This window comes from Tranquillimonas alkanivorans, assembly GCF_900115595.1.
GTDB classification, from domain to species: domain Bacteria; phylum Pseudomonadota; class Alphaproteobacteria; order Rhodobacterales; family Rhodobacteraceae; genus Tranquillimonas; species Tranquillimonas alkanivorans.
In genome coordinates this window covers 1-49,917 of sequence record NZ_FOXA01000019.1, presented here as the reverse complement: position 1 = coordinate 49,917, position 49,917 = coordinate 1, and the positions used below count along the sequence as shown (strand labels likewise).

Annotated in this window: 50 protein-coding genes and 1 pseudogene; 17 read left to right on the top strand and 34 right to left on the bottom strand. The window is 65.9% G+C overall.

All coding sequences use genetic code 11. The annotated features are described in order from the left end of the window. The 3 genes from copM to BM162_RS17300 all read left to right on the top strand — a co-directional run. Positions 1-608 (top strand): CopM family metallochaperone (copM, locus tag BM162_RS23330; RefSeq protein WP_245759321.1); only part of this gene is annotated, 608 nt, incomplete at its 5' end. 361 nt (positions 609-969) lie between these two features. After that, entirely contained in the window at positions 970-1,524 is a 555-nt protein-coding gene (locus BM162_RS22925) for a hypothetical protein (protein WP_093424623.1), read from the top strand. A 130-nt stretch (positions 1,525-1,654) separates the two neighbouring features. Next, positions 1,655-2,974 (top strand): MFS transporter, encoded by a 1,320-nt coding sequence (locus BM162_RS17300; protein WP_093424621.1) that lies wholly within the window; start codon positions 1,655-1,657, stop codon positions 2,972-2,974. 16 nt (positions 2,975-2,990) lie between these two features. On the opposite strand, the gene BM162_RS22920 is transcribed toward BM162_RS17300, so the two are convergent. From BM162_RS22920 to BM162_RS17285, 4 genes are all read right to left on the bottom strand, one after another. Beyond that, positions 2,991-3,239, bottom strand: coding sequence for a DUF6064 family protein (locus BM162_RS22920; protein ID WP_281243824.1), 249 nt, complete (start codon positions 3,237-3,239; stop codon positions 2,991-2,993). 128 nt (positions 3,240-3,367) lie between these two features. Further along, positions 3,368-6,589, bottom strand: coding sequence for an efflux RND transporter permease subunit (locus tag BM162_RS17295; protein WP_093424620.1), 3,222 nt, complete (start codon positions 6,587-6,589; stop codon positions 3,368-3,370). Next, positions 6,582-7,565, bottom strand: coding sequence for an efflux RND transporter periplasmic adaptor subunit (locus BM162_RS17290; protein ID WP_177215229.1), 984 nt, complete (start codon positions 7,563-7,565; stop codon positions 6,582-6,584). The genes BM162_RS17295 and BM162_RS17290 overlap by 8 nt, the downstream gene beginning before the upstream one ends. 248 nt (positions 7,566-7,813) lie before the next feature. Continuing rightward, the gene (locus tag BM162_RS17285; RefSeq protein ID WP_177215228.1) at positions 7,814-8,197 is read right to left on the bottom strand and encodes a penta-EF hand family protein; all 384 of its coding nucleotides are present in this window, start codon (positions 8,195-8,197) and stop codon (positions 7,814-7,816) included. Between the two features lie 131 nt (positions 8,198-8,328). On the opposite strand from BM162_RS17285, the gene BM162_RS17280 reads away from it, so the two are divergent. Both BM162_RS17280 and BM162_RS17275 read left to right on the top strand, forming a co-directional pair. Further along, entirely contained in the window at positions 8,329-9,723 is a 1,395-nt protein-coding gene (locus tag BM162_RS17280; RefSeq protein WP_093424616.1) for an MBL fold metallo-hydrolase, read from the top strand. Positions 9,724-9,741: 18 nt separating this feature from the next. Then, positions 9,742-10,191, top strand: coding sequence for a protein tyrosine phosphatase family protein (locus BM162_RS17275; protein ID WP_093424615.1), 450 nt, complete (start codon positions 9,742-9,744; stop codon positions 10,189-10,191). Positions 10,192-10,229: 38 nt separating this feature from the next. On the opposite strand, the gene BM162_RS17270 is transcribed toward BM162_RS17275, so the two are convergent. The 6 genes from BM162_RS17270 to dsbD form a co-directional block, all read right to left on the bottom strand. Next, complete coding sequence (locus BM162_RS17270; protein WP_093424613.1) at positions 10,230-10,724, bottom strand: DUF421 domain-containing protein; 495 nt, start codon at positions 10,722-10,724, stop codon at positions 10,230-10,232. Positions 10,725-10,891: 167 nt separating this feature from the next. Further along, entirely contained in the window at positions 10,892-11,443 is a 552-nt protein-coding gene (locus tag BM162_RS17265; protein WP_093424612.1) for a L,D-transpeptidase, read from the bottom strand. Between the two features lie 38 nt (positions 11,444-11,481). After that, a complete protein-coding gene (locus BM162_RS17260) occupies positions 11,482-12,108 on the bottom strand; it encodes a DsbA family protein (RefSeq protein ID WP_093424610.1) in 627 nt (208 codons plus the stop codon). Then, positions 12,105-12,932, bottom strand: a complete 828-nt coding sequence (locus tag BM162_RS17255) for a L,D-transpeptidase (protein ID WP_093424609.1) — start codon at positions 12,930-12,932, stop codon at positions 12,105-12,107. Before BM162_RS17255 ends, BM162_RS17260 begins: the two co-directional genes overlap by 4 nt. Further along, on the bottom strand, positions 12,929-13,747 hold the full coding sequence (locus BM162_RS17250; RefSeq protein ID WP_177215227.1) for a TlpA disulfide reductase family protein: 819 nt from the start codon (positions 13,745-13,747) through the stop codon (positions 12,929-12,931). Before BM162_RS17250 ends, BM162_RS17255 begins: the two co-directional genes overlap by 4 nt. Beyond that, on the bottom strand, positions 13,744-15,624 hold the full coding sequence (gene dsbD, locus BM162_RS17245; protein ID WP_093424606.1) for a protein-disulfide reductase DsbD: 1,881 nt from the start codon (positions 15,622-15,624) through the stop codon (positions 13,744-13,746). The genes BM162_RS17250 and dsbD overlap by 4 nt, the downstream gene beginning before the upstream one ends. Positions 15,625-15,708: 84 nt before the next feature. Here dsbD and BM162_RS17240 point away from each other — a divergent pair, with 84 nt between their 5' ends. Together BM162_RS17240 and BM162_RS17235 are read left to right on the top strand one after the other, a co-directional pair. Next, positions 15,709-16,374 carry a response regulator gene (locus BM162_RS17240; protein WP_093424604.1) on the top strand — a complete coding sequence of 222 codons (666 nt, stop codon included), beginning with the start codon at positions 15,709-15,711 and terminating at the stop codon, positions 16,372-16,374. After that, positions 16,371-17,720, top strand: a complete 1,350-nt coding sequence (locus BM162_RS17235; protein ID WP_093424603.1) for an ATP-binding protein — start codon at positions 16,371-16,373, stop codon at positions 17,718-17,720. The genes BM162_RS17240 and BM162_RS17235 overlap by 4 nt, the downstream gene beginning before the upstream one ends. A gap of 107 nt (positions 17,721-17,827) precedes the next feature. Here BM162_RS17235 and BM162_RS17230 read toward each other — a convergent pair whose 3' ends face one another. The 6 genes from BM162_RS17230 to BM162_RS17205 form a co-directional block, all read right to left on the bottom strand. Next, the gene (locus BM162_RS17230; protein ID WP_093424601.1) at positions 17,828-18,757 is read right to left on the bottom strand and encodes a TQO small subunit DoxD; all 930 of its coding nucleotides are present in this window, start codon (positions 18,755-18,757) and stop codon (positions 17,828-17,830) included. A gap of 419 nt (positions 18,758-19,176) precedes the next feature. Continuing rightward, entirely contained in the window at positions 19,177-19,593 is a 417-nt protein-coding gene (locus tag BM162_RS17225) for a hypothetical protein (RefSeq protein ID WP_093424600.1), read from the bottom strand. A gap of 428 nt (positions 19,594-20,021) precedes the next feature. Then, complete coding sequence (locus BM162_RS17220) at positions 20,022-21,527, bottom strand: tripartite tricarboxylate transporter permease (RefSeq protein ID WP_093424598.1); 1,506 nt, start codon at positions 21,525-21,527, stop codon at positions 20,022-20,024. After that, entirely contained in the window at positions 21,527-21,994 is a 468-nt protein-coding gene (locus BM162_RS17215; RefSeq protein WP_093424597.1) for a tripartite tricarboxylate transporter TctB family protein, read from the bottom strand. The genes BM162_RS17220 and BM162_RS17215 overlap by 1 nt, the downstream gene beginning before the upstream one ends. A 52-nt stretch (positions 21,995-22,046) precedes the next feature. After that, positions 22,047-22,775, bottom strand: coding sequence for an arylmalonate decarboxylase (locus BM162_RS17210; protein WP_093424595.1), 729 nt, complete (start codon positions 22,773-22,775; stop codon positions 22,047-22,049). Between the two features lie 67 nt (positions 22,776-22,842). After that, a complete protein-coding gene (locus BM162_RS17205) occupies positions 22,843-23,796 on the bottom strand; it encodes a Bug family tripartite tricarboxylate transporter substrate binding protein (RefSeq protein ID WP_093424594.1) in 954 nt (317 codons plus the stop codon). A 101-nt stretch (positions 23,797-23,897) separates the two neighbouring features. On the opposite strand from BM162_RS17205, the gene BM162_RS17200 reads away from it, so the two are divergent. The 3 genes from BM162_RS17200 to BM162_RS17190 are packed head-to-tail and all read left to right on the top strand — an operon-like array spanning position 23,898 to position 26,741. Further along, positions 23,898-25,058 carry a mandelate racemase/muconate lactonizing enzyme family protein gene (locus tag BM162_RS17200; RefSeq protein ID WP_093424630.1) on the top strand — a complete coding sequence of 387 codons (1,161 nt, stop codon included), beginning with the start codon at positions 23,898-23,900 and terminating at the stop codon, positions 25,056-25,058. Then, positions 25,058-26,233: an alpha-hydroxy acid oxidase gene (locus tag BM162_RS17195; RefSeq protein ID WP_093424592.1), complete on the top strand. Its 1,176-nt coding sequence runs from the start codon at positions 25,058-25,060 to the stop codon at positions 26,231-26,233. The genes BM162_RS17200 and BM162_RS17195 overlap by 1 nt, the downstream gene beginning before the upstream one ends. Before the next feature lie 4 nt (positions 26,234-26,237). Then, positions 26,238-26,741, top strand: a complete 504-nt coding sequence (locus BM162_RS17190; RefSeq protein ID WP_218153118.1) for a MarR family winged helix-turn-helix transcriptional regulator — start codon at positions 26,238-26,240, stop codon at positions 26,739-26,741. A gap of 528 nt (positions 26,742-27,269) precedes the next feature. Here BM162_RS17190 and BM162_RS17185 read toward each other — a convergent pair. Further along, positions 27,270-28,484, bottom strand: a complete 1,215-nt coding sequence (locus tag BM162_RS17185; protein WP_245759319.1) for an aminotransferase class V-fold PLP-dependent enzyme — start codon at positions 28,482-28,484, stop codon at positions 27,270-27,272. Between the two features lie 73 nt (positions 28,485-28,557). Here BM162_RS17185 and BM162_RS17180 point away from each other — a divergent pair, with 73 nt between their 5' ends. Further along, on the top strand, positions 28,558-29,337 hold the full coding sequence (locus tag BM162_RS17180) for an IclR family transcriptional regulator (RefSeq protein ID WP_093424589.1): 780 nt from the start codon (positions 28,558-28,560) through the stop codon (positions 29,335-29,337). A gap of 4 nt (positions 29,338-29,341) precedes the next feature. On the opposite strand, the gene BM162_RS17175 is transcribed toward BM162_RS17180, so the two are convergent. From BM162_RS17175 to BM162_RS17105, 15 genes are all read right to left on the bottom strand, one after another. After that, the gene (locus BM162_RS17175) at positions 29,342-29,836 is read right to left on the bottom strand and encodes a RidA family protein (RefSeq protein WP_093424588.1); all 495 of its coding nucleotides are present in this window, start codon (positions 29,834-29,836) and stop codon (positions 29,342-29,344) included. After that, the gene (locus tag BM162_RS17170) at positions 29,736-30,788 is read right to left on the bottom strand and encodes an ABC transporter ATP-binding protein (RefSeq protein ID WP_093424586.1); all 1,053 of its coding nucleotides are present in this window, start codon (positions 30,786-30,788) and stop codon (positions 29,736-29,738) included. The genes BM162_RS17175 and BM162_RS17170 overlap by 101 nt, the downstream gene beginning before the upstream one ends. Further along, a complete protein-coding gene (locus BM162_RS17165; protein WP_093424585.1) occupies positions 30,785-31,777 on the bottom strand; it encodes an ABC transporter ATP-binding protein in 993 nt (330 codons plus the stop codon). The genes BM162_RS17170 and BM162_RS17165 overlap by 4 nt, the downstream gene beginning before the upstream one ends. Continuing rightward, positions 31,774-32,889, bottom strand: coding sequence for an amidohydrolase/deacetylase family metallohydrolase (locus BM162_RS17160; protein ID WP_177215225.1), 1,116 nt, complete (start codon positions 32,887-32,889; stop codon positions 31,774-31,776). The genes BM162_RS17165 and BM162_RS17160 overlap by 4 nt, the downstream gene beginning before the upstream one ends. A 1-nt stretch (position 32,890) precedes the next feature. Then, a complete protein-coding gene (locus BM162_RS17155) occupies positions 32,891-33,748 on the bottom strand; it encodes an ABC transporter permease (protein ID WP_093424583.1) in 858 nt (285 codons plus the stop codon). 2 nt (positions 33,749-33,750) lie between these two features. After that, the gene (locus BM162_RS17150) at positions 33,751-34,692 is read right to left on the bottom strand and encodes an ABC transporter permease (protein WP_093424582.1); all 942 of its coding nucleotides are present in this window, start codon (positions 34,690-34,692) and stop codon (positions 33,751-33,753) included. Between the two features lie 54 nt (positions 34,693-34,746). Beyond that, complete coding sequence (locus BM162_RS17145; RefSeq protein WP_093424581.1) at positions 34,747-36,264, bottom strand: ABC transporter substrate-binding protein; 1,518 nt, start codon at positions 36,262-36,264, stop codon at positions 34,747-34,749. A gap of 432 nt (positions 36,265-36,696) precedes the next feature. Beyond that, entirely contained in the window at positions 36,697-38,172 is a 1,476-nt protein-coding gene (locus tag BM162_RS17140; protein WP_093424579.1) for an L-lactate permease, read from the bottom strand. 3 nt (positions 38,173-38,175) lie between these two features. Then, positions 38,176-38,742, bottom strand: coding sequence for an NAD(P)-dependent oxidoreductase (locus BM162_RS17135; protein WP_245759318.1), 567 nt, complete (start codon positions 38,740-38,742; stop codon positions 38,176-38,178). 23 nt (positions 38,743-38,765) lie between these two features. Then, a complete protein-coding gene (locus BM162_RS17130) occupies positions 38,766-38,984 on the bottom strand; it encodes a DUF6880 family protein (protein WP_177215224.1) in 219 nt (72 codons plus the stop codon). Positions 38,985-39,417: 433 nt separating this feature from the next. Beyond that, positions 39,418-40,182, bottom strand: a complete 765-nt coding sequence (locus BM162_RS17125) for a FadR/GntR family transcriptional regulator (RefSeq protein WP_093424576.1) — start codon at positions 40,180-40,182, stop codon at positions 39,418-39,420. Then, positions 40,151-41,110 (bottom strand): ABC transporter ATP-binding protein, encoded by a 960-nt coding sequence (locus tag BM162_RS17120; RefSeq protein WP_093424626.1) that lies wholly within the window; start codon positions 41,108-41,110, stop codon positions 40,151-40,153. The genes BM162_RS17125 and BM162_RS17120 overlap by 32 nt, the downstream gene beginning before the upstream one ends. Continuing rightward, positions 41,107-42,984 (bottom strand): dipeptide/oligopeptide/nickel ABC transporter permease/ATP-binding protein, encoded by a 1,878-nt coding sequence (locus tag BM162_RS17115; protein ID WP_177215223.1) that lies wholly within the window; start codon positions 42,982-42,984, stop codon positions 41,107-41,109. The genes BM162_RS17120 and BM162_RS17115 overlap by 4 nt, the downstream gene beginning before the upstream one ends. Next, entirely contained in the window at positions 42,981-43,928 is a 948-nt protein-coding gene (locus BM162_RS17110) for an ABC transporter permease (protein WP_093424575.1), read from the bottom strand. Before BM162_RS17110 ends, BM162_RS17115 begins: the two co-directional genes overlap by 4 nt. Positions 43,929-44,009: 81 nt before the next feature. Next, a complete protein-coding gene (locus tag BM162_RS17105; protein WP_093424573.1) occupies positions 44,010-45,590 on the bottom strand; it encodes an ABC transporter substrate-binding protein in 1,581 nt (526 codons plus the stop codon). A gap of 104 nt (positions 45,591-45,694) precedes the next feature. Here BM162_RS17105 and BM162_RS17100 point away from each other — a divergent pair, with 104 nt between their 5' ends. From BM162_RS17100 to BM162_RS17085, 4 genes are all read left to right on the top strand, one after another. Then, positions 45,695-46,360: a DUF1028 domain-containing protein gene (locus BM162_RS17100; RefSeq protein WP_093424572.1), complete on the top strand. Its 666-nt coding sequence runs from the start codon at positions 45,695-45,697 to the stop codon at positions 46,358-46,360. Then, a complete protein-coding gene (locus tag BM162_RS17095; protein ID WP_093424570.1) occupies positions 46,353-47,600 on the top strand; it encodes a M20 family metallo-hydrolase in 1,248 nt (415 codons plus the stop codon). Before BM162_RS17100 ends, BM162_RS17095 begins: the two co-directional genes overlap by 8 nt. A 150-nt stretch (positions 47,601-47,750) precedes the next feature. Next, entirely contained in the window at positions 47,751-47,993 is a 243-nt protein-coding gene (locus tag BM162_RS17090) for a type II toxin-antitoxin system ParD family antitoxin (RefSeq protein ID WP_093424569.1), read from the top strand. Further along, positions 47,983-48,294 carry a type II toxin-antitoxin system RelE/ParE family toxin gene (locus BM162_RS17085; RefSeq protein WP_093424567.1) on the top strand — a complete coding sequence of 104 codons (312 nt, stop codon included), beginning with the start codon at positions 47,983-47,985 and terminating at the stop codon, positions 48,292-48,294. The genes BM162_RS17090 and BM162_RS17085 overlap by 11 nt, the downstream gene beginning before the upstream one ends. A gap of 325 nt (positions 48,295-48,619) precedes the next feature. On the opposite strand, the gene BM162_RS17080 is transcribed toward BM162_RS17085, so the two are convergent. Beyond that, positions 48,620-49,063 carry a hypothetical protein gene (locus BM162_RS17080; protein ID WP_218153116.1) on the bottom strand — a complete coding sequence of 148 codons (444 nt, stop codon included), beginning with the start codon at positions 49,061-49,063 and terminating at the stop codon, positions 48,620-48,622. Here BM162_RS17080 and BM162_RS23140 point away from each other — a divergent pair. Beyond that, positions 49,062-49,256, top strand: coding sequence for a hypothetical protein (locus tag BM162_RS23140; protein WP_218153115.1), 195 nt, complete (start codon positions 49,062-49,064; stop codon positions 49,254-49,256). The two genes, BM162_RS17080 and BM162_RS23140, sit on opposite strands and share 2 nt — an antisense overlap. A gap of 156 nt (positions 49,257-49,412) precedes the next feature. On the opposite strand, the pseudogene BM162_RS23325 reads toward BM162_RS23140, so the two are convergent. Further along, positions 49,413-49,604, bottom strand: a pseudogene (locus tag BM162_RS23325) (IS30 family transposase); the annotation flags it as partial. 41 nt (positions 49,605-49,645) lie between these two features. Between BM162_RS23325 and BM162_RS23565 the strand changes: the two are divergent. Next, positions 49,646-49,917 (top strand): transposase (locus BM162_RS23565; RefSeq protein WP_369333198.1); only part of this gene is annotated, 272 nt, incomplete at its 3' end.

The window sequence follows — 49,917 nt, the reverse complement described above, 5'->3', positions numbered from 1 at the left end:
CATCTTCAAGGCATACCTCCATGGCATCCACATATCTCTTCGGCACCACGGCTCTGATGGTTTTCCTCGGAGCGGTGTCTCCGGCGGTCGCACAAAACGATGCAGCCGCACATGCTACCCATTCCGGGCACTCCGCCTCAGACAACGGCGGGTCGCCCGCGGTATCCGAGCAGCATCCCGACCTCACCGCGTCTGAGACGACGGAAGCGATGAGTTCCGCGATGATGCGGATGATGGCCACGATGTCCGCTGCGGGCATGGACGCAACCTCCACGGCCGACGCGCTAAGGCATTGCGCCGCGATGCAGATGGCAATGGCGCAGGCTTACGAGGCAGCCAGCGAAGATAAGAAAGCCGCTTCCGCGCCGGCGGTACAGGTACCTGCGTGGGTCGAGGCGTACCGGGCGGCCAACGAACGCATGCACTCCGAGATGGACATCGCCTTTTCGGATGATCCCGACGTGGACTTCGCGAGAGGGATGATCGGACACCATCAGGGCGCGATCGACATGGCGAGAGTGGTGTTGGAATACGGCGACGATCCCGAACTTAGGCAGTTGGCACAGGATGTGATCGAAGCTCAGGAGAGCGAAGTCCAATTCCTGTAGGATTGGCTCGCCACACAACAGCAATAGCCTCAGGTGATGCCGATCTCCCGCAAACCGATCGGAGATCGGCTTAACCGCTACAACGGTTGTAACCTCAAGCGATGAGATCAACCGAAGCGTGATTCGCCCCGCTCTCGACGGCTCCTGATGCGCATGCAGCGGTGGGCAGGAAGGTCCGCACATTGGGCGAGCCGCTCGTTGAGTTCATGAAAGGCGAACATCTTGAGATGCTTCGCGCTCTGGCGCAGTGACGAGGCGCTCAATCGGGTCGATCGTTGACGTGGATCATAGTGAAGGAGAGCTTGCGGGACTTAGTTTTGCGAGGCTTGGACGACCGAGCCTGCGCAAAATGGAGGCAAGTATGAGACGTGCATCGAAGTCAGTAATTCTCGCGACTGTTATGCTGATTCCCGCCGGCACCGCGCTCGCTCAGACGCAATTCGCTGACGATACCGGCTTCATCAAGGCGCATAGCCCAGGCGGCGGCTATGGTTCCGGTTGGGGCGGTTCGAACTGGCATGATCAGATGCATGCTTGGATGCAGCAGCAGGGTGGTGGCCCCGGCTACGGAATGGGACCGGGGATGATGGGCCCCGGATACGGAATGGGACCGGGAATGATGAGCCCCGGCTACGGCACGGGAGCGGGAATGCCGGGTCCCGGCATGATGCGCCCCGGCTACGGCATGAGCCCCGGTATGATGTACGGAACGCCGCAATCCCCGGGCGGCCAAATTTCGGTTGAAGATGTCCGAGATGTGCTTGAGCAGATGGTGGGGAGCAACCCGAACCTAAAGGTCGGGAACGTCGCGGAGCAAGACGGCGAAATCACAGCGGAGGTCGTCACGCAGGATGGATCGCTCGTGAACCGATTCCGCGTCAATCCGAATACGGGGCGTTGGGCTCCAGAGTACTGAGGAATGACGGCTGAAGGCGATGTGAAACATTAGCAGCGCCTTTAGCCGTTCGTTTCTGGAGGCCGGCTGCTATTCTCAGACACTGGTCGCGCCCACCTCAAGGCAATCGCGCGCTACCTCTAAGGGCATCATGCTGACCATCCTCGCCGACCGCACCTACCGGCACCTCTTCCTGGCGCAGGTCGTGGCGCTGCTCGGCACGGGCCTCGCCACGGTGGCACTCGGCCTACTGGCCTTCGACCTCGCAGGCGAGCGCGCCGGGCTTGTCCTCGGCACCGTCTTCACAATTAAGATGGTCGCCTATGTCGGTATCGCGCCGATCGCCGGGGCCTTCGCCGACTGGATGCCGCGCCGGGCCATGCTCGTGGCGCTCGACCTCGTGCGCGCGGGCGCGGCGCTGGCGCTGCTCTTCGTCACCGAGATCTGGCAGATTTACGTCCTGATCTTCCTCCTCCAGTCCGCCTCGGGCGCCTTCACCCCGACCTTCCAGGCGACGATTCCGGACGTCCTGCCCGAGGAGGACCGCTATACCCGCGCACTGTCGCTCTCGCGGCTGGCCTACGACCTGGAGAACATTGTCAGCCCCACGCTCGCGGGCCTCCTGCTCGCGGTAATGTCGTACAATTCGTTGTTCCTTGGCACCGTGGCGGGCTTCGCAGCATCGGCCTTCCTGGTCGTCTCCGTCCTCTTGCCCAGCCCGAAGCCGTCGGAACCCCGCGGCATCTACAACCGCTCCACCCGTGGCATCCGCATCTACCTCGCCACGCCGCGGCTGAGGGGGCTGCTGGCGCTGAACCTTGCCGCGGCATCAGGGGGAGCGATGGTGCTCGTGAACACCGTCGTTCTGGTGCGTGGCGAACTCGGTCTCTCCGAGAGCGCCGTCGCCTGGACCATGGGTGCCTTCGGCGCGGGCTCGATGCTCGCCGCGCTCGGCTTGCCGCGCGTTCTCGGCCGGGTGTCGGACAGGCCGGTCATGCTCGCCGGGGCGGGCCTACTGACGGCGACGCTGGTGGGGCTGGCGACGATCATCCACGGGACCGGCCTGTCCTGGCCACTCCTTCTCGGGGCCTGGCTAATCTCCGGCATCGGCTACTCGGCGATGCTCACCCCTTCAGGGCGGCTCCTGCGTCGCTCCGCGCATCCGGAAGATTGGCCCGCGGTCTTCGCTGCGCAGTTCGCGCTCTCGCACGCCTGCTGGCTCGTCACCTATCCGCTCGCCGGGGTCCTGATGACCGTAGCCGGTGCCCCGGTCGCACTGCTGGGCCTGAGCATGTTGGCCGCGTCCGGTGTCGTCGCTGCACTTCGCCTGTGGCCCGCCGGGGACCCGAGGGTTCTGGAGCATCGGCACGATAACCTGCCGCTGGACCACCCGCACCTGAAGGGGCACCGTCGCCACAGTCACGCCTTCGTCGTCGACTCTGATCACCCCCGGTGGGCGCTGCACCTATGACTACAGGCCGTTTCGCCTAAGCTGCATCCGCGGCGGCGTGGCGGGCGTAGCTCAATCCGGTCATCCGGCCGATGGTGACCAGGATCAGAAGCGCCAGCGCGATGAGCAGCGTGGTGTCCTGAGGCACACCGAGGAAGATGGCTGCGCTACCTCCGATGGCGGCCCAGACACCGGGCACGATCAGCAGCCAACGGTCTCCGGCGACAGCGTGGCCCGGTCCAAGAAGACGATACGGGTGACGGGGTGAGGTCCGGCCATCAGGCAACCTCCGCGATGACTACTGGTGTGGCACGCATGTATCGCATCACCTTTCCGGACAAGCTCGTCGCGTCATGACGGTGCTTGGTCAGAAGCCGCAACGCTCCGCGCTATGGCGAGCCCGCACGCCAAAGATCAGACCTTCAACAGCCTGTAAATTGCCGGGATGACAAGCACGGTCAGCGCAGTCGAGGAGAGCAGGCCGAAGAGGAGCGAGATGGCGAGGCCCTGGAAGATCGGGTCAGCGAGGATCACCGCCGCACCGATCATCGCGGCGAGCGCGGTCAGCAGGATCGGCTTGAATCGCGTCGCGCCCGCCTCGATCAGCGTCTCGACCGTGACGCGGCCCTCGGGGTCGGCGTGGCGGATGAAGTCGACCAGCAGGATCGAATTGCGCACGATGATCCCCGCCAGCGCGATGAAGCCGATCATGGAGGTCGCCGAGAAGGGGGCAGCGAACAGCCAGTGTCCGCCCATGATCCCCAGGAACGTCAGCGGCACCGGCGTCAGGATCACCAGCGGCAGGCGGAACGATCCGAACTGCGTGACGACCAGGATGTAGATGCCCAGGAGCGCCACCATGAACGCCGCGCCCATGTCGCGGAAGGTGATCCAGGTCACCTCCCATTCCCCGTCCCAAAGCAGGACCGGCGTCTCCGTCTCGGCGGGCTGCCCGTTGAGCCGGACGTCCGGCTTCGCGACGTCGTCCCATTCCATCGCATTTAGCCGGTCCTCCACCGCGAGCATCCCGTAGAGCGGCGCCTCGAAGTCCCCCGCAAGCTCTCCCGTCACCATCACGACGCTGTAGCCGTTGTGACGGAAGATGGGGTAGGAGGCGCGCTCCTCCTCGATCCGGACCACGTCACCCAGCTCGACCACTCCCCGCGCCCCCGGGAGCGCGTTGGCGGGCACCGGCGTGGACAGGGCCCGTTCGTCCATCTCCTGGTCGCTTTGCACGCGCGCCAGCACGATCGGGATCGGCGGCCGCCCGCCGCCGCGATGCGAGTACCCGACCGTCGTGCTGCCGTTCAGCAGCCGCAGGGTCTGCAGCACGTCGCGCTCCTCGACGCGGAAGAACTCGAGGTCCGTCGGAGCGAGCGTGGCACGCAGCCGGCGCGGCGGCTCTCCGGCGCTGTCGTCCACGTCGACGACGAAGGGAACGTCCTCGAAAGCCTCGCGCACGCGGGTCGCGACGGCGCGGCGGGTCTCGGCGTCGGGTCCGTAGATCTCGGCCAGAAGCGTGGCGATCACCGGCGGGCCCGGCGGCGGCTCGACCGTCTTCAGAACGGTGCCTTCGGGCACCTCGAGCGCCGATATCCGCTCGCGCAGGTCCAGTGCGATCTCGTGGCTGGTCCTGTCCCGCGCGTCCTTCGGCGCGAGGTTGACCTGCACCTGACCCAATTCGGGGCTCGATCGCAGGTAGTAGTGGCGCACCAGCCCGTTGAAGTCGAAGGCCGCCGCCGTGCCGGCGTGGCTCTGCGCCGACACGACCTCTGGCAGGTCGAGCGCCACCCGTGCGACGCGCTGTGCCACCGCGTCCGTCGCCTCGGCCGAGGCGCCTTCGGGCAGGTCGATCACGACCGACAGCTCCGACTTGTTGTCGAAGGGCAGCAACTTCACCGTCACATCGCGGGTGTAGAGCAACGCAAGCGAGCCGAACGACAGCACCGCGACGACCAGCAGGAACACTCCGCTGCGTGCCTTGCTTTTCAGGAGCGGGCGGGCGACGGCGGCATAGGCGCGGCCGAGGCCGCCGCCGGGATGGCCGGTTTCCTCGTCGGCATGGTGGCCCATGTGCGCACGGCCGGCAATCTTCAGCATGAGCCATGGCGTGATCATCACGGCCACGAAGAAGGAGAATATCATCGCGGCCGAGGCGACCGCCGGAATGGGGCTCATGTAAGGCCCCATCAGGCCCGAGACGAAGAGCATGGGAAGCAGCGCGACGACCACGGTAAGCGTCGCGACGATGGTCGGATTGCCGACCTCGGCCACGGCCGAAATGGCGGCGCCGAACGGGCTCTGGTCCTCGCGCCTCATGGCCCAATGCCGCGCGATGTTCTCGATGACCACGATGGCGTCGTCGACGAGGATGCCGATCGAGAATATCAGCGCGAAGAGCGACACCCGGTTCAGCGTGTAGCCCATGACCCACGCTGCGAAGAGCGTCAGCAGGATCGTCACGGGGATCACGATCGCCACCACGAGGGCCTCCCGCCAGCCGATCGCCACCAGGACCAGGGCGACGATGGAGATTGTCGCGAGCGCCAGGTGGAAGAGAAGCTCGTTCGCCTTCTCGTTCGCCGTCTCGCCGTAGTCACGGGTAATCTCGATCTCCACGCTGTCGGGGATCAGTTCGCCCTGCATCACGACAACCCGGTGAAGGACCTCCTCGGCCACCGTCACGGCGTTGGCCCCGGCACGCTTCGCCAGCGCCAGCGTGACCGCGGGGCGGCGCAGGACATCGCCGTCGTCCGTTCGTGCGAACGTGGCGACATGCGCCTCGTCCAGATCGCTGACATAGGCGACGTCCGCCACGTCCCGCACGTAGACAGTCCGGCCGTCGCGAGTGGTCAGCTCGAGGTTCGCAATCTCTTCCGGTGTCGAGAGTGTCTGTCCGATCGCCAGCATCACCTGCTGGCCCGCGTCGCGCAGCAGCCCGGCCGGAGCGGCGCTGTTGGCGCCCTCGACCTTCGCGGCGAGCTGCTGGAGCGTCACGCCGTACAGGGCCAGTCGCTCCGGGTCGGGCGACACGCGCAGGGCATCCGTGGTCTCACCCACGATGTAGGTGAGGCCGACATCCTCGATCTTCGCAAGCTCGACCTCCACCTCGCGGGCGATGCGGGTGAGATCCGCCGCGGTGATGGCAGTCTGCCCCGGCGCGGGCGCGAAGGTCAGTCCCACGATCGCCACGTCGTCGATGCCCCGCCCGACGACCAGCGGCTCGGGAATCCCGACCGGGATGCGGTCGAGGTTGGCGAGGATCTTGTCGCGGACCCGCAGGATGGCGGTGTCGGCAGGAACGCCGACCTCGAAGCGCGCCGTTACCATCACGCGGTCGTCGCGCGTGTCGGAGTAGACGTGCTCGACCGCCGGAATGCCCTTGACGATGGTCTCCAGCGGCTCGGTCACCAGTTTCAGGGCGTCCTCCGCCGCCAGGCCGTCCGCGCGCACGTGGATGTCCACCAGCGGCACCGAGATCTGCGGCTCTTCCTCGCGCGGCAGACTCACGAGCGCGATCACCCCGACCGCCAGCGCGGCAAGCAGGAGAAGAGGCGTCAGCGGCGACGCGATGAAGGCGCGCGTCAGTCGCCCCGCGATCCCGAGTGCGCCGCTGGGCGCGTGATCTTCACTCATCGCCCAGCACCACGCGGTCGCCAGTGGTCAGGCCGCTGAGGATTTCACGCCAGGGTTCACCGTCAATGGAAACTTCCCGCCCCGGCACGACGGTGCGGCGCAGGCGGTCCGCGTTCTCCGGTTCGGTCCAGACGTAATCCAGGCCTCCGACCTGGTGCAGCGCGGCCTGCGGCACGAGAAGCGCCTCGCGCTCACCGACCGGCAGACGCACCGGAAGTCGGCGGCCGACAAAGCGCCCGTCGAGGCCTTCGACCTCGACATCCGCCTGCACGCGTCCACCTTCGATCTGCGGGTAGAGCTTGACCAGTGTCCCCGTGCGGGCCGCCTCTCGGCCGTCCGGTCCGGCGCCCAGCCGGATCTCGTCACCCTCGGCGAGGTCCTGGGCATGACGTTCAGGGACAGACAGCCTCAGATAGACGCCGCCACCCCCTATCACGGCAATGGTCTCGCCGGGCGTGACGACCGATCCGCGGGAAACGGGGACCGACAGCACCACCCCCGCCTCCGGAGCCAGGACGCCGCCCTCGTCGACCTGTTGCTCGATGATCAGCCGTTCGGAGTCGAGGCTCCGGAGTTCGCCTTCGATGACGTCCACCGCGGTGCGCAATTCGTCGAGCCGCTGGGTCGTGATCACGCCGCGGTCGAAGAGGGTCTGCCCGCGCTCAAGCTCGGACTGCGCCGTTTCGAGTTGCGCCGACAACGCCTCGCGGCGGGCGTCGAGAGCCGACAGCCGGAACTGGAGCTTGTCGTCCTCGACCAGCGCGATCTGCTCGCCCGCCGTCACGCGCTGCCCCTCGCTCACGTCGAGCTCGGCAACAGTGCCGCCGAGCCGCGCACGGGCCGGTACGAGATCGCGCGTCGCCACCTCGCCGTAGACCGACTTCCATTCGACAATTTCCGTGGGCAAAACTTCGAAAGTCTCCGCCCCCGCGGAAGTCGCCGCCAGCGCCAGGCAAAACGCCCCTATCAACCGCACTGTCCCACCTCACCCAAATCCACGTCGTTCTTCCGGATGCCAGTGAGAAGGCACAGTCTCGGCCTGGATCACAATGATCTAAATCAAGAAAACTGAATGTGTTTCTTGACGCCAGATCAAGTGCTCAAGACGTCGTCGACGCCGCTGGAAGGCCTATGGCCTGTGACGGGTGCGAAAGAACTGTAGAGGCGGCACCATGTACGGCGGGAGGATGACGCCCGCGGTAGCGGATGCGGACGACAGCGGGGTTAATCGCTCCGAGCTGCACTCCGCGCTGCTTCGAATTCGTCCAGGACCAGCGCGCCGTCGGCATCTTCGTCGAATCTGTCGAACATGCTGCGGTGCCCCTGGAGGAACTCGGCCAGCGACAGGGTCATGTCTCCATCGGTATCGAATGCAGAGAGGGGGCGGGCCGGGCCTTGGAATTCCTCCTCTGCAAGGATGCCGTTCATGTCCGCATCCATCTCCGTGAACTCGCTGGTGCGGACGTCGTAAGCCTCCGCCCAGGAGATGTGCCCGTTTCCGTCGGCATCGAGGCGGTCGAACGCGGCCTCCGCCTCTTGCGCGACGGCAGGTGCCGCTGCGATTCCCCCTGCGATGGCGCCGATCGCCAGTCGTTTCGTGAGCTTCATCGGGCGGTCTCCTCTCATGAGCGGATATCCGCAAGACGAGCGGGAAGGCTCGTGGTTCCCCGGTACATTCTGGAACCGCGATGTATGCAGAGAGTTTTCCGGTCTGACCCACGGATGGGGGACCTCCAGACATGACTCTTCGATTCGAGCAGATCCTGGCCGACGGCGTGGCCCAGACCTCCTACCTTGTCGGCGACGACGCCGCCGGCGTGGCAGCCGTCATCGACCCGCGGCCCGATGTCGGCGTGTACCTGGAGACCGCCCGGCGCTATGGCCTTGCGATCACCCATGTCTTCGAGACGCACATCCATGCCGACTTCATGAGCGGCGCGCGCGAACTCGTGGACCGGCTTCAGGGCCGGGCGAAGCTCTGCCTCAGCGTCGAGGGCGGGGCGGAGTACGGCTTCGACCACGACCCCCTGCGCGACGGCGACACCTTCGACTTCGGCTCTGCCCGGCTGGAGGCGAAGCACACGCCCGGCCACACGCCCGAACACCTGGCCTTCCTGCTTTACGAAAGCGGCAAGGACAGCCCCTGGGGCGTCCTGACCGGCGACAGCTTCTTCGTGGACTCCGTGGGGCGGCCGGACCTGATGGGCGACGAGCAGACCGAGGAGCTGACCGAGGCGCTGTTTCACACAGTCCACGACTTCTACATGCGGCTGGACGACGGCGTGATCATCTATCCCTGCCACGGCGCCGGGTCGGAATGCGGACCCGACATCGGCGACCGGATGTCGAGCACGATCGGCTTCGAGCGCCGGTTCAATCCCTACTGCCGGATCGAGCGGCTGGAGGACTTCAAGACAGCGATGCAGGAGAACGCGCCGCCGGTGCCGATGCATTATCCGCACCTCAAGAAGGTGAACGCGGCGGGTCCGCCGGTGCTGGGCAACCTGCCGAAGGTGCCGGGACTGACCCCGGCCGCCTTCGCGCAGGCCGTCGAGACGCCGGGCGCGCAGCTTCTCGACACCCGCGACATGCTGGCCTTCGGCGCAGGGCACATCGCCGGGGCGCTGAACATCGGCGGCCGCCCGGACCTGTCGGTCTGGGCCGGCTGGCTGCTCGACCCCGAGAGGCCGATCCACCTCGTGCTGAAGAGCGAGAGCGATCTGCCCCGCATCCTGCGGCTGCTGTGGCGCACCGGCTTTGTGAACTTCGGCGGCTACCTCGCCGGCGGCATGGACCTGTGGCAGGAGGAAGGCCGCCCGCTGGCGCAGATCCCGCAGGTGCCGGTCCACGAGCTGAAGGATGCGCCGGCCGAGGTCCAGCGGCTCGACGTCCGCAAGCAGGAGGAATGGGACGCGGGCCGTATCCCCGGCGCACGGCACGTCTTTCTCGGCGAACTGCCCGGGCGGCTGGACGAGCTCGACCGCCAGCGGACCTATGCCACCTACTGCGCCAGCGGCTTTCGCGCCAGCGCGGCAGCGAGCCTGCTCAAGGCGCACGGGTTCGAGGACGTCCGCAACGTGCCGGGCAGTTGGAAAGCCTGGACTGCCGCCGGCTACCCCACCTCCACCGACTGAGATCGAAAGGAACGTCTCATGGAAAACACCGTCGCAATCACCGACGCCTTCACGGTCGCGAAATTCGAGCCCGGGAAGGAGGAGTTCGCCAGGGTCGCCGAAGACGGCTTTCGGTCCATCGTCAGCTTGCAGGTCGGCGACGAGGAGCAGAAGGTCCCGCCCGAGGAGGAGCGCCGGTTGGCCGAGGAGGCCGGCTTGGCCTTCTACCACCAGGGCGTCTCGAAACAGGATCTGTCCGACGAGGAGGTGGACCGTTTCCGAGACCGGCTCGAGAACCTGCCCAAACCCGTACTCCTGCATTGCAGTTCGGGCAAACGGGCCGGGGCGATGACGATGATGCATGTTGCCAGCGAGCAGGACATGTCGGGCGACGAGGTGATTTCGAAGGCCGAGGAGATGGGGTTCGAATGCGACACGCCCGAACTCGAGGCGTTCGTGAAGAGCTACGTGGACCGCCACGGCGGTTGAGGAGCCGCCGGCCGGCCCGCCTCGTCGATGCGGTCGCCTCAGCCGCCACTCGACTTCACCACGCTGATCGCGCCGTTGCGCTCGAGGTAGGCCTCCTCGACATCCTCTGCGCCGCGAAGCCCCTTCAGGCGAAGCTGCTCGGCGAGGTCTCGCTCGCCGAGCCGGCTCCGGCGCATCGCCCCCCAGTCGATTTTCCCGTTCCTGATCAACTGGATCGGCCGCCCCTTGAAGAGGCGCGACACCAGCTCGGAGCGCGGTGCGAGCGCGGAGAGGGCGGCATGCATCAGGACGAGCAGCCCCGTGGCGGCCAGGGCCGGCAGAAGCGGCGCATTGCCGGTCAGGGCGCGGCTGAGGCTCGACCCCATGATGACGGTCAGGACGATGTCGAAGGCCGAGAGTCCGGCGAAGGACCGCCGCGGCGCGAGACGGTAGAGCGCCACGGCATAGACGAAGATGATCACGGCACGCAGGCACATCTGCCACCAGGCGATGTGCGGCGTGTCCTGGCCGATCAGGTAATGGAACGTCTCCATCGCATGTCCTTTCTCGTGGTGCCCGGCGCGTGCGGCGAAGCGGCGGAGCGCAGGCGACCGCTGCGAAGGATGACCGCGGCCGGCGCTCCGGGCAATGCGCGGCCACCGCGTCGGCCCATGCCCGGGGGGGCGACGAAGGCGCCCGCCGCCCCCCGACCACTGGCCAGTCAGATGATGCGCACCTGCGCCCCCACCGGTGTAATCGCGAACAGCTCCGCGATCATCTCGTTGTAGAGCCCGATACAGCCGTCCGACGAGCGCCGCCCGATCTTGCGCGTGTCGTGGGTGCCGTGGATCAGGTAGGCGGGCCAGGAAAGGTACATCGCGTGGGTGCCGAGCGGGTTGTCCGGCCCCGGCGGCATGTAGTGCAGGTCGGGGTTGCGCTCGATCATCGACGGGGTCGGCGTCCAGTCGGGGCCGACCTTCTTGCGCACCACTTGCGTGTAGCCGCGCTTCGTCAGCTCCTCCGAGGCCGGCACCGAGGTGGGATACATGCGATAGTCCGAGCCATCCTCGTTCCAGTAGTGGAGGGCGCGCGAGGTGGTATCGGCGACGATGGTGACGACGCCGAGGCTGTCGAAATGGTCCTGCCAGCGCTGCGCCGAGAAGCTCGAGGCATTGCGCCGGACCGGTGCCTCCTGTGCGTTGAGCAGGCTCGGGGCGGCAAGCCCTGCGAGGCCGCCCAGGATGGCAGCGCGGCGGGTGAAGGTCTGGCTCATCTGCGTTCTCCTCTGCTGTTGAAGCTCTGCGGCCTCCGTCAGGACCGCGCCATCTCGATCGCCTCGCGGAGCGCTTCGCCATCCATGGCGCCAGGATAGAGGGCGGTGCCGACGATGAAGGCAGGCGTGCCCCTGAGGCCGAGGATCGACGCCTGCCTGCCGTTGCGCGCGATAAGCCCGTCCCACTTGTTGCGGTCGTTCTGATACGCAGCCTGCAGGTCCGCCACATCGAGCCCCGCATCCTCGAGCGCCTCGTCGATCAGCGCGTCGTCGAGGCGGCCTTCCGTCGCCATCAGCGTGGCATTCGCCGTTTCGTAGGCGTCCAGGGATGCGGCGCCGAGAGCGAGCTGCGCGGCCCGCACAGAGGGTGCGCCGAAGATTGGCCAGTCCTTCATCACCAGGCGAATGTTGCCGTCTGCGGCGACGACGTCGGTCAGGATCGGGTGGTTCGCCTTGCAGTAGGGGCACTGGTAATCGAAGAACTCGACGAGGGTCACGTCGCCCTCGGGGTTGCCGAGCTCCGGGTTGTCGGGATCGAAGAGCACGTCCTCGCGAGTGAGGTCCTGTGCGGTGGCGCCATTGCGAGAGAATAGCAGCAGGCCTGCAGCGCTGCCGGCAGTGGCCAGGCCGCCGAGAAGAAGGTGCCTGCGGTTCAGTCGGGTCATCGGGTTGCTCCTGTGTCCGTGAGGGTGGTGGATGAGATCGAAATGGACCGATCGGCAGAGGGCGGATTGGTGCCTTTGCCACTCTCCGTCTCGCTCAGGACGACCACCTTGGCGCCTGCCCGGACCCGCTCGTGCAGGTCCAGGATGTCCTGGTTGAACAGGCGGATGCAGCCGGCCGAGGTCGCCTTGCCGATCGAGAAGGGGTCGTTGGTGCCGTGAATGCGGTAGAGCGTGTCGCGCCCGTCCTTGAAGAGGTAAAGCGCCCGCGCGCCGAGCGGGTTCTCGATCCCGCCCTCCATGCCGTCGCGGTAGGGCCCGTACTTCTCCGGATCGCGCTCCAGCATGTTCTGCGTCGGGGTCCAGCGCGGCCACTCGCGCGTGAAGGGGATGTTGCCGGTGCCCGCAAAGCCGCGCCCGTCGTCGCCGACGGCCACGCCGTAGCGCATCGCCCGGTCGCCTTCGAGGACGAGGTAGAGAAAGCGCGCATGGGGATCGACGACGATGGTTCCGGGTTCTTCGTCGGTCCAGTAATCGACCTCCTGGCGGCGATTGCGCTCGCTCAGCACGTCTTCGGGCACCGCCGGGATGATCTCGCCCTTGTCCTCGATCCGGTCGTACATCGCCCGGACGTCGGCGGGCAGCGACGGGGCCTGCATTACGGACGCCTCGGCAGAACTCGCGGGAGGCTCTGCTGTGGCCGGCGTCGGGGACGCATCGGGTCGCGCCGACGGACTTTGCGAAGAGGTCGTCGTGGTACAGGCCGCCAGGAACGACAGGCAGGCGCAGGCGGACAGGAGCCGCGCACGCTCGGGAAGTGGTCTCATGGGGTCTCCCGTGTCAGGTCATCGATGCGCGCGTTGAGTTGCGCGCGGGATATTTCACCGGTGTGGACGGCCTCGAGGCGGCCTTCGGCGTCGAAGAACAGCGTGGAGGGCAGGCCGAGCAGGTCGAACCGCTCCATCAGTCGGCCGTCCGGATCCCGCAGGACGGCGTCCGAGGCGAGTCCCTGCCGGCGGAGGAAGTCCGAGATCGTCGCGGCGCGTTCTCGCTGGTTGGCGAAGCGCACGGCGGCGTCGTCGCGTGCGGTCGCGACCTCCATCATCATCGGCATCTCCCGCCGGCAGGGCGGGCACCAGCTTGCCCAGAGGTTGATCACGACCGGTCGCCCTTCGGCGTCGGTAAGCGGCACCGGGCGGCCAGAAAGGTCGGGCAGGGCGATCTCGGGCAGTCGTCCGGAGGCCTCGTCCGGCAAGGCGAGGCGGGCCCCGGCAACGGCAATGCCGGCGCAGGCAGCGGCGGCCAGAAGGGGAGCCGCGACCGAGGGACGACGCAGGGTCCCCAAGAGCGTTACAACTCCAAAACCCGCCAGCCCGGCCAGCGGATCGAAGCCGCCTTGCCAGAGGGCCAGCACGTCGAGCGGCGCCGCGGCGAAGCTGTCCCATTCCGCACCCACGAAGCCAAGCCGCGCTGCGCCGATCCAGGAGAGGAGCGCGAGGATCGACCAGGGCCGCGCGTCCTGGGCATGGCGGGGCCACCGCCACGCGATCAGTTCCACGACCGCCAGGAAGACGAAGATCGCCAGCACCGCCTGGAACCGCGCGTTCGAAAAGACGAGCGGGCCGATCGCAACCGCGTTCAACGCACCGCCCTCACGGATGCGATGACGTCCTCCGGGCCCGGTTCGCCCACAAGCCGGGTTCCGGCAGCCTCACGACCCCGCGCATCGAGGAAGATCATCGTGGGCGGGCCGACGGAGTTGAGCTGGTCGAGCAGGTTCTGGCTGCCGGCATCGAAGTCGGACAGGTCCGCGGCGATGACCGTCATGCCCGACAGCGCCTCCTGCACACCGCGATCCGACCAGACGCGGCGCTCGATCACCCGGCAGGTGACGCACCAGTCGGCGGTGAAGTAGATCATGGTGGGTGCGTCGGAGCCGCCGAGCACGGCCTCGAGCTCGGGCACCGTGGTGACGGTGGTGAAGACCAGCTCCGTCTGCCCCGCCTCGGCGCTGCCGCCGGCGGGCACGCGCAGTCCTGCGAGCGGGCGCAGAGGATCGTCTCCGCCGCTCGCCGCGCCGAGGCCGAGGAGGGCGGCGGAGAGCAAGGCGACGAGGCCCGCGGCCTTGCGCATGCGCGCCCCGGCGCCCGATGCCGCGTCCAGCCGGTCGAGGCCGCCCGCGAAGACCCCGGCGAGCACCAGCAGGGCGGCCCAGAGGGCGAGCCCGGCCGCCGGCGGAACGATGCGCCCCGCGAGCCATGCCGCCATGGCGAGGAAGGCGAAGCCGAAGACGAGCTTCACCCTGTCCATCCAGGCCCCCGCGCGGGGCAGGACCCGGGCACCGAAGGCCCCCATGGCGAGCAACGGGACGCCTTGCCCCAGGCCGAGAGCGAAGAGCGCTCCGGCGCCGAGCGCCACGTCACCGGTCTGGGCAATGTAGAGAAGCGCGCCGGCCAAAGGCGCGGTGACGCAGGGGCCCATGATGAGGGCCGAGGTAAAGCCGAGAACCGCGGCGCCGCCGAACGTGCCCCGGCGGCCCGATCCCGCGCCCGACAAGCTCGCGTTCCAGGCCTCGGGAAGACGCAGGTCGTAGAGCCCGAACATCGACAGGGCGAGCGCGACGAAGATCACCGCGACGGCTCCGACGGCCCACGGCGACTGCAGCACGATCTGCAGGTTCTGCCCGGACCAGGCCGCTACGATCCCGAGCAGGCTCAGGGCCGAGGCCATCGCCACGACGTAGACCGCGCTCAGGGCAAAGCCGCGCCGGGCGCCCATGCCCTCGCCCTGGCCCGCGAGCAGGCCGGCGAGGATCGGGAACATCGGCAGGACGCAGGGCGTGAACGCCAGCAGAAGCCCGAAGCCGAAGAAGCCGAGCAGGACGCGGGTGGCTCCACCCCGGTCCCGGAGTCCACCGAGCATCCCGGCGTCGTCGGCCAGGGTGAACGTGCCGGCCTTGACTGTCTCGGCGTCGGCCTCGCCGGGCTCCGCCGGCGGCGCCGAAGCATCGCCGCCGACCGGGGGCTCCCCAGCCGGGGCATTCGTGGCGGACCACGACGAGGCCTGTGACAGGGCCGGCAATTCCTCGGTCACCGGCGGATAGCAGATGCCGTCTTCCTGGCATCCCTGGTAGGTCACCTGCACCGGGCCCGCGGCCGCGGGCATCCGGGCCTCGGCGCTGTCGTAGTAGACCTCGACGGTCCCGAAGGTGGGGTCTTCCTTCGCAACCCCCTGGTCGGTTTCGAGGGGCAGGGAGGCGCCGTCGGCGGTCTTCGCGGAGAGGTAGTCGCGGTAGAGGTAGTAGCCCTCCGCGATCTTCCAGCGCAGGAGACGACCGCCCTCGGGGGGCGCTGTGACTGTGAGCTCGAAAGCTTCGCGCGGGTCCATGGGCTCGCCCTGCGCGAACACCGTCTCCTGCGCGGCGGCCACGCCTGTGAGGAGCAGGAGCATGGCAAGGGTGCGGAAGGCTTCGCCGATGGCATGCCTGTAGAGGCTGGAATAGGGTGCGCGTCGTTTCATGACGCCGCGATCAAGTCCCAACCTTAACGTTCCCTTAATAATCGGGAGCGACTGGGGGCGTGACGTAAAGGAAGAGAAAGAGCGATGCGCATTCTGGTCGTGGAAGACGATGCTTCACTGGCCGATGGCCTTTGCGTGGGCCTCCGGCTACAGGGTTTCACCCCGGAACTGGTGGGGACCTGCGCCGACGCCGCCGAGGCGTGGAAGCAGGACGGCTTCTCGGCGGTGATTCTGGACGTGATGCTGCCAGACGGCTCTGGCTCCGACCTGCTGGCCCGGATGCGGTCGCGTGGCGACCGGCTCCCGGTGCTGATGCTCACCGCGCTCGACCAGGTGAGCCACCGGGTCGCCGGCCTCGATGCCGGTGCGGACGACTACCTGGGCAAGCCCTTCGACCTCGAGGAGGTCACCGCGCGGCTGCGCGCCATCACCCGCCGGGCCCAGGGCGAGGCGCGCGGAATGGTTTCCTGGAACGGGCTGGAGTTCGACCCCGCGCGGATGCGCGGGACGATCGACGGGCGCGAGGTAACCTTTTCGCGCCGGGAGTTTGCGCTGCTGCAGGCACTTTTCGAGCGCCCGGGCGTCATCGTCGAGAAGGATCGCTTGGAGGAGCGCCTGTACGGCTGGCAGGAGGGCGTGGAGAGCAACGCGCTGGAGGTGCACGTCCATAAGCTCCGTGCCAAGCTGGGGACAGCCTTCATCGAGACGATCCGAGGCGTAGGTTACAGGCTCGCCGAGGGCCGGCAATGATCTCGATCCGTGCGAGGCTCTTCCTGATCCTGCTTGCCGCCACCGGCGCCGTATGGCTTTCGGCGGTCTGGTGGATTCAGCATTCGACGCGGTCAGAGGTCGAGCAGGTGCTCGACGCCCGGCTCGCGGAAGCGGCGCAGATGGTTTCTTCGCTACTTTCCGGCCGACGCATCGATCTTGCCTCTGCCGCCGATGCGGCGACGAACGGAAGGGACAATGCGAGTCCCGAGTACGCCCGCCAGCTCTCCTGCCAGATCTGGTCGCTCGAGGGCGTGCTCGTGGGCTCCTCCGCCAGCGCCCCCGCCGGCCGGCTGGCGGAAGAGCGCAGCGGCTACTCCGAGAACCTCGTCGATGGCGAGCCGTGGCGGGTCTATACCGAGGTGAACGAAGAGCTGGGCCTGAGGGTGATGGTCGGCGACAGGCTGGCGGTGCGCGAGCGGCTGGTCGCGGACGTCGTGCGCGGGCTGCTCATCCCGGCGCTGACGATCCTGCCGGTGCTGGCCGGACTCATCTGGCTCAGCGTCGCACGCGGGCTTGCACCGCTGGACCGTATGGCGCGGGCGCTCGGTGCGCGCTCCGCCGACAACCTGGACCCGGTGGCGGCGGGACCTTTGCCAGCCGAGATCCGACCCATGGGTGAGGCGCTCGACGATCTCTTTGCGCGCGTCGCGGCCTCGCGAGAACGGGAGAGGAGTTTCACCGCCTTCGCGGCGCATGAACTGAAGACGCCGCTGTCGGGGATCAAGACGCAGGCCCAGATCGCGGGGATGGCCCCGGACGCGGAGACGCGGGGCCGGGCGCTGGCGCAGATCGAGCGCGGCGTGGCGCGCACGGACCGCATGGTCCGGCAGCTTCTTGAACTGGCGATGGTCGACAGCGCGTCGGAAGGTGGCGCATCAGGGCTCGACCTCTCCGTCATCGCAGATGATGTCGTGCTCGCCGTAGACAGACTTGCGGCGACAAGGGGCGTCAGGGTCGAGACCTGCTTGCCGGATCTTCCGCCGGTCGCGGGCGATCTTGTCCTGGCGACCGTGGCGCTGCGCAACGTGGTGGAAAACGCGATCCTCGCGAGTCCCGCTGGCGGACAGGTGCACGTGACGGGCGAGGTTCTGGACGGAGCGCTGGTCGTACGGGTTCTCGACCGGGGGGCGGGTATCGGAGAGGCCGATCGCGATCGCATCACCGAGCGTTTCTTCCGCGGTCGGGATGCGCCTGAAGGGGGAAGCGGCCTTGGCCTATCTATCGCCTTGTCGGCCATGGCGCGGCTCGGCGGAGACCTCGGCTTCGCGCCGCGGCCAGGAGGCGGCGAGATCGTTTCGCTGCGGTTCCAGTCCCGGAGGGCCTGAGGGCGAAAGAGTACCCGGTACAGGACGCGAGACACGCCCGGGTTGCATATCGGTCGCCCCCGCAGGAAAGCCTGCGGGGGCGAATGCAATGAGTGGCACGAGGCCGATCAGAAGCCGATGACCGGGTTCTTGTTGCCGATCAGGTTGACTTCGGCCGAGACCGCACCTTCGGGCAGCCGGATGTCGACCATCGAGCCGAGGCGCAGCTTCATCACGCCGTCCACGAGGCTGCCCGACTTGTGGGCCCAAGGCTCAAAGTGGCTCTTGATGACCTCGATCTCCTCAGGTTGCTGCACCTGCTGACTGCCATCGCTCATCTGGTAGGTGATTTTCGTCACGTAGGCGGCCGCGGCGGAGGGCCCGGCATCGACGTAAAGACGCGCCTGGTCGGCCTCGCCCGGCACCTCGAGCGCCGAAATGTGGTAGCTGTTGGCGCTCGTCCGCTTCTGGAAGTCGAAGATGCCGAAGTAATAGCTGTAGAAGCCGACCGTGAAGATCACGGAAAGCACCGTCAGTCCCACGCTCACGCTGCGCGGAAAGAGGCTGGCGAAGTCGTCACGATTGAGCAGGTTGTCGAGTGAGTAGAGCCCTGTGCCCTGGATCATAACGCCGACGGAGATTGCGAAACCGAGCGCCGCCATGGTCCATTCATCGAGACACTCGTACCCCATCCAGCCGAAGATCAGCATCATCGCCAGGTTGAGCAGCGCCGATCCGAGGCCAGAAAGCCGCGTCAGGAACCCGAATATGAGCCCGAGCCCCACCACCACCTCGGCGGTGGACATCATGTAGATCGACCATTCCGCCGCGAAGGGATGGTTCAGTACCCAATGGATTGCGGGTTCAATGGGCGACCCCGGAGCGGCCTCGACGAGCTTGTTGGCGAGCGACGCCGGGCTGTCGATGTCGTGCTTGGCGGGCATGTTGTAAAAGCGCCGCCAGCCGCCCATGAGAAAGACGAAGCCCATCGAGATTGCGGCCGCCCGCAGGGCGAGGCCGCGGCCGGACCGGGTGGAGGATGGGAGGTCGGATCGCATTTTTTTATCCTTCGGTCAGAGCACGGGCCGGGTGTCGCGCCCGGTCACCGTTCGTCGTTCCGACGGCCCGCCTCCTCCCTCTGCCGGCAGGTTAACCGGCAGTGCCTTCAGGCCCGGAACATGGCTCTGGTCTACGCGAAGGGCGGAGGGTTGCGTTGATCCATGTCAACATCGAGATGCTTGAATACTGTTCAGCGTGAATGACTTAGCGTAAGTCGGCTCTATCGTGGGACCGGGCGCAGAGGCCGCAGGATCACATCGAAGCTCGTCTTTTGCGCTGTCGCTCCGCCGTCTTTCTTGCCTGCGCCCGATCGTGGGACCGCGAAAGCACGCATACCGTCGGCCCGCTCCGGGTCGAATTCGATCCGCAGCGATGCGGTGCAGGGCCGGTCGAGACATCCAATGCCACGCGCCACCTATCAGAGGTGACGCACGGCTACTGCTTTGCCGATGAATTTTTTGCGGCACTCTGTTTCGAGAGATTTGGTCGAGGCGCGCAGAAGCTTGTCCAAAGTCTCGAGGACCGCATCCCGCTCGGTCGTCTCCCACTCCCTGACGAGGGGATCGCGGTCACGGTATGAGCCTTGCGCGCTGTCGTACTCCCAGCGCTCCTGCCGGGCGTGTACCTCGAGCGCCTTCAGCATGCGGCGGGACGCGACGAGGCGTTCTTCGTCTGTCGCTGCCGGGTCGACCGTGGCCATGTAGGTCGTGATCCTCCATGAGAACGGAGGCCCGCTGGGGCGAACCCGGAGCTGGTTGACGTTGAGCCATTGTGTGGCGCGCAGCGTCATGTCGCGGGCCTTCTCGAGGTCATTCGCTTTCGTCGCGTCGATCACGCTGCATCCCGGACGTGGCGAAGCCCAGTGGGTTCGATCTCCGAAAGCAAGTCTTCCGGCACCGACCAATGCTGCATGCTGTTGCGAATGGCTGCTTCGGCGGGCGGCAGCGCCCCCCCGGAAGCAGCCGGCGAGTGTCCGGTATGGGCCGGGAGTGACAGGCTGTCTTCGCTTAGGGAACTGTGGCTATCTCGCTCCAGTAGGTCCGCTCGGAGCCCAATATCTGCGCATGCCGTCGACGACGGCCCGGAAGGGCATCAGTCTCGCTCGCAGACCGGTCATCTTCCAGAGATCTCCGGTGTGCCAGATCGTGGATTACATGTTGAGGACTGGCGTGGCGTGCGCCAGCCCGTCCGGCCGGTCCCCCTGCGTCACGTTTTTCCACGTGCGCATCCAGGACCGACGCGGTTTCTTGCCAACCCGGCACCTCAGGGCCTCGGAAAGCCTACGCGTAGGCGACGTACATGTTCGCCCACCAGCGGCCAAAGCAGCATCAGCGAAGTGATAGCGAGGCAGACGGCGGCGACCGGACTCTGCACCAGGACCGTCACATCGCCGCGACCGAGGAGGAGGGCCCGGCGAAGGTATTCTTCCATCAACGGGCCAAGGATGAAGCCCATCAGAAACGGCGCAGCTTCGTAGCCGGCCACACGCATGCCGTAGCCCAGAAGGCCGATGGCGATGACGAGGAAGATGTCGAAAGGATTGAGGCTGACGCTGTAGACCCCCACGCAGATGAAACAGATGATCGAGGGGAAGAGCAGCCGGTAAGGGATTTTCAGGAGCCGCACCCAGATCGTCACGAGCGGGATGTTCAGGATCAGCAGGAACAAATTGCCGATCCAGAAGCTCGCGACGAGTGTCCAGAACAGGTCGGCGTGCTCTGTCATGAGCTTCGGCCCCGGCGGGATGCCGTGGATCATCAGCGCACCGAGGATCAGAGCCATCGTCGCGGTCCCAGGAATGCCGAGCGTAAGGGTCGGAATGAAGGCGGTCTGCGCCGCCGAGTTGTTCGCGGATTCCGGCGCGGCGACACCCTCGACGATCCCGGTGCCGAACTTCTCCGGCTCGCGGGACAGCCGCTTTTCGAACGAATACGCGAGAAACGCCGACAGAGTCGGCCCCGCCCCCGGCAGAGCCCCCAGGAGCGAGCCGAGAGCCGAGCCCCGCGCCACCGGCCCGGTGGAGCGCCGCGCCTCGTCCCGCGTGGGCAGCATGTCGCGCATCCGAACATGCTGGTCCCCACTGGGCGGAAGGGTGTTGCCCGCCGAGGAAACCACCTCGGCCAAACCGAAGATCCCCATCGCCAGGATCACGAGGTTCACGCCAGTTACCAATTCGGGGAAACCCAGAGTGAACCGTTGCACGCCAGTGCTAACGTCGGTGCCGACGGTCCCGACGAGCACTCCCAGCAGGACCGCAACCAGTCCCTTCAGGGCCGACCCCCGGGCGACTGAGGCCGAGGCGACGAGACCCAACAGCATGACGGCGAAGTAATCCTCGGATTTGAAGCTAAGCGCGAAGTCCGCGATCAGCGGAGAGAACAGTGTCATCAGCACGATGCCGATGGAGCCGCCGATGAAGGACGCGATGGCTGTGACGAATAGGGCGACGGCCGCGCGTCCCTTTTTCGTCATCTGATTGCCGTCGATGCATGTCACCGCGCTCGACGGCGTGCCGGGCACATTGATCAGGATCGAGGCGATGGAGCCGCCGAACTCCCCGCCATAGTAGATCCCTGCCAGCATGATGATCGCGGAATGCGGCTCGAGGTAATAGGTCACCGGCAGCAGCAGCGAGATTCCGATCATCGCGCCGAGCCCGGGCAGCACGCCGATGAACGTCCCCAGCGCCACGCCCAGGAAACAGTACATAAGGTTGGTGAGCGTGATCGCCTCGGCGAAGCCACCCAGGAGCGCGGTAAGGATGTCCATCAAAGCACCAACGGCAGGACGGGGATCGAAAGTCCCAAGAGAACGACGAAGATCAGCCAGATGCCGGCCGAGAGACCAAACCCGAGCAGCAGGCTTTCCCACAGCCGCGACTCCGGATCGGCCATCGCTCCGATGACCGTGCTCCCCACGATGGCGGCGACCAGACCCGCCGGCTCTATCAGCAGACCGAAGGTGGCGAAGGCGGCGCAGATGAAGAGGAGCCCGCGCCACCGGACGCTGGCCTCGTCTGCGGTCGGCGCGATGACGGCGCGCACGGCGATCCCAAGGCCCAAGGCGGCACAGATCGCGCCGAGAGCGAAGGGATAGAACCCTGCTCCCATGCGGGCGAATGTGCCGATGCCGTGGCCGAATGCCTCAAGCGCAAACCCGCCCGAGAGCAGTACGACAAAAAGTCCCGACACAAGATCGGAAAGGTTCACACTGCGGCGCGTGGAGGTGGTGCGCATGGTTCAGGTTACCTGCTGCGGTTCGTGGTCACGTGAAAGTCGAGCGTCCAGGTCAGCCTCGTGACCGGGACGCCTCAGCCAGCATACCGAGCTTCGGACTGGCGCCGTCCCGGCCAAGCAGTCGCACCGACGCCCATACGCCAGCCGTCGCGCTGGCGACGACCGGCAGGCCGATACGCGCTTCGAGTTGCGGCGCGAGGTCGGTTGCAATGAGCCCGCCGCAGGAGACCAGCACAGCGTCCGGGGATATCACGGCGCTTTCCGCCGCCCTCTGCCCCAATTCGACGACCTCTTCCTGAGTGACCGCGTGGACATCCGGCACCTCCGTCAGCCCCAGGCCCTGCAGAGAGACGATTTCGAAGCCCGCGGTCTCGAGGTAGACCCGGAGCCGCTCATTCACCTCGTCGGTGTAGGCGGTCCCGACGGCGATGCGATGCGCCCCGAGCGTACGAAGCGCATCGCGGATCGCGTTGCTCATGGTGGTGGCCGGAATGCCTCCTGACCGCTCCATGACCTGCACAAGTTCGTCGTTGAAAGCGTTGCCTTTGAAAAAGCTGAGCGAGGTGCCCATCAGCGACACGGCATCGGCGCCTTCCACCTCGCGCAGATCCCGTACGAGGTCGGCCACCCTGTCAATTACCTCGCTGTAGCCATTGAGCGAAAGCTCGCGAAGCGCGAGCCCCCTGGCGGCGAAGGTGATGCCTTCGGGAAAAAGACCGTACGCCTCGGGCGGCACCTTTCCGGCGGCGGGCGGCACGATCATTCCGATCACGGGCTGCATGATGTCTCCTTATAAGGGACCCTGTGCGCCCCTTCGTAGGAGCGCACAGAAGCGGACTTGTCTCTGGTCAGTTGCCGTTGCTTACGACACTGGCGGCGTCGCTCCATGTCGAGACCATATCCGGGACATCGGACGCAAAAGTATCTGCGTCTTGATAGTCCGGCAGGAACCCGCGTGCCGTCAGCGACGACAAGAGCTCTTCGTCGCTCATCGCGGTGCCGAAGGCCTCGGAGAGGGTCTGCACCACGTCCGCCGGAGTCCCGGCCGGAGCGAGAACAAACTGGCTCGGCGCCGCCGAGAACCCTTCGACGGCCTCGCTGATGGCGGGGATATCCGGGAAATCCGGCACCCGATCCGCAGTGGTGACGCCGAGGATCTTCAGGTTTCCACCCTCGGCCTGCGAGGTGGCGGCGTTGAGGCTGACGAAGCCGAACGGAACCTCGCCCGAAACCACGGCGGTGACCGACGGCGAACCGCCCTGGAACGGTACATCGACCATGTCGAGCCCGGCCATCTCTTCGAGGATCTCGCCCGCGAGGTGGTGCACCGTGGCGACGCCGGAGGTGGCGTAGAAGTATTCGCCCGGCTTTTCGGACACGAGGCTGAGGAAGTCTTCGAGGTTCTCGACCGGCACGTCAGGGTTGGCGACCAGCGCGAGCGGCGCATTGGCGAGGTGCGCGACTGGCTCAAAGCTCTCGATCGGGTCGTAGCCGACGTTGTCGAACACCACAGGCCCCATGAGAGTCGTCGTCTCGCCGAGATACAGCGTATACCCATCGGGTTCGGCCTCGGCCACGTGCGCCGCGGCAATCGTGCCGCCCGCGCCGGGACGGTTTTCGACCGCGATCTGCTGGCCCAACTCCTGGGACGCCCTATCCCCCACGAGCCGCGCCAGCGTGTCCATGCCGCCTCCGGGCGAAAAGCCCACGACCATGGAAATTGGACGCTCGGGATACTCCTGCGCCAGCACGGCGCCGGTCATCAGCGGGATAGCGAGCGCTGCCGTTACGACTTTCTTCATTTTTTCTCCTCCCAATATGGACAAAATTAGTTTGTTGAGAAACCATTTCACTGTCAACCGTATCGATCGCGCCTATCTCGGAGGCGGACAGGAGCCATATGATGAACCTTTCTATACAGGGTATTCGAGCATACCCGGCCTACATTCCGACGACGCTGCCGCTCGGCTCGGTCGAGGCGCAGGCATCGCTGTCGTGCGTGGTCGTTGAGGTGCTGACGAAGGACGGGCCTGCCGGATACGGCTTCACGGCGATCACAGACGAGGAGGCCGTCGCCGCAATCGTGCGCGACCTGGCCTCTCCGAATCTGGAGGGTTTGAGCGCGCTCGATCGCGAAGGTGTCGCGGAACGGCTCTATTGGCTTCTGACGCCGCGCGGCCAGTCGGGCTACGCCAGCCACGTCGCCTCGGCCATCGATCTCGCGTTGTGGGACATCCTCGGCAAGGTCACGGGCCAGCCCTGCTGGAAGCTCCTGGGCGGGGCCCGGGAAGAGGTTCCGCTTTACGTCACCTTCGGCTTCGGCTCCTTCGATCGCGACCAACTGGCCGAGAGCGCCCGCTACCTGCGACGCGAGGGTGTGTCTCGCCTGAAGATGGTGGTCGGGCACCACGCGCTTCGCAAGCGGATGGACGGCGCGGATGTTCGGGCGATCCTGCGCGAGGATGTCGAGCGCGTCCGGACGGTGAGGGAAGCCGCCGGCGACGACGCGCAGATCTTCATCGACGCCAACTGCAGCCTCGATCCCGGCTCTGCCCGCTGGTTGGCCGATCGGCTGCGACCGTACGAGGTGGCCTTCTTCGAGGAGCCGCTGCGCGACAATGATCCGCGCCACCTGCGCGAGATGCGCGAGATCTCGGGGACCAGAATCGCCGCCGGCCAGAACGAGGGACAGCTCTGGCGCTTCGATCAGCTCACTGGGTCAGGCGCAGTGGACGTGATCCAGCCGAATGTCACCATCTGCGGGGGGTTCACGGTCGGCATGAAAGCCGCCGCGCTCGCCGAGGCGCGCAACGTCGAACTGGCGAACGGCGGGGCGTTCCCCTTCCACAACATGCACCTGCATGCCGGACTTGCACACGGGGGTCTGGTCGAATGGCACCTGATCTCGGTGGAAATGTGCCGCGCCCTCTTCAAGGACCTGCCAGAACGCGACGGCGAGACGCTGCGCCTGCCGAACACGCCGGGCCTCGGCTTCGACGCCGATCCCGACGCTCTGCGCGACTTCGCCGCCCGCCCGACCTCGCATGGCCGGGGCAAGGGCTGATGTCCCCTCGGGCGGCCATATCGGTCGACGACCTCCGGCGGCAGGCGCGCGCCCGGATCCCAAAGTTCGCCTTTGACTTCGTGGATGGCGGCGCGGGAACGGAGGACGGGCTTGCGCGCAATGGCGATGCCTTTCGCGACGCCTGCCTCGTCCCGCGCGTCCTGGTGAATTCGGCGGCTCCGGCCAACACGCGCCGCGCCTTTCTGGGGCGGGAGTGGTCGGTTCCCTTCGGCATCGCCCCTATCGGCCTGCCGGGGCTCGCCTGGCCCGGCGCTGACACGGCAATGGCACGCGCGGCCCAATGGGCCGGTGCGCCCTTCACGGCCTCCACTCCCGCCACCACCACGCTCGAAGACCTGAAGGCGGCGGCGCCGGACAGCGCGTTTTTCCAGCTCTATGTCGGCAAGTCACCCGAGATCACGGACGACCTGATTGCGCGCGCAGAGGCCGCGGGCTATGAGACGCTCGTCGTGACGGCAGACGTTCCTCGGCCCGGCAAGCGGCTCCGCGACCTCCGCAACGGCTTCGCCCTCCCCCTCCGCTTCACTCCGCGCCTGCTGTCGGACCTCGCCACCCACCCAGCCTGGAGCCTCGCCACGCTGCGTCACGGCGCGCCACGGTTCGCGAACCTCGCGCGATACGCGGGAGATGGCACCGGAGCGCGCTCATTGGCCGAACTCATGGCCGGACAAAGCTCCGGCCGTCTCGACTGGGACCTGCTCGGTCGCATCCGGGAGCGATGGCGTGGTACGCTCGTCTTGAAGGGCGTGATGCACCCGGAGGACGCGGTGCGTGCTGCAGCGCAAGGGGTGGACGCCGTGCAGGTTTCGAACCACGGCGGGCGGCAATTCAATGCGGCCCCCGCAACTCTGGTCGCCTTGCGCGAGGTCCGGGCAGCGGTTCCCCCCGGCTTCCCGGTGGCGGTGGACGGAGGCGTGCGTTCCGGCGAGGACGTCCTGAAGGCGCTCGACGCAGGCGCCGATTTCGTTTTCCTCGGACGTCCCTTCCTCTACGCTCTCGGCGCACTCGGCACGGACGGCCCCGCGGACCTCATGACCTTGCTCGCCGCCGAACTCGAAGTGGCCATGGCGCAGACGGGGCGTCAACGCCTCGATCCGCGACGCTCCACCCACAAGGCGGAACAGAGGGAACAGGATCTACATGCAGCCGGATGACACCATGGACATGACGCGGGCGGTTCCTGAACGGCGGAAGATCGAACTCGGTCTGCTCGAGAACTTCGTGGGCATGCTCCTGCGCGCCGCCTACAACGAGGCATTCGAGGACTTCGCCCGCCTCCTCGGCTCCGACACGCTGAAGCCCGGTTTCTTCACCGTCCTGACTCTTGTCGCCCTGAACCCCGGAATCACGCAGGTCGAGATCGGCCGCGAAGCCCGGCGCGACAAGTCGAGCGTGACCAAGGCGCTTCGCCAAATGGAAGATGAGGGTCTGATCCGCCGAGTCCGTCTGGAGGACGACCGCCGCAGTTACGCGAGCTACCTCACCCATGAAGGGGCCAAATTGCACCGCCGCATGGAAATCAAGGCGCGCGAGCACATCGCCCACCTGGACGCTGTGATCGGCGTGGAGAGAAAGCGCGTGCTGGTCGAGACGCTAAACGATCTCATCGCGGATTTACCCCCGTCTGCGGAAGAGTCCGCCGGCGGTACAAGAGCTTCGTAACCCGCTTCGCGTGTCATCCAGGAGCGGGGATGTTGGCTTTCGGTGTAAGGCGAGACCGGGTTTGCTCATGCAGCGACGGTCGCCTCTCCGCACCACCTCCCGGACCGCGTCGCGGTCTCGGTAGAAAACGAGCACACGCGGCGAACGGAAGGGAGGTCCGCACCCTTGGCCATCATGTCCGCAAAAATGCTGCGCGATGCACGAATGGTCGGTTCGGCGAAGCCGCGCTGCGGCGCAGACCTCTGCGTCGAGCGTCGGCTGTGGGCCGGTCGGGACCGCCGGCCGGACCGGCCTGCTGGTTGCGAATTTGCCACGACCGCCTCTGGCGTGCCGCCGTCCGTGCGGTGCGGCAAAGGGCGCTTTCGCCCTTCGCGTCATCTTCGGCAGCGGGAGCGTCCAGTGCTCTGGCCGCGAGATACCGGCTGTGTCTCCAGCATAGACGCGGGAACTACTTCAGCGGAGGAGGTCGGCCTGCACAGATTGCGCGACTCCTCGCACTGCGCTCGGAGCTGGATCTGGCGAATTTCATCATTGAGGCTTTAGCCAATCCAGATAAGCCCGGACGCCGCCATTACGCACTGCCGCCCCGGCAGACCCGGCTTCATCTGGAAGTTCTGCCCCGCGTTTCAGCTCTTCGACCAGCGCGTCGGCCACCATCGGTGCCTGACCGGGCGCAAGATTACACGGGTCAAGCTGGAAGTACCCGAGTTCCACCTCATGATCGCGCACAATGATCGCCGGGTTCCGGCGACCAAGGGCACGCGCAAAGCTGGCCGCATCGGCTCCGGCGACGTCCGCGTCGATCTCCACCTGCAGGCGTTCGAGCGGATTTCCGGTCGGATCGGGTACACGGCGTGCGTGCACACCGGGCAAGGTTCCAACGGCCTTCTTCCACATCTCCAGCGCCTCGCTCTCACGGGCTCGGACGGCTACATGGTCTCGCTGCATCCAAAGTTTCATCGCGGCGATTGCACCGCAGATGCTCTCCTTGCCGACCTTCATGCCGCGCCCGATGCCAATGTTCTGAAGGTAAGCCGCCCTGACCAGATCGCGGCGACCGGCGACTATTCCGGCGGTGGGGCCGCCCATGAACTTGTGGGCCGAGTAGATGACCAGGTCCGCGCCTGCTTCGACGAAACCCTGGAGGTCATATTCCGAAGCAGCGTCCACAATGACCGGGACGCCCTTGTCGTGGGCGATCTCGACGAACCGCTCGAACGGGATCTGACCGTAATGCACAACGTGATGGGACACGACGTAGAGCGCGGCGGCGGCCCTTTCGTCGAGAGCATGTGCGAACTGGTGATCCATCGCCAGGGTAGACTGGCCCACGGGGCGAACGGAAGCGCCGGTGAGTTCCACCGCCAAAGAAACCGGAGCGCCGTATCCGCAAAGGTGCCCGAGCTGGACCGCCACCTGGTCCTTCGCCCCCGGCTCTCTGGGCAGAGCCTCGGCGCGCGCGGGATCAAGACCCGTAAGACAGGCTGCAACCGCCAAGGTAATTCCGGCGCTTGCCGAGGCGGTGATGAATCCCGCTTCAGCTCCCGTCAACTCGCTGATCACATCACTTGCGCGCGCCTGGAGCTCGTGGATGCGAACGAAGCGGCTCATCGCGGATGATGTCGCCTCCGCGACGTCCGGAGCCGTGATGGAGCCCCCGAGGGCGGTCATCGTACCCGACACGTTGATCAGGCGACCAACCTGCATCTCGTCGTGCCAGCTCCAATCCGGAGACGACGTCATTGGCATTCCGTTACCTTTCCGAGTTGTTCTAACTTCCATTATTAGGTAATCCCCGTGGAGCAGGGGAGGGCAGATGAGCCAGATCAAGCCGACGCGCACGCGAACCAGTGGCATCGACCGCAGCCTGCAGGTGATGGACCTCCTCACCGAGCGGCAAGTGCCGATGAGCGCCTACGAATTGGCGAAGGCGGCGGGTGCTCCGGCCTCGACTATCTACAGGCTCATAGATGAACTCGTTGAGCGGTCGATGCTTTCGCGCGTCGATGAAGGCAGGATCTGGCTGGGTCCGCGCCTCATGCGCTACGGCCTCGCGTACCGAGGCCGCATCGACATGTTCGCCGAGGCGGAGCGCGAGATGCATGCCCTGAGCCGTCGAACTGGCGAGATGATCCAGATCTGCACGCGCGACGAGGGCATGATGGTGGTGATGGGAATGGCCGAAGGAGAGGGCCATTTCCGGGTGACGTCGGATGTCGGCACCCGGGTGCCCCTGAATTGGACCGCATCGGGTCGTCTGCTCCTTGGGCACCTCAGTGAAAGCGAGCGACTGGAAGCGTTTCGCTCCAGTGCTCGCCCGTCCCGCACCGGCCTTGCGGAAACGGATCCCGAGACGCTGTCCCGGCAGTCGAGGGAGGACTACCTGAACGGGCTGGCCGTCCAGATCGACAGTTCCGAGGAGTCGGTTGCCTGCATCGCCGCCCCGGTGCGAGACGAGGCCGGCGCCTGCATGATGACGCTCTCCGTCGTGATGCCCAAGCACCGCGTCTCCGACAAATTTGACTGGCTTGCCGAACAGGTTCGTTCCGCGGCGGCAGCGGTAGAGCGGGCGATGGGGCACCACAAAGGCCTCTGAGTTTTTAGGCTACAGGATCGGCGAGCTCGAAGATCGCTTCGATCTCGACCGTGATCCGGTTTGGTAGAGAGCCCACACCAAAAGCACTTCGAGAATGCACGCCGTTCTCACCGAACACCTTGCGGAGCAGTTCCGATGCGCCGTCGATCACGAACGGGTGACGCTCGAAATCCGGCGTCGCGTTCACCAGGCCGAGCAGCTTAACAGCTCCACCGACCTCGTCGAGAGAGCCGCAGTGGCTGCGGAGCGCCGTCAGGATGTTCACGGCCACAAGTTCCGAATGCTCCCGTGCCTCTTCGGCCGTGACGTCGTCTCCGACCTTCCCGCGCAGGAGCGTCCCGTCCGACTGGACCGGCCCCTGACCGGAGACGAAAAGCAGGTTGCCCGATCGCCGGACATTACGGAACGCTCCGATCGGCTCGGGCGCGCTCTTCGGCAAATGGATCCCTTGCGCCCGAAGGCGCGCCTCGGGACTGCTCTCGGAGCGGTTGTCTTTCATCCAGGGCCTCTATTCTCTTGCAATAGCTTATGTGATCGTTCCCGACCACTTCGGGCGGGGGAGGAGTCGTGGCGCACAGGTCGCGCGCCATGGGGCAGCGGGTGCGGAATACACAGCCCGACGGCGGATCGAGCGGACTGGGAATGTCACCCTGCAGCAGCTCGCGTTTTCCCGTGGCACCGGGCTGCGGCAGCGGGATCGCCGAGTTGAGGGCGCGCGTGTAGGGGTGCCGCGGAGAGGAGCTGACGGCTTCGGTCGGACCGACCTCCATGATCCGGCCCAGATACATCACCGCGATCTGGTCGCACAGGTACTCCACGACGGAGAGGTCGTGCGCGATGAACAGCATGGTCAGGTTACGGCGCTCGCGGAGGTCGAGAAGCAGGTTGAGAACCTGTGCCTGCACCGAGACGTCGAGCGCGGACACGCTTTCGTCCGCGACGATGAACTCCGGTTCCAGGGCGAGCGCTCGCGCGATGCCGATCCGCTGGCGCTGGCCCCCGGAAAACTCGTGCGGGAAGCGGCGCATGTGGTCCGGCTGCAATCCGACCTCCTCCAGCAGGGACGCCACGCGATCGCGCCGCTCCGACCTGGAGCCGATGCCATGTGCGGCGAGACCTTCGGAGATCACCGCTTCGACGCGTAAACGCGGGTTGAGGGAGGCGACCGGGTCTTGGAAGATGATCTGCATGCGGCGGCGCATGAGGCGCATCGCGCGCGCATCCAGCGAGTTCAGATCCTGTCCGTTGAAGATGGTCTGGCCCGCGGTCGGTTGGACGAGACGCAGGAGCGTCCGGCCGAGGGTGGTCTTTCCGGAGCCGCTCTCACCGACGAGGCCGGTGATCGAGCCCCGGGGGATATCGAAGCTCACGTCGTCAAGGGCGAAGACCGGCCCCGACGGCGTGTCGAAGCGCTTGGACAGATTCTGAATCTTGATGAGAGGTTCGGTCATGCGGGCACCGGACGATCAAGGATGCAGGCTGACCAGTGTTCACTTGCCTTCTCCGTCAGCACGACCGGATCCTCGCAGCGGGCCTCTGCGTAAGGACATCGTGGTGCGAAGGCGCAGCCCTGCGGCAGAGCGTGCAAGGGAGGAACGGTCCCCGGGATTGGGACCAGGCGGTTGCTCTTGCTCCGGCCGGGCTGCGGGATGGAGCGCAGCAGCCCTTCCGTGTACGGGTGACGCGTGTCGGCGAAAAGATCGCGGGCTGTGGCCTGCTCGACGACCGCGCCTGCGTACATGACCGCGACCTCGTCCGCCATTTCTGCGACCACACCCATGTCGTGGGTGATGAACAGGATCGACATCCCCAACTCGTTCTGAAGGCGGCGCATGAGGTCGAGAATCTGCGCCTGGATCGTCACGTCGAGTGCTGTGGTGGGCTCGTCGGCGATCAGCAGCGCCGGGTTGCAGATCATCGCCATCGCGATCATCACGCGCTGACGCATGCCACCGGACAATTCATGCGGATAGGCATCCGCCCGGGACGCGGCGGCGGGAATCTCCACGAGGTCGAGCATCTCGACAACGCGCTTTCGGCGGGCTTTCTCGTCCAGATCCTGGTGCAGCCACAGCATTTCTCCCACCTGATCCCCTACGGTGAAAAGCGGGTTCAGAGACGACATCGGTTCCTGGAAGATCATCGAGATCTCGGCTCCGCGGATCTTTCGATAGCCGGCGGCGTCAAGTGCCGAGAGATCCATCTCGCGCCCGTCACGGCCGCGGTACCGAAGGCGGCCTGCGGAAACCCGTCCGTTGGGGGGCAAGAGGCCCATCAAAGCGAGAGACGTGACAGACTTTCCCGACCCGCTTTCGCCGACGAGAGCGAGCGTTCTTCCGCGCTCGAGCGTGAAGCTGACGTCCCGCAGAGCCGTCACCTCGCCGCCGCGGCTTCGGAACGCCACGCGCAGGTTCGAGACGTCGAGGATCCGATCCCTCATGCGCCTCTCCGGGCCGCGTCCTGCACGTCGTTGCCCAGCACCGTCATGCGCGGCTCGAAAAGTCGGTCGAGCGTCATCCGGTTGCCTTGGCTATCAGCCACCTCGACTTCGCCGTCGACCAGATCAAAGACGGTGAAGTCGGCGCGCTCTCCAGGCATGAGCCCCAGTTCCGCCTCCAGCCCCAGGACCGACCGCGGCGCCTGGGTAATGGCCCGCACGCAATCCTCGAACGGGAGCCCGACCGCCAGGAGCTTTGACACGGTCGTCGCCATGTCGTGCACTGGTCCCGAGATGTTGCGCAGGTGCAGGTCCGTGGAGACGGAGAAAGGCCTGAGGCCATCGCCGATTGCGCGGCGGGCGACTCCGAAATCGAAGGAGGCCTGTCCGTGTCCGACGTCCATCCGCACGCCTCGCGCGGCAAGCTCCTTTGCCTGCTCCCACAGCGCGGCCGTATCGGCGATCGATCCGGCTTTCTTGCCATTGAAGCAGTGGGTGACGATGTCGCCCTCGGTGAGGATGTCGAAAACCTCATCGATCAGTGGTGGCGGCTCGCCGACGTGAACCATCAGGGGCAGATCGGTGATCTCGGCCACGCGCTTGGCGATTTTGGCCGGAGTGATGCCCCAGGAGCCGACGATGACGCCCGAGGCCCGCACCTTGATGCCGCAGATGACGTCCCGGTTCGCTTCCACCACCTCCAGCGTTCGATCTATGTCGATCGAGCGCAGATCGATGAGTTCCGGCACCCGGTTGCATGCGACCAGGCCGATCGAGCCGATATTGAGGAAGGCGCGGATCGTTTCTGACTGCGGTTCGATGACGTATTCGCGGAGGCCGTGGAACGTGGCTTCCCCCGCCGATCCGGCATCGGCCATGGCAGTAACGCCGGTGGGACGACCCGCCTGGCTCGGCCGCACCGAGATATCGGAACCACCGTGCCAGACGTGTACGTGAAGATCGCACCAGCCCGGCGACAACCAGCCGCCGCCGCAGTCGACTTCGCCCGCATCCGAGGGCGCTTCGGCCGTGACGCGGCCTTCGTCGTTCACGTGCACCGTGGCGGAGGTGTCGCGGAAACCGACGGCGCGGAAGTTTTTCAAGGTCAGGGACACGTCAGGTCTCCTTGGCGAGTTTGGGATCAAGTGCATCGCGCAGTCCGTCGCCGACGAGTTGCAGCGAAAGGACCGAGATTGAGATCGCGAAGCCCGGGATGAGAATGAGGAAGATCGCCTGGTCGATGTACTGCCGCCCCTCGTTGACCATCGTGCCCCATGTGGGCGTTTCCGGGTCAACGCCGACGCCCAGGAAGGACAGGCCGGCTTCCGCGAGCATTGCGTACGCGAAGATGAATGTCGCCTGCACGAGGATCGGAGAAACGATGTTGCGCAGGACATGGGTCAGCATGATGGTCGGCGTCCGTGTTCCCAAGGCGCGGGCGGCTTCGACGTAGGGCAGCTCGCGGATGACGAGGGTGGAGGCGCGTACGATCCGCGCGATGCGCGGTGCGTAGACGATCGACAGCGCGAGGATGACGTTGATCATCGTGCCGCCGAATATCGCGACGAGCGACAGTGCCAGCAGAATGTCGGGAAACGCCATCATTGCGTCGACCAGCCGTGAGAGAGGCGCGTCCAGTCGGCGGAAGAAGCCGGCGAGCAGACCAATCGCGATGCCGAAGACCGACGACAGGATCGCCACGCCGAGACCGATCGTCAGGGAGACCCGACCGGCAAAGAGAAGCCGAGAGAAAACGTCGCGTCCAAACGCGTCAGCGCCCAGCAGGTAGTCGGCGCCCGGTGGCGTCAGGCGCGCCCGCACCGACATGGCGTCCGGATCCAGCGGCGCCACGAGCGGCGCGAGGAAGCTCAGGCCAGCGATGCCGACGAAGACGACCAAGGCAATCAGCACGGAGCGCCGGGCGAACAGCGACTCCAGGAACCGCGGTTCGGGAGCGGTGGAAGAGAGTGCCATGGTCAGACTTTCACGCGCTTGTCGACGGCGAGGTAAAGCAGGTCTGTCGCGAGGTTCACCAGAACGTAGAGCGCGGCCACGACGATCAGCGTCCCCTGGATCACCGGATAGTCTCGCCGCAGCACCGCGTTGACCACGAGGTTTCCGAGGCCGGGCAGGTTGAAGACACGTTCGGTGACGACCGCACCCGAGACAAGGAGTGCAAAGGTCAGCCCGACGACGGTGATGATCGGGATGCCCGCGTTCTTCAAGGCGTGGCGCAGCACCACACGCCGCTCGGTCATCCCCTTTGCTCGGGCGGTTCGGACGTAGTCCTCCCCGAGAATGTCGAGCATGGAGGCCCTGGTGAATCTCAGGATCAATGCGGAGTTCACGATGCCGAGGACAATCGACGGAAGAACCAGGTGGCGCATCCGCTCGAAGAATCCGGCATCGGGACCGCCGTAGCCGGAAACGGGGAACCAACCCAGCTCGGTCGCGAGATACCGCTGGAATATCAGGCCGGTCAGGAAGCTCGGGACGGATGCCGCAAGCATGGCCGACGTGATCGAGGTCTGGTCGAGCGTCGATCCTCGGCGATAAGCGGCGTAGATCCCGATCGGTGTCGCAATCACCAGCGCGAAGAGCAGAGAAAACAAGGCGAGGAAGATCGTTGGTTCCGCCCGTGCGGCCAATACCGCTGTGACGGGCGCATTGAAGAAGAGCGACTCTCCGAGGTTCCCCTGCACCGCTCCGGCAACGAAGGCGACGTACTGCACGAATATCGGCCGATCGAGTCCGAGACGCTCGCGCAACTCCGTCACATCTTGCGGCGTCGCGTCGGGCCCCAGCATGAGAGCGGCAGGATCACCAGGCGCCAAGCGCACGATCACGAAGGCAATCGTCAGGACCAGAAAGATCACAACGATCATGCCGACAAAGCGGCGCAGCAGGTAACGCGGCATGGAATAGCTCCGGAGCGGCCGGCGTGCGACGGCTTTCGCCGCACGCCGAGCTTATTACTGCTGGATCTCGGCATTCCAGAACGACGGCCAAGCTGACGCGGTGACGCCCTCGAGGTCCGAAGCCTTGCCTTGCAGGGCGTTGAACCCGCCGATCTTGATGAAGCCAACGTCGTCGAAGAGCACGCGCTGGATTTCCGAGAAAAGTTCCTGGCGCTTCGCCGGGTCGGTTTCGGTGGTGAACTCCTTCATCAGGGCGTCCTTCTCTTCATTCGACCATCCGAGGCGCGAGTCGGCGAAATAGAGGCTGGTAAGCGCGGGCTCAGGCAGGAACGGCGAGTGCGTGATGTAGATATCCCACGCTGCCGGATCGTCCCGCTGCTGGCCGAGAGTGGCCCAATCGACGACCATCATATCGACGTTGAAGCCCGCTGCCTCGAGCGCCATTTTGGCGACCTCCGCCATCTTGAAGTGGAACTCGTACTGCCGGGACGTCAGGATACGAAGCGGCGTCCCATCGTAGCCCGCCTCCTGAAGAAGGCTGGCGGCCTTCTCGGTGTCGTTCTGGTTGTAGTTCTCGGTCCCCGCCTCCGAGCGCCAGGCCCAGCCCTCCGGATACATCGGCCCGTCGACAAGGAAGAACTTGTCGTCGCCGAAGGCCGCGAAGAGCATGTCGTCGATCGGCAGCGCCGCCTGGACTGCCTGGCGGATCGTCTTGTCGGTCAGCAGGCCGTCCTTGTGGTTGATCGCGAAAACGGGCCAGCCGAACGGCTCGAGAAGGAGCGGCTCCGCGGTGCTGCTTTCGGCTATGCGGTCGTAGGATTCGGCTGGCAGACCGTCGGCGAAATCGAACTGGCCCGACAGCAAACCTTCGACGCGCGTGTTGGGATCGGGCACCGGCACGAAGCGGATCTCGTCGGGCGATTGCTCCCGCACTTCGGCTCCGCCGACCGGCTGGGAATAGTCGTCGAAACGAACAAGTTGAAGATACTGGTCTGGAGCGTGCTCCTCGATCTTGTACGGTCCCGTCCCCACGACTTGTTCGATCTCGTCACCGAGTATCTCTTCAGGGTAGATGGCCGCCGCAGAGTTCGAGAAGGCGAGCAGGGACATCAGCGGCGAGTAGGCTTCGCTGAGAGTGATGGTCACCTCGTGGGGGCCGGTGGCTTCCACGGACTGGACCTTATCGGCCACGGAACGCCCCCGCGTAGCGACGTCCAGCCAGCGCTTGACCGAAGCAACCACGTCGGCGCTGTCCATCGACGAGCCATCGTGGAAGGTGACGCCCTCGCGCAGCGGGATCGTGTAGACGGTCCCGTCCTCGCTGATCTGGGGCATGTCTGCCGCGAGCAACGGAACGACCGACCAGGAGTCGTCGAAGGTGTACAGCGTCTCGACGAAGTGCTGCGTCACGATGCTTACGACATCCTTCGTCGACATCATCGGATCGAACGTGTCCGGCTCGCCGACAATTGCGACGTCGACAGTGGTCTGAGCCGCCAGCGGCGACGCCAGAGCCGAGGCAATCGCGAGAGCGGAGAGACCCAGAGCTCGGGAACTGGAGAAGCGGGGCATGGAACCTCCCTTATAATGTCATATGTTCCGCAATAGGAAGCGTAGGCGGTCGGGCTGCTTCAAGTCAATGGTGCCGTCGATTCACCCCGAAAGGGCGGTCGCCAAGGGGCGGGGAACAACAGCGGGAAGGGCAGGGCCTCGCGAGCGCGGCGATCAAGTCGGCGCCGTCAAGAAAGACTCTTGCGCCCTGGGCAGAAATAGGTTCGCCGTTACCGAGGCGGACCAGCGTCCGAACTCTTGCGAGCGTAGGTCCGGTTCGTCCGCACTGCCGACTTGGGAGCGTTCAAAATGCTGCGGCCTGCATGAAAGACCGGTACGGTGAAGCCGCGCTGCGGCGCTGCCGGCCGCCATGGACGACAGCAAAGGGCCGTTAGGAGATCAACGGCACGGATTGGAATGTCCGAGCTCAGGGATGTCCTTCGGCCGAGACGATCAAGCAGCCAATTGAAGCCACCCGAATGTCAGGAGGCCACCGAGGGCGGTATATATCAGGCATGGCTTGGCAGTGCGCGCCATGACCTCGCCCTCGCGTCCTGTCAGCCCGACCGTCGCGCTTCCCGCTATGATATTGTGCGGCGCGACGATGTTCCCGATGGCGGATCCGAAGCCTTGCGCCGCCATCAGATCGGTTGCCGGCAGGCCCAGGCGGTTCGCGGTCGAAATCTGAAACTCAGTGAACAGGATATTCGAGGACGTCGCCGAACCGGTGATGAAGGTTCCCAGCACCCCTACGAACGGCGACAGAAGCGGCCAAGCCGGCCCAACACTGGCCGCCGCCGCAGCGAGAGTGCCGATCATGCCTGCATGGACCATAAGCCGCGAAAGCATCAGCATGACCAGCAACGTGAAGGCGACACGAACAAGGCGCCGTATCGAGGCGGACAGGGCTCCGGGCAGGAGCCGCAACCGCCCGGTGCCAAGGGCGCCAAGGAACAGACCCAAGAACAACAGCGTCCCGGGATGATAGAGCGGCTGGAACGCGCCCGAGTAATCGCCGCCTATACTCCATGACAGAGACAAGTCAGCCAAAGTCCGCTGCACCGGCGCGATCAATCGCGTCACCAGCACCAGTAGCAGGATAATGACATACGGCGCGAGGTCCGCGAGAAGCCCGCGCGGCCTCACCGCTTTGCCGGATGACCTGCGGCGCAACACGGCGATGAAAACTGCAGCACCAATCAGCGCGCCGCCGAGGGTGGGCAGTTCCGGGCCGATCAGGGCCGCCAACAGCAGTGAGGGCGCAAGGAAACTCGCCGCGGCGAACGCGGTCCAGGCCAGTATCCGCCCTGACAGGGGCGCGTCGTCCGCCAGCCGGACCATGACCAGCAGAAGGACCGGCGCGCAGACCGCATGCATCGCCGCGGTCCTCGTCGCGATATCCTGCGCCGGCAGGCCGGAAATGGTCACCTGCGCCAGGACCGGCGTGCCGACCGCACCGAAGGAGACGCCGGCCGCGTGGCCCAGCAGGGCCAAGACGACTGCCCGGACCGGCGGATAGCCCAACCCGACCAGCAGCGGCGCGGCCAGCGCGACTGGAGTCCCGAAGCCGGCGGCGCCCTCCATGAAGAGCCCGAAAAACCACGCGATCAAGATCGCCTGAAGTCTGCGATCTCCAGTCACCGAGGCCAGCATGTCGCGGATGCGGATGATCGCGCCGCACGCCTTCTGGAACTCGAACAGCGCCAGCGCAGGGAAAATGATCCACACAATGGTCGCGGTTGAATGGGCCGCCTCGGCAGCGACCCCGATGAGAAGAGGGGCAACGCCCTCCGCCGGTTCGACGGCCGTCAACGCCAGAACGATCGCCAGCGCAAGACCCGCCGCGCCCGAAAGAATGGCAGAGCGCCGCAGGATCACCATGCCGATCAGGATGAGCCAGAGAGGCGCGGACGCCAGTAGCGCGCTCATGGATCAAACGCTCGATGGCATAGGCACCGGGTGGATGGGCCCACCGTTGCGCTCGAAGGCGGAGATGTTATCGAGCGTCGTGCGCGCGATGGCGGTGAGGGCCTCGTGCGTGAAAAAACCTTGGTGGCCGGTGATCAGCACGTTCGGGAAGGTCAGAAGCCGCGCGAAGACGTCGTCGCGGATGAAGGTTCGCGACAGGTCTTCGAAGAACAGGTCAGCTTCTTCCTCGTAGACGTCGAGACCAACGCTACCGATGGTCCCATCCTTCAGGCCGGCGATCAACGCCGACGTGTCCACGACGGCGCCGCGGCTCGTGTTGACCAGCATGACGCCGGGCTTCATGCGTGAAATTGCGTCGGCATCAATCATGTGCCGGGTCTGCGGGGTGAGAGGGCATTGCAGAGTAATGATGTCGCTTTGACGCAGCAGGTCGTCCAGGTCGACGTAAAGAACGCCCATTTCGGTGCAAGCGATGTTCTCGTTCGGATCGAATGCCAGCACTTCGCAGCCGAAGCCGCAGAGGATGCGCGCCACGATCTCGCCGATCTGCCCGGTCCCGACGATCCCCACGCTCTTGCCGTAGAGATCGAAGCTCAGCAGCCCGTCGAGCGCGTAAATGCCCCACGCCGCAAAGAGGCGAAGCGTTTGCGAAGATCAGCCGCAACCTCGCCGAGACCTTGGGCAGCACTGAGCTCCATCCGCGCGCGGCGCTGAAGGTCGGCGCTCTCCTGAACCAGGTCCATGACCAGTGCCGCGAGCTTCTCCGCTCCCAAGATTTTTAGGTTGGCTTGGTTCAGGGTCTTCTTGGGCATGGCTTTGTTCCGATGCGTTCCGCGGACAATGTCGCACACGTCTTGCTGCGACAAGCAGCAATGGCCGCTTTGAAAAAGCGGAACGAGCTGGCCCAATGACGGCTGAGGGTCGGTCGCACCTGGTGGACAGAGCGACGAGCGGCGACCATACAAACTTCGCTGTCTGCGCTTCGCAGTGATCGGTGGTTATCGCAGCATGCCGAACGACGGGGGGAAACGCCCATCGGAGCGAGACCGCGCTCGAGACGCGTTTGGACTGGTTGACGGGCGCCAGCATACACACGGCATTGGCCCGATGGGCGAGGGCGGAACATCCTCCGCAGGACGCGATTTCGCGACACGAGAGGCCTCAAGCGAGTTTTCCTCCGGCCGTATCCGCCCCCGCCGCGGCGCCACGCTTGGGTCCGCCCGGTGCGCTGAACAGCGCCACCCTTCATTCCGGAATGAACCGGCGCAGCATTCGGGCCTCCTGGTGCCGCATAAGGGTTCGGGCGGCCTGCATGTGGTCGGCCATCGTGGCGCGGGCGGCATCGGCGTTGCCCGCGCGGAGGGCCGCGATGAGCCGTTTCTGGTGCGCCCGACCCTCCGCCCATAGTTCCGCGTTCGGCGGAGAATAGAGCCGGCGGTAGACGGTCAGGTCCGACAGCAGGTTTACCATGAAGTCGATAAGGAAGCCGAGGAGCGGGTTGTCCGATTGTTCGGCCAGCAGCGCGTGGAAGCGGAGCGAGGCCACGTGCTGGGCACGCTCTTCCTCGACCGACTCCGCCGGGTTGTCGTACTCGGCGATATTGGCCTCGAGCATTTGGAGCGTCTCTTCGCTCAGCCGTCCGGCGAGCGAGGCGGCGAGTTCGGGCTCGAGTGCGATGCGAAGCTGATAGATGTCGTCGATCGTCAGGTGCTTGAAGTAGAAGTAGTTGCCGAGCAGCGCCTTCGCGCGGTTGCGGCTGACCTCATGCACGAAGCTGCCGCCGCCCGGCCCAGTGCGTGTCTTGACCAGCCCTTGGGCCTCGAGGATGCGCATCGCCTCGCGGATCGTGCCCTTCGACATGCTGAACTGCTCGATGAGCTCGGCTTCGCCCGGAAGGCGGTCGCCGGCGCGCAGGCCTTCCTCGACGACCCAGCCCTTGATGGCCTCGGCGACCCGGACCGGGCGGCTGACCTTGGATTCAGCTTTCGAGCGGGTGGTGGCAGGCGGCAAGCTGGTCCTCTTCCATCCTGGTCAGCGCCGGAGATGTTGTCCGGCAGAGTTCGGTGGCGCGGGGGCAGCGTCCGGCGAAGGCGCAGCCCGGGGGCGGGTTCAGCGGGTCGGGCAGTTCCGTGCCCTTCTGCTCGGGCGCGGCGAGCGGACGACCGACGACCGGCGCGCTGTCGGCGAGCAGCTTGGTATAGGGGTGACGCGGGCCGGTGAAAAGTCGCTCGGCGCGCCCGATCTCGACGATTGCGCCGAAATAGAGCACGGCGATGCGGTCGCTCACTGCCTCGACCACGGCGAGGTCGTGGGTGATGAAGAGATAGGTCAGCCCCAACCGCGCCTTGAGATCGGCCAGCAGGTTCAGAACCTGCGCCTGCACCGAGACGTCGAGCGCCGAGACGGGCTCGTCGAGGACCATGATCCGCGGGTCGGCGGCCAGTGCGCGGGCGATGCCGATCCGCTGCGCCTGCCCGCCCGAGAATTCGTGCGGATAGCGGTCCAGAAATTCCTCGCGCAGGTTGACCGAAGCGAAGATCTCACGCAGGCGCGGCTCGCGCTCGGCGCGGGGCATGGCATAGAGGCGCTTTAGCGGTGTCTCGACGATCTGGCGGATCGTCTTGCGCGGATTGAGACTGCTGAGCGGATCCTGGAAGACGTACTGGATCAACCGTCCGAAGCGTGCGGGATCGGCATTGTCCAGCGCCTTCCCCTCGATCTGGATGTGGCCCTCGCTCGGCTCCAGCAGACCGACGAGCATCCGGGCCAGCGTGGACTTGCCGCAGCCCGACTCGCCGACAATGCCCAGCGTCTCGCCGGGCTCCACCGAGAAGCTGATGGGACGAACGGCATGAACGCCGGGCGGGGCCTTGCCGAAGAGTGAACGCTTGACGGGAAAGGTCTTGGCGAGGCCGTCGACGGAGAGGGCGGTCATCAGGCGGCCTCCTCGGGCCGGGTTTCGGGATAGAGGCATCGGACGGCACGGCGGCCCGAGCCCTCGAGCGGGATGGGTGCGGCGCTGCAGGCGGGCCGCGCCTTTTCGCAGCGCGGTGCGAAGGCGCAGCCTGCGGGCAGGTCATCCAGCGTCGGCGGCAGGCCGGGAATGGCCGCAAGTTCCCGCCGGCCTTGGCCGAGTTCCGGCACGCAGGCGATCAAACGGCGGGTATAGGGGTGCGCCGGGGCGTTGAGGACGGCGCCGGTTGGCCCCTCCTCGACGATGCGGCCGGCGTACATGACGGCGACCCGGTCGCAGAGCTGTGCCACCACCCCGAAGTCGTGGGTGATGAAGACGATGGCGAGGCCGCGGTCGCGCCGCAGGTCGTCGAGCAGTGACAGGATCTGGGCTTGCACGGTCACGTCGAGCGCGGTCGTCGGCTCGTCCGCAATAATCACATCGGGTTCATTGGCGAGCGCCATGGCGATGCCCACCCGCTGACGCATGCCGCCAGACATCTCGTGCGGGTAGTCGTCGAGGCGGCTCTCGGCGTTCGGGATGCGCACGTCGCGCAGAAGCGCGACGGCGCGCGCGCGTGCTTCCTTCGCGGCCACCTTGTGGTGCGCTCGGATCGCCTCGGCTAACTGGTCGCCGACGCGGTACAGGGGGTGCAGCGTGGAAAGCGGGTCTTGGAAGATATAGGCGACGCGATCGCCCCGGGCCTGCCGCAGCCGCTCATATGGTGCGCCGACCAGGTCCTCGCCCCGAAATCGCACTGCACCGCCGGTAATGAGGCCTGGAGGCGAGGCGACGAGGCCCATGACCGAAAGCGCCGTGACCGACTTGCCCGACCCGCTTTCGCCGATGATGCCCAGGCATTCTCCGGGCGCGACCGTCAGGCTCACTCCGTCGACGGCGCGCAGCACGCGGTCGCCGACATGGAACTGGGTGTGCAGGTCCTGCAGCGCCAGAAGGTCGTCGGTGGGCGCGGGCACAGGATCCTCGCGCTTCACCTCGGTCATCGCGCGCGGCCGGCTGAGCGCGCCGGAGCGCAGGCGGGGATCGAGCGCGTCGCGCACCCCGTCGCCCAGCAGGTTGATCGACATGACGATGAAGAAGATCATCAGCCCCGGCACGACCGAGGTATGCGGGTGGGTGATCAATGCGGACCGCGCCTCGCCCAGCATTGAGCCGAGGTCGGCCTGCGGTGGCTGGCTCCCGAGGCCGAGGAAGCTCAGCCCCGCCGTCTCGAGGATCATCCAGCCCACGGTCGTGGACATTGCGATGACGATGACCGGCAGGACGTTCGGCAGAAGCTCCGACAGAATGATGCGGGTGTGGCCCATGCCCGACAGCCGCGCGGCATCCACGAACTCACGCCCTGCGAGACCCACGGTGATGCCGCGAATATTTCGAGCGAAGAAGGGAACGTTGACCGCCGCCACCGCGATCAGCGCGTTCATCAGGCCGGGGCCAAGCGCCGCGACGATGGCGAGTGCGAGCAGGATGTAGGGAAACGCCATGAGCATATCGACGCCGCGCATGATGACGTTGTCGATGCGCCCGCCGAAGTAGCCTGCCACGATGCCGATAGCCGAGCCGATGGTCGCCGCGATTAGGGCGGCGGCGACACCGACCGCGAGCGACAGCCGCGTTCCCGCCGCGAGCCGGGCAAGTAGGTCGCGTCCCAGGTGATCGGTGCCCAGAGGGTGGCCCTCGGAAAACGGCCGCATGAAGCGGTCGGCCGTCGCGGTCGCGTTCGGGTCTGGCAGCGGCAGGAGCGGCGTGACGACAACGAAAAGCACGATCGCGGCGAAGGTCACCGCACCCAGTCCTGCGAGGCGGTTGCGGAAAAGGCGGCGGAGAAAGGCGATCATGTCTTGATCCTCGGGTCGAGCAGGCTCTGCGCTACGTCCACGGCGATGTTGAATAGGACGTAGCAGGCGGCGACGAAGACCACGCCGCCCTGCACCAGCAACAGGTCGCGCGTAAGGATTGCATCGACCAGCATCCGGCCCACGCCGGGCCACTGGAACACGATCTCGATATAGACGGCGCCCGACAGAACGAATCCTGCCTGGATGCCGAGCACGGGGATGATCGCCACCATCGCGGCGCGCAGGGCGTGGCGCGTGATGACGCGCCGCTCATGCACGCCTTTTGCGCGTGCGGTGCGAACGAAGTCCTGGCGCAGCACCTCGAGCATCGCCGACCGGGCCATCCGCGCGATGACGCCCGTCGCCACCGCCGAAAGCGCGAGCGCCGGCATGGTCAGGTGGCGGATCAGGTCGGGCAGGTCGCCGCCGCCATAGATGGCGTACATGCCCGAGACCGGAAGCCAGCGCAGGTTCACCGCGAACAGAAGGATCATCATCATGCCCAGGAAGAAGGACGGTACGGAGATGCCGATCAGCACGACAAAAGTGATCAGCTTGTCGGCCATGCCGTACTGGCGGGCGGCAGACACCACACCGGCCAGAATGCCGAGGATCGAGCAGAGGATGAAGCTGGTCCCCGCGAGGATTAGCGTAGCGCTGAAGCGCTCGAGTATCTCGTCGAGCACGGGGCGGTTGAGCGAGTAGGAGCGGCCGAAATCGCCCTGGAGCATGTTGTAGAGCCAGATAAAGTACCGCTCGATCATCGGCTCGTCGAGCCCGAGGTCGCGGTTCAGCTTCTCGACGTTCTCGGGCGTCGCGTAGGCCCCCAGGATCGCCGTCGCCGGATCACCGGGGATGAGCGACATGATCAGGAACACGATCACCGTGATCCCCAGCAGGACCGGGACGGCGGAGAGGAGGCGCTTGAGGATGTAGCCGCCCATGGGCTGCTCCTTTTCAATCCGCGACGGCGGACCTCGTCGTGAGGGTGGACCCCGGCCCGCCGAGGGCCGGGAACCGCCGGATCAGTCCTTGGTGACGTCCTGCAGTTGCAGCAGGAACGACGGCTCGAGTTCGAAACCCTCGACGCGGTCGTTGGTCACCGCGTTCTGCTTCCAGTTCGCGACGAAGACCCATGGGGCGTCTTCCTTCACGATCGCCTGCACCTCCTTGTAGAGGCGGGCGCGCTCGTCCTGATCGGTGGCGGTGCGGGCCTGCTCCAGCAGGTCGTCGACCTCCGGGTTGGAGTAGTAGCCCGAGTTGAAGCCACCATCCTCCGGGAAGGCCGCCGTGCGCAGGGTGAGGTAGGGCAGGGTGTCGGGATCGTTGGTCATCCAGGCCATCTCGGCCATGTCCGCCTTGCCCTCCAGCCCGGGGTTCACCTCTCCGAGGAAGGTGTTCCACTCGTAGGTCTCGATGTTCACATCGAAGCCCACCTCGGCCAGATCGGCCTGGATCGCCGTGGCCATCGGCACGGGGTCCAGCATGCCGGAGCCGCCCTCGGTGACATAGAACGTGACCTCCGGGTTCTCTACGCCGGCTTCGGCGAGCAGGTCGCGCGCGCGCTCGGGGTCGTGCGGGTAGGGATCGAGCTCTTCGTTATAGGCCCAGGCGAAGGCCGGCGGGATCGGCCCTGCGGCAACCTCGGCCGTGCCTTCGAGCACGTCATTGACGATTGCCTCCTTGTCGACGGCGTAGTTCGCGGCCTGGCGCACCAGCTTGTCGGCGAAAGGACCTTCCTTCGCGTTGAGAATCAGGAACCAGACATGCGGGCCGGCCTGTTCATGGATCTCGAATTGTTCGCCCTCGAACTGCGACAGCGAGGTTGGGGGCACCTCCACCATCACGTCGATACCGCCGGCGAGAAGTTCGGCCACGCGGGTGTTGGCGTCGGTGATCGGGCGGAAGACGACTGCCTCGGTGCCGGCGGGCTCGCCCCAGTAGTCGACATTGCGCTCGAGCACGACGCGCTCGTTTGACGCCCATTCGGCGAAGCGGAAGGGGCCGGTGCCGACCGGGTTGCGGCCGAAGTCCTGCCCCTGCGCGCGCACGGCGTCGGGCGAAACGAGCAGACCGGTGGGATAGGCGAGGTTCGACAGGAACGGCGCGAACGGCTCGTTCAGGGTGAACTTCACCGTCAGGTCGTCGATGACCTCGACGTTCTCCACCGCGCTGAAGAAGAAGGCCAGCGGGAACGGACCGGTTTCGTGGTAGGGATGATCCTCGTCCAGCATCCGGTCGAAGTTGAACTTCACCGCCTCGGCGTTGAAAGGAGTGCCGTCGTGGAAGGTCACGCCTTCGCGCAGGTTGAACGTGTACTCGGTGCCGTCCTCGCTGATCTCCCAGTCGGTCGCAAGCAGCGGCTCGGGCTCGAGCGTGCCGGGCGCGTAGCGGACGAGCCCCTCGTATAGATTAACAAGAATGCGGAAGTCGTTCTGCGCGGTGACGGCGGCCGGATCCAGAGACTTCGGCTCGGCGATCTGGCCGACGATCAGGACGCCCGGCGGCGTCTGCGCGGCCGCGGGGGACATCGCTGCCCCGACCGCCAGAGCCGCGCCCGCGGCGCCGGCCATGAGGCCGCGACGGGTCCACTTCAGAATTTGCATCGGTGTTCTCCCTGTTGGCGTCGTGCGTCCCCGAATTTGTCATGATAATTTGTCTTCGTCAAATTTTCATGATAAATTCGTCTGGAAAGTGAGCCGGGGGCGGAATGACGTTTTCAATTCTTGTGCGTGATGCTGAAACGGGCGCCATTGGCGGTGCGGCGGCGACAGGAAGCCTCTGCGTCGGCGGATGGGTCTTGCGCGGCGTGCTCGACTCGGGGATGTCCGCGAGCCAGGGTGCCGCGCCATCGACCTTCTGGGGTGAGGACGTTCTTGCCGAAATGCGGGCCGGTCGCGACGCAGCGGCGGCGGTCGAGGTCGTCACGCGTGCCGACGGGGGGAGCGCGTGGCGCCAGTTGTCGGCGCTCGACCTGACTGGAAACGGTGCCGCTTTCACCGGGGACCAGAACACCGCCGAGATGGGCAGCCGGACCTTTGACGGCGGCGTCGTGGCCGGCAACATGCTGACGCGGGAGGATGTGCTCGATGCCATCCGCGATGGTTACCAGGCAGGCACAGGCGATTTTGCCACGCGCCTGATCGGCGCTCTGCGTGCCGGCGAACAGGGGGGCAGCGATAGCCGCGGGCTTTTGTCGGCGGCGCTTCTGGTGCTGCACCCGGACCACGCGCCGCTGACCTTGCGTATCGACCATCATGCCGAAGATCCAATCGGCGCGCTCGAGGATCTGCACGTCCGAGCCACGAGCGGCGCGTACGCAGACTGGGTCCGGCAGGTGCCCACACAGAACGATCCGGAGAGAGTGCTTGACTGACTGGGGAAAGGAGGCCGCCGCTCGGCTGGAGGCGATCGCCGCCATTTCGGAGCCGGGCCCGGGCGTAACGCGCCTGCCCTATACGCAAGAGCATCGGCGCGCATTGGAGTTGCTCGAGTCCTGGATGCTCGAGGCGGGCCTGTCAGTGACGCTGGACGCGGCGGGAACGCTTGTTGGGCGGCTGGACGGGCCGGAGGGGGCGGGCACATTCTATCTCGGCTCTCACCAGGACTCGGTGCATCATGGCGGCGCATTCGACGGGATCATGGGCGTCGTCCTGTCCATCCTTTCGCTGGAAAAGCTGCGTGCGGAGGGCGGTACGCTGCCGTTCTCTGTTGAGGTTCTCGCCTTCGCAGACGAAGAAGGCGTGCGTTTTCCGACGGCGCTCCTGGGGTCTCGCGCGCTTGCGGGGACGGCCGACACGGCTGTCCTGGACATGGCCGACGCGGAGGGCACGACGCTGCGCGACGCGCTGCGCGCGTTCGGGTGCGACCCCGACGAACTCGGCATGCTCGCCCGGCCGCGCGCGGGAGCCTTGGGGTTCCTCGAGACCCACATCGAACAGGGGCCGGTACTCGAGACGCAGGGGCAGGCCCTGGCAGCCGTTAGTACGATCTGCGGCATCGAGCGGCACGCCGTAACGCTGACTGGCGCGACCGGACACGCCGGTACGCTGCCGATGGAGGGGCGGCGCGACGCTCTGGTTGGGGCCGCAGCCTTGGTGACGGAAGTGAACCGGCTTGGGCGGGAGACATCGGACCTGCGGGCGACGGTGGGCGCGCTCGACGTCTCGCCGAACGTCGTGAACGCCGTGCCCGGCCATGTGCGGATGACCGCCGAGTTCCGGTCACCGCGCGACAAGGTGCGCGAGGCGGCAGGGCAGACGCTTCAGCGTTTCGCTGTGCAGAAGGCCGAGCGCATGGGCCTCGACGTCGCGGTCGAAAGGACCTATGCGCAGCCGGCGCAACCGTGTGACGCCGCCCTTACCGAGGTGCTGCTCGGGGCCATACAAGAGGGTGGCGGGGCCGGATGCCTCCTGCCCTCCGGCGCAACACACGACGCCTCAGCGATGGCTGATCTCTGCCCGGTTGTAATGCTTTTCGTGAGATGCCGGAACGGCGTTAGCCATGTCCCGGAAGAGCATGTCGATCCGGCCGATCTGGGACGGGCTGTGGAAACGCTGAGCGCGTTCCTGCGGCGCCTCCAACCTGCCGGTCCAAGCCGCCCCGCCTCGTCATGACTGCGCCAGAAGTCCGCACTTGAGACAGAAGGCCTGCGGCGGCACAGCCGTGCTTGCCTGGCGGGGAAGCGGTGGCAAGGGGTCCGCCTTGACAAGGTTTGCCATTCTTCTACCTTTGGCATCCTTCGTAGGTCTCATGAGGAGAGCAAGATGGCGACGATGAACGTATCTCTTCCGGACGAGATGCGGCGCTGGGTCGACGAGCGCTCGGGCACCGGGACGTATGCCAATGCCTCGGATTATGTCCGCGATCTCATCCGCAGAGACCAGAAGCGCGAGGCCGCACGTGCCGCGATCCAAAACGCGATTTCCGAAGGCCTCGAGAGTGGCGATCCGCGGCAACTGGATCGGGAGGCGCTGAAACGGGCGTTCCGGCGGCGGCGTGGCGCTTGAACAGGTGCGGCTTACGCCGCTTGCGGAAGACGATCTGGCAGAGATCTGGTCCTATTCTGCCGAGACTTGGTCGGATGAGCAGGCGGACGGCTACATCGACGGGCTGTTCGACACGATGACCCTTCTGGCTGGGAGGCCGCAGATGGCAAGAGAGCGCACGGAGTTCGACCCGCCGGTGCGGATCCACCCGTCGCGCCGCCACTTGATCGTGTATCTGGCCGAGAGGGACGGCATCCTCGTCGTACGCGTTCTCGGCGCGCGGCAGGATTGGGCGGCCATCCTGCAAGATCTCGACGCGTAATCCGCCAACTGCGACACAGCTAACTGTGGGTGAGGGAGCCTCTGTCTTCATGCAAGAGTGATTGCGCCGTTGTCGCGGGCCATATTGAAAATTAACGATAGCGAACCGGCATCTTCGCCGGGTTCGCGCGGCATGAGCGGTAGCTTTACACACTCTCGCGCCGCTGGGTGTTCCGCATTTTCGTGACCTCCGCAAATGGGTAGTTTCGACGATGTGCAGTTCGTTCGGCTGCCTATTGCCGTTCGTTCCCCCGATCAGGGTAGGACTTGATCTCTTCGGCTGGATCGCTTCCGTAGGCTCCTGTGGGTCGCGTCGAGCCCTGCCGCTACTTCGCAGGCCCCAAGTCGGCCCACTCGATCATTCGACCGAGATCTCGCACATAGGCGTCGACCGTACCTTGTTTCGCTCTTTCCGCTGCTTCCGCCGCCCATATAGAACTGAAACTATGGGAGACCATGCCGTGGGTCCACTGGACCTGGATGACAACCGTTCCCACGTCGTCGAAGTTGGGATTAAGCAAGTCTTCCTGAGGCTTGTCGAACATCCACAGGAACCGGTGTGGCGGCTCTGTTGTTGCCGACCAAGTGACCATTGTCGTCGAACCAGGGAAGACAAAGACGTCGTAATGATATGCGCCGATATCAGTTTCGCCAATTTTGTTATGCCCTACTGGAACATGCCTTCCCTTGCGGCCCCTGTGGTAGAGAAGTAGCGTCGACGACGTCTCCACTTCGAGGCCCGGGATCGCGGACGGCAGAGCGTCTATCATGAAGCTGGTGTGCGTCCCCTCGGACGAGGTCGGCCAGCAGGTGCGCATCATCCTCTCGCCGACCGCGATCACCCTCAGAACCCTGTCATCAGCGCAGGACTGCGCAAGAGCTGCTCCAGTCGATACGGTCAAAGCCACCGCGCATGCTGCAACAGTGGCCAAACGCTTTCCAGTGAAGGGGAGGCATCGTTGAACCCGGCGAAAGTACCGCTCGATGGCACAACTTCGAACACATTGAGACACTCGGACTGACATAGTGCAAGACAACGTACGAGTAACATATCTGTGTCAATGGGTTAGCGTCCAAAACCACCGCTTGTGGGCTCAAGGGCCGTTGCGACGCGTTCCGCTATCTCAGTTTCATCATTTCTTCTCGGAAGGCTTCGGCCGGCGTTCGCCAGCCGAGGCATTTCCTGGGGGTGCCATTCAGGCGGTCGCAAATCGCCTTCATGTAGCGATTTGAGAGCGCCGCCACCGGCGTGTCGCGCGGCAGGTAGCGGCGAGCGCGCTTGTTGAGATTTTCGACGGAGCCCTTTTGCCACGTAACCGCCCGGTTTGAACCACCTGCTTTGGGTCGCCTCTGTGAGCTACGAGACGTCCATAGTGACGTCATTAAGGACGTCTCTTGCTTTGGAGGCATTAGTGCGAGGCGAAATTCTTGGCGTTGAGCGGCGGCGTCGGTGGAGCGACGAGGAGAAGCTGGCGATTTTGCAGTCTGTCGGCATTGGCGGCGCGACGGTTAGCCAGGTTGCGCGGCTTCATGATCTGAAGCGGCAGCAGATCTATGCGTGGCGGTCCGAGCTGAAGCAAAAGGGGCTCCTGCCGCGGGATGCTGGGCCAGTGTTCTTGCCGGT

Excerpts from the sequence above, each read along its gene's own strand:
- BM162_RS22925 (WP_093424623.1), top strand. The coding sequence starts at position 970 with ATGAGACGTGCATCGAAGTCAGTAATTCTCGCGACTGTTATGCTGATT.
- BM162_RS17300 (WP_093424621.1), top strand. The coding sequence starts at position 1,655 with ATGCTGACCATCCTCGCCGACCGCACCTACCGGCACCTCTTCCTGGCG.
- BM162_RS17295 (WP_093424620.1), bottom strand. The coding sequence starts at position 6,589 with ATGAGTGAAGATCACGCGCCCAGCGGCGCACTCGGGATCGCGGGGCGA.
- BM162_RS17285 (WP_177215228.1), bottom strand. The coding sequence starts at position 8,197 with ATGAAGCTCACGAAACGACTGGCGATCGGCGCCATCGCAGGGGGAATC.
- BM162_RS17280 (WP_093424616.1), top strand. The coding sequence starts at position 8,329 with ATGACTCTTCGATTCGAGCAGATCCTGGCCGACGGCGTGGCCCAGACC.
- BM162_RS17275 (WP_093424615.1), top strand. The coding sequence starts at position 9,742 with ATGGAAAACACCGTCGCAATCACCGACGCCTTCACGGTCGCGAAATTC.
- BM162_RS17270 (WP_093424613.1), bottom strand. The coding sequence starts at position 10,724 with ATGGAGACGTTCCATTACCTGATCGGCCAGGACACGCCGCACATCGCC.
- BM162_RS17265 (WP_093424612.1), bottom strand. The coding sequence starts at position 11,443 with ATGAGCCAGACCTTCACCCGCCGCGCTGCCATCCTGGGCGGCCTCGCA.
- BM162_RS17260 (WP_093424610.1), bottom strand. The coding sequence starts at position 12,108 with ATGACCCGACTGAACCGCAGGCACCTTCTTCTCGGCGGCCTGGCCACT.
- BM162_RS17255 (WP_093424609.1), bottom strand. The coding sequence starts at position 12,932 with ATGAGACCACTTCCCGAGCGTGCGCGGCTCCTGTCCGCCTGCGCCTGC.
- dsbD (WP_093424606.1), bottom strand. The coding sequence starts at position 15,624 with ATGAAACGACGCGCACCCTATTCCAGCCTCTACAGGCATGCCATCGGC.
- BM162_RS17240 (WP_093424604.1), top strand. The coding sequence starts at position 15,709 with ATGCGCATTCTGGTCGTGGAAGACGATGCTTCACTGGCCGATGGCCTT.
- BM162_RS17235 (WP_093424603.1), top strand. The coding sequence starts at position 16,371 with ATGATCTCGATCCGTGCGAGGCTCTTCCTGATCCTGCTTGCCGCCACC.
- BM162_RS17230 (WP_093424601.1), bottom strand. The coding sequence starts at position 18,757 with ATGCGATCCGACCTCCCATCCTCCACCCGGTCCGGCCGCGGCCTCGCC.
- BM162_RS17220 (WP_093424598.1), bottom strand. The coding sequence starts at position 21,527 with ATGGACATCCTTACCGCGCTCCTGGGTGGCTTCGCCGAGGCGATCACG.
- BM162_RS17215 (WP_093424597.1), bottom strand. The coding sequence starts at position 21,994 with ATGCGCACCACCTCCACGCGCCGCAGTGTGAACCTTTCCGATCTTGTG.
- BM162_RS17210 (WP_093424595.1), bottom strand. The coding sequence starts at position 22,775 with ATGCAGCCCGTGATCGGAATGATCGTGCCGCCCGCCGCCGGAAAGGTG.
- BM162_RS17205 (WP_093424594.1), bottom strand. The coding sequence starts at position 23,796 with ATGAAGAAAGTCGTAACGGCAGCGCTCGCTATCCCGCTGATGACCGGC.
- BM162_RS17200 (WP_093424630.1), top strand. The coding sequence starts at position 23,898 with ATGAACCTTTCTATACAGGGTATTCGAGCATACCCGGCCTACATTCCG.
- BM162_RS17195 (WP_093424592.1), top strand. The coding sequence starts at position 25,058 with ATGTCCCCTCGGGCGGCCATATCGGTCGACGACCTCCGGCGGCAGGCG.
- BM162_RS17190 (WP_218153118.1), top strand. The coding sequence starts at position 26,238 with ATGGACATGACGCGGGCGGTTCCTGAACGGCGGAAGATCGAACTCGGT.
- BM162_RS17185 (WP_245759319.1), bottom strand. The coding sequence starts at position 28,484 with ATGACGTCGTCTCCGGATTGGAGCTGGCACGACGAGATGCAGGTTGGT.
- BM162_RS17180 (WP_093424589.1), top strand. The coding sequence starts at position 28,558 with ATGAGCCAGATCAAGCCGACGCGCACGCGAACCAGTGGCATCGACCGC.
- BM162_RS17175 (WP_093424588.1), bottom strand. The coding sequence starts at position 29,836 with ATGAAAGACAACCGCTCCGAGAGCAGTCCCGAGGCGCGCCTTCGGGCG.
- BM162_RS17170 (WP_093424586.1), bottom strand. The coding sequence starts at position 30,788 with ATGACCGAACCTCTCATCAAGATTCAGAATCTGTCCAAGCGCTTCGAC.
- BM162_RS17165 (WP_093424585.1), bottom strand. The coding sequence starts at position 31,777 with ATGAGGGATCGGATCCTCGACGTCTCGAACCTGCGCGTGGCGTTCCGA.
- BM162_RS17155 (WP_093424583.1), bottom strand. The coding sequence starts at position 33,748 with ATGGCACTCTCTTCCACCGCTCCCGAACCGCGGTTCCTGGAGTCGCTG.
- BM162_RS17150 (WP_093424582.1), bottom strand. The coding sequence starts at position 34,692 with ATGCCGCGTTACCTGCTGCGCCGCTTTGTCGGCATGATCGTTGTGATC.
- BM162_RS17145 (WP_093424581.1), bottom strand. The coding sequence starts at position 36,264 with ATGCCCCGCTTCTCCAGTTCCCGAGCTCTGGGTCTCTCCGCTCTCGCG.
- BM162_RS17140 (WP_093424579.1), bottom strand. The coding sequence starts at position 38,172 with ATGAGCGCGCTACTGGCGTCCGCGCCTCTCTGGCTCATCCTGATCGGC.
- BM162_RS17130 (WP_177215224.1), bottom strand. The coding sequence starts at position 38,984 with ATGCCCAAGAAGACCCTGAACCAAGCCAACCTAAAAATCTTGGGAGCG.
- BM162_RS17115 (WP_177215223.1), bottom strand. The coding sequence starts at position 42,984 with ATGATCGCCTTTCTCCGCCGCCTTTTCCGCAACCGCCTCGCAGGACTG.
- BM162_RS17110 (WP_093424575.1), bottom strand. The coding sequence starts at position 43,928 with ATGGGCGGCTACATCCTCAAGCGCCTCCTCTCCGCCGTCCCGGTCCTG.
- BM162_RS17105 (WP_093424573.1), bottom strand. The coding sequence starts at position 45,590 with ATGCAAATTCTGAAGTGGACCCGTCGCGGCCTCATGGCCGGCGCCGCG.
- BM162_RS17100 (WP_093424572.1), top strand. The coding sequence starts at position 45,695 with ATGACGTTTTCAATTCTTGTGCGTGATGCTGAAACGGGCGCCATTGGC.
- BM162_RS17090 (WP_093424569.1), top strand. The coding sequence starts at position 47,751 with ATGGCGACGATGAACGTATCTCTTCCGGACGAGATGCGGCGCTGGGTC.
- BM162_RS23140 (WP_218153115.1), top strand. The coding sequence starts at position 49,062 with ATGAAGCTGGTGTGCGTCCCCTCGGACGAGGTCGGCCAGCAGGTGCGC.
- BM162_RS17080 (WP_218153116.1), bottom strand. The coding sequence starts at position 49,063 with ATGATAGACGCTCTGCCGTCCGCGATCCCGGGCCTCGAAGTGGAGACG.